At 72.2% G+C, this 56488-nt stretch carries 53 protein-coding genes and 1 pseudogene (1 of these 54 cut by a window edge); 32 read left to right on the top strand and 22 right to left on the bottom strand.

Annotated elements, in window-relative coordinates:
* Positions 1–122, bottom strand: partial view of a DUF1015 family protein gene (locus ACFQRI_RS25490; RefSeq protein WP_380672894.1) — the beginning only. It extends 1120 nt beyond the left edge of the window; the window shows 122 of its 1242 coding nt (coding positions 1–122); the start codon lies at positions 120–122; its stop codon lies off the left edge, out of view.
* Between the two features lie 51 nt (positions 123–173).
* Entirely contained in the window at positions 174–620 is a 447-nt protein-coding gene (locus tag ACFQRI_RS25485) for an Lrp/AsnC family transcriptional regulator (RefSeq protein ID WP_380672892.1), read from the bottom strand.
* A 75-nt stretch (positions 621–695) separates the two neighbouring features.
* Between ACFQRI_RS25485 and ACFQRI_RS25480 the strand changes: the two genes are divergently transcribed.
* Together ACFQRI_RS25480 and ACFQRI_RS25475 are read left to right on the top strand one after the other, a co-directional pair.
* Complete coding sequence (locus ACFQRI_RS25480) at positions 696–1424, top strand: AzlC family ABC transporter permease (RefSeq protein WP_380672890.1); 729 nt, start codon at positions 696–698, stop codon at positions 1422–1424.
* Positions 1417–1731: a branched-chain amino acid transporter permease gene (locus ACFQRI_RS25475; protein ID WP_380672888.1), complete on the top strand. Its 315-nt coding sequence runs from the start codon at positions 1417–1419 to the stop codon at positions 1729–1731. The genes ACFQRI_RS25480 and ACFQRI_RS25475 overlap by 8 nt, the downstream gene beginning before the upstream one ends.
* A gap of 7 nt (positions 1732–1738) precedes the next feature.
* On the opposite strand, the gene ACFQRI_RS25470 is transcribed toward ACFQRI_RS25475, so the two are convergent.
* Genes ACFQRI_RS25470 through ACFQRI_RS25450 form a run of 5 tightly spaced genes read right to left on the bottom strand, consistent with a single transcriptional unit; the run spans position 1739 to position 5957 of the window.
* Complete coding sequence (locus ACFQRI_RS25470) at positions 1739–2506, bottom strand: putative hydro-lyase (protein WP_380672886.1); 768 nt, start codon at positions 2504–2506, stop codon at positions 1739–1741.
* A gap of 10 nt (positions 2507–2516) precedes the next feature.
* Entirely contained in the window at positions 2517–3371 is an 855-nt protein-coding gene (locus tag ACFQRI_RS25465) for a 5-oxoprolinase subunit C family protein (RefSeq protein WP_380672884.1), read from the bottom strand.
* Positions 3368–3970, bottom strand: coding sequence for a 5-oxoprolinase subunit B family protein (locus ACFQRI_RS25460; RefSeq protein WP_380672882.1), 603 nt, complete (start codon positions 3968–3970; stop codon positions 3368–3370). The genes ACFQRI_RS25465 and ACFQRI_RS25460 overlap by 4 nt, the downstream gene beginning before the upstream one ends.
* Positions 3970–4731 (bottom strand): LamB/YcsF family protein, encoded by a 762-nt coding sequence (locus ACFQRI_RS25455; protein ID WP_380672880.1) that lies wholly within the window; start codon positions 4729–4731, stop codon positions 3970–3972. The genes ACFQRI_RS25460 and ACFQRI_RS25455 overlap by 1 nt, the downstream gene beginning before the upstream one ends.
* Before the next feature lie 5 nt (positions 4732–4736).
* Entirely contained in the window at positions 4737–5957 is a 1221-nt protein-coding gene (locus ACFQRI_RS25450) for an NRAMP family divalent metal transporter (RefSeq protein WP_380672878.1), read from the bottom strand.
* 145 nt (positions 5958–6102) lie between these two features.
* Here ACFQRI_RS25450 and ACFQRI_RS25445 point away from each other — a divergent pair, with 145 nt between their 5' ends.
* Positions 6103–6804, top strand: coding sequence for a GntR family transcriptional regulator (locus ACFQRI_RS25445; protein ID WP_380672876.1), 702 nt, complete (start codon positions 6103–6105; stop codon positions 6802–6804).
* Between the two features lie 56 nt (positions 6805–6860).
* Here ACFQRI_RS25445 and ACFQRI_RS25440 read toward each other — a convergent pair whose 3' ends face one another.
* Both ACFQRI_RS25440 and ACFQRI_RS25435 read right to left on the bottom strand, forming a co-directional pair.
* Positions 6861–7691: a class I SAM-dependent methyltransferase gene (locus ACFQRI_RS25440; RefSeq protein WP_380672874.1), complete on the bottom strand. Its 831-nt coding sequence runs from the start codon at positions 7689–7691 to the stop codon at positions 6861–6863.
* Complete coding sequence (locus tag ACFQRI_RS25435; RefSeq protein WP_380672872.1) at positions 7688–9286, bottom strand: radical SAM protein; 1599 nt, start codon at positions 9284–9286, stop codon at positions 7688–7690. The genes ACFQRI_RS25440 and ACFQRI_RS25435 overlap by 4 nt, the downstream gene beginning before the upstream one ends.
* A gap of 193 nt (positions 9287–9479) precedes the next feature.
* On the opposite strand from ACFQRI_RS25435, the gene ACFQRI_RS25430 reads away from it, so the two are divergent.
* From ACFQRI_RS25430 to ACFQRI_RS25420, 3 genes are read left to right on the top strand one after another with little or no spacing between them, the layout of a single operon-like run.
* Positions 9480–9953, top strand: a complete 474-nt coding sequence (locus ACFQRI_RS25430; protein WP_380672870.1) for a hypothetical protein — start codon at positions 9480–9482, stop codon at positions 9951–9953.
* A gap of 33 nt (positions 9954–9986) precedes the next feature.
* Positions 9987–10433, top strand: a complete 447-nt coding sequence (locus ACFQRI_RS25425) for a hypothetical protein (RefSeq protein WP_380672868.1) — start codon at positions 9987–9989, stop codon at positions 10431–10433.
* Positions 10430–10678, top strand: a complete 249-nt coding sequence (locus ACFQRI_RS25420) for an alkylmercury lyase (RefSeq protein WP_380672866.1) — start codon at positions 10430–10432, stop codon at positions 10676–10678. Before ACFQRI_RS25425 ends, ACFQRI_RS25420 begins: the two co-directional genes overlap by 4 nt.
* 44 nt (positions 10679–10722) lie before the next feature.
* Here ACFQRI_RS25420 and ACFQRI_RS25415 read toward each other — a convergent pair whose 3' ends face one another.
* On the bottom strand, positions 10723–11466 hold the full coding sequence (locus tag ACFQRI_RS25415) for a Crp/Fnr family transcriptional regulator (RefSeq protein WP_380672864.1): 744 nt from the start codon (positions 11464–11466) through the stop codon (positions 10723–10725).
* Between the two features lie 191 nt (positions 11467–11657).
* Between ACFQRI_RS25415 and ACFQRI_RS25410 the strand changes: the two genes are divergently transcribed.
* Positions 11658–12866 carry an MFS transporter gene (locus tag ACFQRI_RS25410; RefSeq protein ID WP_380672862.1) on the top strand — a complete coding sequence of 403 codons (1209 nt, stop codon included), beginning with the start codon at positions 11658–11660 and terminating at the stop codon, positions 12864–12866.
* Between the two features lie 172 nt (positions 12867–13038).
* Here the strand turns inward: ACFQRI_RS25410 and ACFQRI_RS25405 are convergent, their stop codons facing one another.
* The 3 genes and pseudogenes from ACFQRI_RS25405 to ACFQRI_RS25395 form a co-directional block, all read right to left on the bottom strand.
* Positions 13039–13935, bottom strand: a complete 897-nt coding sequence (locus tag ACFQRI_RS25405; RefSeq protein WP_380672860.1) for an alpha/beta hydrolase — start codon at positions 13933–13935, stop codon at positions 13039–13041.
* A gap of 155 nt (positions 13936–14090) precedes the next feature.
* Positions 14091–14912, bottom strand: a complete 822-nt coding sequence (locus ACFQRI_RS25400; RefSeq protein WP_380672858.1) for an SAM-dependent methyltransferase — start codon at positions 14910–14912, stop codon at positions 14091–14093.
* 97 nt (positions 14913–15009) lie between these two features.
* A pseudogene (locus ACFQRI_RS25395) lies at positions 15010–15339 on the bottom strand (maleylpyruvate isomerase N-terminal domain-containing protein); the annotation flags it as partial.
* Between ACFQRI_RS25395 and ACFQRI_RS25390 the strand changes: the two are divergent.
* Positions 15278–16384, top strand: coding sequence for an MFS transporter (locus ACFQRI_RS25390; RefSeq protein WP_380672856.1), 1107 nt, complete (start codon positions 15278–15280; stop codon positions 16382–16384). The pseudogene ACFQRI_RS25395 and the gene ACFQRI_RS25390 overlap by 62 nt on opposite strands.
* A gap of 45 nt (positions 16385–16429) precedes the next feature.
* Here the strand turns inward: ACFQRI_RS25390 and ACFQRI_RS25385 are convergent, their stop codons facing one another.
* Positions 16430–17212 (bottom strand): GntR family transcriptional regulator, encoded by a 783-nt coding sequence (locus ACFQRI_RS25385; protein ID WP_380672854.1) that lies wholly within the window; start codon positions 17210–17212, stop codon positions 16430–16432.
* Between the two features lie 143 nt (positions 17213–17355).
* Between ACFQRI_RS25385 and iolC the strand changes: the two genes are divergently transcribed.
* Genes iolC through ACFQRI_RS25360 form a run of 5 tightly spaced genes read left to right on the top strand, consistent with a single transcriptional unit; the run spans position 17356 to position 23513 of the window.
* Positions 17356–18321, top strand: coding sequence for a 5-dehydro-2-deoxygluconokinase (iolC, locus tag ACFQRI_RS25380; protein ID WP_380672852.1), 966 nt, complete (start codon positions 17356–17358; stop codon positions 18319–18321).
* Between the two features lie 29 nt (positions 18322–18350).
* The gene (locus ACFQRI_RS25375; protein ID WP_380672850.1) at positions 18351–19223 is read left to right on the top strand and encodes a Cgl0159 family (beta/alpha)8-fold protein; all 873 of its coding nucleotides are present in this window, start codon (positions 18351–18353) and stop codon (positions 19221–19223) included.
* A 17-nt stretch (positions 19224–19240) separates the two neighbouring features.
* Entirely contained in the window at positions 19241–20137 is an 897-nt protein-coding gene (iolB, locus tag ACFQRI_RS25370; protein ID WP_380672848.1) for a 5-deoxy-glucuronate isomerase, read from the top strand.
* Positions 20134–21999, top strand: a complete 1866-nt coding sequence (iolD, locus tag ACFQRI_RS25365; RefSeq protein ID WP_380672846.1) for a 3D-(3,5/4)-trihydroxycyclohexane-1,2-dione acylhydrolase (decyclizing) — start codon at positions 20134–20136, stop codon at positions 21997–21999. The genes iolB and iolD overlap by 4 nt, the downstream gene beginning before the upstream one ends.
* 20 nt (positions 22000–22019) lie before the next feature.
* Positions 22020–23513 carry a CoA-acylating methylmalonate-semialdehyde dehydrogenase gene (locus ACFQRI_RS25360; protein WP_380672844.1) on the top strand — a complete coding sequence of 498 codons (1494 nt, stop codon included), beginning with the start codon at positions 22020–22022 and terminating at the stop codon, positions 23511–23513.
* 3 nt (positions 23514–23516) lie between these two features.
* Here the strand turns inward: ACFQRI_RS25360 and ACFQRI_RS25355 are convergent, their stop codons facing one another.
* The gene (locus ACFQRI_RS25355) at positions 23517–24545 is read right to left on the bottom strand and encodes a LacI family DNA-binding transcriptional regulator (protein WP_380672842.1); all 1029 of its coding nucleotides are present in this window, start codon (positions 24543–24545) and stop codon (positions 23517–23519) included.
* 195 nt (positions 24546–24740) lie between these two features.
* Between ACFQRI_RS25355 and ACFQRI_RS25350 the strand changes: the two genes are divergently transcribed.
* The 4 genes from ACFQRI_RS25350 (at position 24741) to ACFQRI_RS25335 (ending at position 29113) form a co-directional block, all read left to right on the top strand.
* Positions 24741–25691, top strand: a complete 951-nt coding sequence (locus ACFQRI_RS25350) for a TIM barrel protein (protein ID WP_380672840.1) — start codon at positions 24741–24743, stop codon at positions 25689–25691.
* A gap of 69 nt (positions 25692–25760) precedes the next feature.
* Complete coding sequence (locus ACFQRI_RS25345) at positions 25761–27176, top strand: sugar porter family MFS transporter (protein ID WP_380672838.1); 1416 nt, start codon at positions 25761–25763, stop codon at positions 27174–27176.
* Between the two features lie 27 nt (positions 27177–27203).
* Entirely contained in the window at positions 27204–28070 is an 867-nt protein-coding gene (locus ACFQRI_RS25340; RefSeq protein ID WP_380672836.1) for a sugar phosphate isomerase/epimerase family protein, read from the top strand.
* Positions 28071–28087: 17 nt separating this feature from the next.
* A complete protein-coding gene (locus ACFQRI_RS25335; RefSeq protein WP_380672834.1) occupies positions 28088–29113 on the top strand; it encodes a Gfo/Idh/MocA family protein in 1026 nt (341 codons plus the stop codon).
* Between the two features lie 82 nt (positions 29114–29195).
* Here the strand turns inward: ACFQRI_RS25335 and ACFQRI_RS25330 are convergent, their stop codons facing one another.
* Positions 29196–30158, bottom strand: a complete 963-nt coding sequence (locus ACFQRI_RS25330) for an arabinan endo-1,5-alpha-L-arabinosidase (protein ID WP_380672832.1) — start codon at positions 30156–30158, stop codon at positions 29196–29198.
* A 443-nt stretch (positions 30159–30601) separates the two neighbouring features.
* Here ACFQRI_RS25330 and ACFQRI_RS25325 point away from each other — a divergent pair, with 443 nt between their 5' ends.
* Together ACFQRI_RS25325 and ACFQRI_RS25320 are read left to right on the top strand one after the other, a co-directional pair.
* Positions 30602–31501: a class I SAM-dependent methyltransferase gene (locus tag ACFQRI_RS25325; protein ID WP_380672830.1), complete on the top strand. Its 900-nt coding sequence runs from the start codon at positions 30602–30604 to the stop codon at positions 31499–31501.
* A 168-nt stretch (positions 31502–31669) separates the two neighbouring features.
* A complete protein-coding gene (locus ACFQRI_RS25320; protein ID WP_380672828.1) occupies positions 31670–32719 on the top strand; it encodes a cyclase family protein in 1050 nt (349 codons plus the stop codon).
* A 27-nt stretch (positions 32720–32746) separates the two neighbouring features.
* Here the strand turns inward: ACFQRI_RS25320 and ACFQRI_RS25315 are convergent, their stop codons facing one another.
* Positions 32747–33535, bottom strand: a complete 789-nt coding sequence (locus ACFQRI_RS25315) for a TSUP family transporter (protein WP_380672826.1) — start codon at positions 33533–33535, stop codon at positions 32747–32749.
* Between the two features lie 85 nt (positions 33536–33620).
* Between ACFQRI_RS25315 and ACFQRI_RS25310 the strand changes: the two genes are divergently transcribed.
* Together ACFQRI_RS25310 and ACFQRI_RS25305 are read left to right on the top strand one after the other, a co-directional pair.
* Complete coding sequence (locus ACFQRI_RS25310; protein WP_380672824.1) at positions 33621–34379, top strand: AraC family transcriptional regulator; 759 nt, start codon at positions 33621–33623, stop codon at positions 34377–34379.
* Between the two features lie 94 nt (positions 34380–34473).
* On the top strand, positions 34474–35385 hold the full coding sequence (locus tag ACFQRI_RS25305; RefSeq protein WP_380672822.1) for an endonuclease/exonuclease/phosphatase family protein: 912 nt from the start codon (positions 34474–34476) through the stop codon (positions 35383–35385).
* 48 nt (positions 35386–35433) lie between these two features.
* Here ACFQRI_RS25305 and ACFQRI_RS25300 read toward each other — a convergent pair whose 3' ends face one another.
* Positions 35434–36285, bottom strand: coding sequence for an SAM-dependent methyltransferase (locus ACFQRI_RS25300; protein WP_380672820.1), 852 nt, complete (start codon positions 36283–36285; stop codon positions 35434–35436).
* A gap of 461 nt (positions 36286–36746) precedes the next feature.
* On the opposite strand from ACFQRI_RS25300, the gene ACFQRI_RS25295 reads away from it, so the two are divergent.
* Positions 36747–38261 (top strand): hypothetical protein, encoded by a 1515-nt coding sequence (locus tag ACFQRI_RS25295; RefSeq protein ID WP_380672818.1) that lies wholly within the window; start codon positions 36747–36749, stop codon positions 38259–38261.
* Between the two features lie 46 nt (positions 38262–38307).
* Here the strand turns inward: ACFQRI_RS25295 and ACFQRI_RS25290 are convergent, their stop codons facing one another.
* Positions 38308–38898, bottom strand: coding sequence for a TetR/AcrR family transcriptional regulator (locus tag ACFQRI_RS25290; protein WP_380672816.1), 591 nt, complete (start codon positions 38896–38898; stop codon positions 38308–38310).
* A gap of 105 nt (positions 38899–39003) precedes the next feature.
* Here ACFQRI_RS25290 and ACFQRI_RS25285 point away from each other — a divergent pair, with 105 nt between their 5' ends.
* Positions 39004–39849, top strand: a complete 846-nt coding sequence (locus tag ACFQRI_RS25285; RefSeq protein WP_380672814.1) for an SDR family oxidoreductase — start codon at positions 39004–39006, stop codon at positions 39847–39849.
* A 44-nt stretch (positions 39850–39893) separates the two neighbouring features.
* The gene (locus ACFQRI_RS25280) at positions 39894–41072 is read left to right on the top strand and encodes an NADH:flavin oxidoreductase (protein WP_380672812.1); all 1179 of its coding nucleotides are present in this window, start codon (positions 39894–39896) and stop codon (positions 41070–41072) included.
* Between the two features lie 106 nt (positions 41073–41178).
* Here the strand turns inward: ACFQRI_RS25280 and ACFQRI_RS25275 are convergent, their stop codons facing one another.
* A complete protein-coding gene (locus tag ACFQRI_RS25275; protein WP_380672810.1) occupies positions 41179–42492 on the bottom strand; it encodes an MFS transporter in 1314 nt (437 codons plus the stop codon).
* A 310-nt stretch (positions 42493–42802) separates the two neighbouring features.
* Between ACFQRI_RS25275 and ACFQRI_RS25270 the strand changes: the two genes are divergently transcribed.
* The 6 genes from ACFQRI_RS25270 to ACFQRI_RS25245 all read left to right on the top strand — a co-directional run bounded on the left by ACFQRI_RS25270 (position 42803) and on the right by ACFQRI_RS25245 (position 50959).
* A complete protein-coding gene (locus tag ACFQRI_RS25270; RefSeq protein ID WP_380672808.1) occupies positions 42803–43825 on the top strand; it encodes a CobW family GTP-binding protein in 1023 nt (340 codons plus the stop codon).
* A gap of 117 nt (positions 43826–43942) precedes the next feature.
* Entirely contained in the window at positions 43943–44512 is a 570-nt protein-coding gene (locus tag ACFQRI_RS25265; protein ID WP_380672806.1) for a thymidine kinase, read from the top strand.
* A gap of 293 nt (positions 44513–44805) precedes the next feature.
* The gene (locus ACFQRI_RS25260) at positions 44806–46128 is read left to right on the top strand and encodes an ABC transporter substrate-binding protein (RefSeq protein WP_380672804.1); all 1323 of its coding nucleotides are present in this window, start codon (positions 44806–44808) and stop codon (positions 46126–46128) included.
* A complete protein-coding gene (locus ACFQRI_RS25255; protein WP_380672802.1) occupies positions 46125–47009 on the top strand; it encodes a carbohydrate ABC transporter permease in 885 nt (294 codons plus the stop codon). Before ACFQRI_RS25260 ends, ACFQRI_RS25255 begins: the two co-directional genes overlap by 4 nt.
* A complete protein-coding gene (locus ACFQRI_RS25250; RefSeq protein ID WP_380672800.1) occupies positions 47006–47911 on the top strand; it encodes a carbohydrate ABC transporter permease in 906 nt (301 codons plus the stop codon). The genes ACFQRI_RS25255 and ACFQRI_RS25250 overlap by 4 nt, the downstream gene beginning before the upstream one ends.
* Positions 47912–47923: 12 nt before the next feature.
* Positions 47924–50959: a glycoside hydrolase family 2 TIM barrel-domain containing protein gene (locus ACFQRI_RS25245; RefSeq protein ID WP_380672798.1), complete on the top strand. Its 3036-nt coding sequence runs from the start codon at positions 47924–47926 to the stop codon at positions 50957–50959.
* Positions 50960–50995: 36 nt separating this feature from the next.
* Here the strand turns inward: ACFQRI_RS25245 and ACFQRI_RS25240 are convergent, their stop codons facing one another.
* Positions 50996–52192: a Gfo/Idh/MocA family protein gene (locus ACFQRI_RS25240; protein WP_380672796.1), complete on the bottom strand. Its 1197-nt coding sequence runs from the start codon at positions 52190–52192 to the stop codon at positions 50996–50998.
* Between the two features lie 133 nt (positions 52193–52325).
* On the opposite strand from ACFQRI_RS25240, the gene ACFQRI_RS25235 reads away from it, so the two are divergent.
* Both ACFQRI_RS25235 and ACFQRI_RS25230 read left to right on the top strand, forming a co-directional pair.
* The gene (locus ACFQRI_RS25235) at positions 52326–53162 is read left to right on the top strand and encodes a helix-turn-helix domain-containing protein (RefSeq protein WP_380672794.1); all 837 of its coding nucleotides are present in this window, start codon (positions 52326–52328) and stop codon (positions 53160–53162) included.
* 132 nt (positions 53163–53294) lie between these two features.
* On the top strand, positions 53295–55931 hold the full coding sequence (locus ACFQRI_RS25230) for a cation-translocating P-type ATPase (protein WP_380672792.1): 2637 nt from the start codon (positions 53295–53297) through the stop codon (positions 55929–55931).
* A gap of 16 nt (positions 55932–55947) precedes the next feature.
* On the opposite strand, the gene ACFQRI_RS25225 is transcribed toward ACFQRI_RS25230, so the two are convergent.
* A partial coding sequence (locus ACFQRI_RS25225) for a LytTR family DNA-binding domain-containing protein (RefSeq protein ID WP_380672790.1) occupies positions 55948–56488 on the bottom strand: 541 nt, incomplete at its 5' end.

Raw genomic sequence — 56488 nt, 5'->3', positions numbered from 1 at the left:
AGCTGGCTGTTGTTGATCCGCCACCCGGCGAAGGGAGCGACGTGCACGCCGTTGCGGGTGGCGGTCGTCTGCGGCGGGATCGCGCTCGCCTCCTCGTGATCGTTCGCGGCGGTGGCCGCCATTCTTCCGCGCGACGCAACGTCACTGCGGGCAGGGCACCGCACCGGTTCGGACTAGTCGTCGGTCTTGAGCTTCTTCATGATCAGGTGCGAATCCACCCTGGCAACGGCGTTGAGCGACATGAGCTTGCCGGTCAGGAAGTTCTCGAACGTCGTCTGATCTTGCACCGCCACTCTGACGAGGTAATCCGGACGGCCGAACAGCCGGTGGCACTCCAGCACCTCCTCGTAGGAGGTGAGCGCGGCTTCGAACTCCTCGACGGTGTGCCGGTCGTTGATGCTCACCTCCACCGACACCACCACCTCGAAGTCGCGCCCGGCCGCCGCCGGGTCGATGCGCGCTCGGTAACCGGAGATGATCCCGTCGGCCTCGAGCCGCTTGACCCGGCGCAGGCACGGCGCCGGGGTCAGCCCGACCCGCTGGGCGAGTTCGACGTTGCTCAGCCTGCCGTCCTGGCGAAGCTGAAACATTATTTCCCTATCTACCGCATCTATCGCCATGAGATTGCTCCACAGCCCGGAAATTCGCAGCTCAACGCAACCATATTACCCGATGTGGAAACTATCATTGCGCACATGACTTCTGCACCGGAACTGCTGGTCCCCGACGCGCCGCCGACGACCGACCGGCGCGCGGACCTGCTCGGGGCGCTGAAGGACTCGAGCTCGGTGGGGCTGGCGATGTTCCCCCTGGGCATCGCCTTCGGGCTGCTGGTCGTCCACGCCGGGCTGGACTGGTGGTGGGCCACCGCCTTCAGCGCGCTGATCTACGCGGGCTCGTTGGAGTTCCTGCTCATCGGACTGGCCGTGGCCGCGACGCCGCTGGCCCAGGTAGCGGTGACCACGCTGCTGGTCAACTTCCGGCACGTGTTCTACGCCCTGTCGTTCCCGCTGCACCGGGTCCGCGGGCGGTGGGGCAAGCTCTACAGCACCTTCGCGCTCACCGACGAGGCCTACGCGCTGAGCACCGGAGAGGGCGCCAGGAACTGGACCGGCAGGCGAATCCTCCTCCTCCAGCTGCTCTTCCACGTCTGCTGGGTCTCGGCGGCCACCGCGGGAGCGCTGTTCGGCGCGCTGCTCCCCGTGCGGCTGGAGGGGCTGGACTTCGCGCTGACCGCGCTGTTCGTGGTGCTGGCCATCGACGCCTACCGGGTGCGGCGGGACGTCCCGGTACCGGTGCTGGCGGTGCTGTGCGCGGTGGTGGCGATGGTGTTCTTCCCCGGCCAGCTGCTGCTGGTGGCCTTCGGGTTGTTCTGCGGGTGCTTGCTGGTGCACCACTTCCACGAGAGGAGGTCTCGTGCCTGAGCCGTCCTACCTGATCGCGCTGGTGCTGCTGAGCGCGGGGATCACCTGGGCCCTCCGAGCGCTGCCGTTCGCGGCGCTGGCCCCGCTGCGCAGCAGCGCGGCGGTGCACTACCTCAGCGAGCGGATGCCGGTGGGCGTGATGATCATCCTCGTGATCTACACCCTGCACGACCTCGCCCTCGCCGCCGCGCCGGCCGCCGGGATCGCCCTGGCGGCCACGGTCGGCCTGCACCTGTGGAAGCGCAACGCGCTGCTGAGCATCTTCGGCGGCACCGCCGTCCACGTCGCGCTGACCATGGCGCTGTGAGGTGCGCCTAGGGCACCAGGTAGTCGCTGTCGCGGGCGTCGGTGATGGCCATGTGGCCCGGGGCGTGGCCGATGGCGAACGGGGGACGGGAGCGCATGACCGCGGCCTGCGGGGTGACGCCGCAGGCCCAGAACACCGGGACCTCGCCGGGTTCGACGCGCACCGGCTCGCCGAAGTCGGGGGTACCCAGGTCGGCGATGCCCAGCGCCCCGGGGTCGCCGATGTGCACCGGGGCGCCGTGCACCGCCGGGTACCGGGAGGTCACCCGCACCGCCGTGGCGACCTGCTCGGCCGGGATCGGACGCATGGACACCACCATCGGCCCGGCGAGCCTGCCGGCCGGGCGGCAGTCCCGGTTGGTGCGGAACATCGGGACGTTGCCGCCGGTTTCCACGTGCCGCACTGGCACCCCTGCCTCCAGCAGCGCGGCCTCGAAGGTGAAGCTGCAGCCCACCAGGAAGCTCACCAGGTCCGCGCGCCACAGCTCGGTGACCTCGGTGCGCTCCTCGACGAGTTCGCCGTCGCGGTAGACGGTGTAGGCGGGCAGGTCGGTCCGCAGGTCACCGGCGAAGATCGACGCGCTGGTCTCGCCGGGTTCGGTCACGTCGAGCACCGGGCAGGACTTCGGGTTGCGCTGCGCGAACAGCAGGAAGTCGTAGGCGAACTCGTGCGGCAGCGAGATCAGGTTCGCCTGCGTCCACCCCGGGCAGCACCCCGATGTCGGCGCCCGCAGTCCACCGCGGAAGGCCTCCCGCGCCCGGCTGGGCTCCTGCATGATCAGCTCCTCACTTCCGGCGGAACCGGACGCGCTGGCCGGGCCTGGCCTGCGCGGCCTTCGGGATGTCCGAGCGGGCCACCACCGCGATCACCGGGTAGCCGCCGGTGACCGGGTGGTCGGCCAGGAACAGCGTCGGCTTGGCCGCGGGCGGCACCTGCAGCGCGCCGGTGACCACGCCCTCGCTGGGCAGCTCCGCGGTGCTGGCGCGCTCCAGCGCCGGGCCGTCCAGGCGCATGCCGATGCGGTTGCTCTCCGCGGTGACCTCGTAGGCCGACCCCAGCAGCGTTTCCAGGGCCTCGGCGGTGAACCAGTCGTCCCGGGGGCCGGGTTGCACGCGCAGCACGACCTCGTCCGCCGGGTAGTCGCCCACCGGGGCCTGGTCCAGGCACGGGAACCGCTCCGGAGCCGGCCCGATCGGCAGCTCCTGCCCGGCTTCCAGGGGATCCGGTCCGAGCCCGGAGAGCACGTCGGTGCTGCGCGAACCGAGCACCGGATCCACCGCGATCCCGCCGCGCACCGCCAGGTAGCTGCGCAGCCCGCGCTCGGGAACCCCGAGGCGCAGCTCGGCACCGGCGGGCACGCGCAGCACCGAGTTCGCGGCGACGGCGCGATCGTCCAGGGTGACCGGGCAGGGCGCGCCCGTGACCGCGACGGTGAGCTCCCGGGTCGCGCGCACCGCGAGCCCGCCGAGGGTGGTCTCGACGGCCGCAGTCCCCTCGTCGTTGCCGATCAGCCGGTTGGCCAGCCCGAACGCCGCGGGGTCGGCGGCTCCCGAGGCGCCGACGCCGATGCCGGCCAGCCCCGGGCGCCCGAGGTCCTGCACGGTCGACAGCGGCCCGCCCGCCAGCACTTCCAGACTCATGCGACCTCCTCGAAGCGCACCTGCACGCCCGGTCGCAGCAGCGCGGGCGGGTCTCGGTCGACCCGCCAGATCTCCAGGTCGGTGCGCCCGACCAGCTGCCAGCCGCCGGGGGACTCCCGCGGGTAGATCCCGCTGAACTCCCCGGCCAGCCCGACCGAGCCGGCAGGTACCTTGGTGCGCGACTCGGCTCGGCGCGGCACCTGCAGGCCGCCACCGGTGAGGTAGCCGAAACCGGGTGCGAAGCCGCCGAAGGCGACCGTCCACACGACACCGGTGTGCCACTCGATCACCTCGCGCTCGGTGCGGCCGAGCAGCCGCGCGACCTCGGCGAGGTCCGCGCCGTCGTAGACCACCGGCACCCGCAGCTGCTCGCCCGCGGTGCGCACCTCCGAGTTCGGTCGGGTCCGGCGCACCGCGTCCTCCACCGCGCGCGGGTCGGCGCGGGGGCCGAGCTGCAGCAGCAGCGTGCGGGCGGCCGGGACCAGGTCGACCACGCCCTCCGGCGGTGCTGCCGACAGCGCGGCGTGCAGCGCCTGCACGGCCGCGAGGTCGTCGAGCTCGACGAGCAGGCCGGAGTCGGCGCAGGGCAGGAACCGCATCACCGCGCTCCGGGGGCGAACGGCTCCAGCCGGACGCCACGGGCGGTCAGCCGGTCGCGCACCGCCGCGGCGATGGCCACGGCCCCGGGGCTGTCGCCGTGCACGCAGATCGAGTCCGCCTCGACCCGGATCTCGCTGCCGTCGACGGCGCGGATCGGTTCCCCGGCCGCCAGCCGCAGGCAGCGCTCGGCGATCTCGTCCGGGTCGTGCAGCACCGCCCCCGGATCGCGGCGGGAGACCAGCGTGCCCTGCGGGGTGTAGGCGCGGTCGGCGAAGGCCTCCCGGAAGATCGCCAGCCCGGCTCGGTCGGCCTGCTCCAGCCACTGCGAACCGGGCAGCCCGAGCACCGCCAGCGACGGATCGTAGGCGCGCACCGCCTCGACCACCGCCGCGGCCTGCTCGGCGTGCTGCACGATCGCGTTGTAGAGCGCGCCGTGCGGTTTGACGTAGCTGACCCCGGTGCCCGCGACCCGCGCGAAACCGGCCAGCGCGCCGATCTGGTAGATCACGTCGTCGGTCAGCTCGGCGGGCGGGACGTCGATGAACCGGCGGCCGAAGCCGGCGAGGTCGCGGTAGGACACCTGCGCGCCCACCGCCACGCCGCGCTCGGCGGACCGCTCGACGGCGCGGCGGATCACCGAGGAATCCCCGGCGTGGAAGCCGCAGGCGACGTTCGCGCTGGTCACGATGGACAGCAGCGCCTCGTCGTCACCGAGTTCCCAGCGGCCGAAGCCCTCGGCCAGATCGGAGTTCAGATCCATCCGACTCACCCCCACAGCTCACCGATGCCGCTCAGGGAGTTGTATCCCAGGTACAGCGTCAGCAACCACGCCAGCACGCCCAGCGCCAGCAGCCACTTCGGGTAGCGGTAGCCGCCGAGGAGGTCGCGGCGCCGGGCAGCGACGAACATCAGCACGCCGAACCCGACCGGCAGGATCAGCCCGTTGAGCGCACCGGCCAGCACCAGCAGCGTCGTCGGCGCCTTGTTCAGCAGCGCGAACACCACCGCCGAGATCGCCACGAAGCCGACCACCAGCCAGTTGCGGCCGCGTTCGAGCCTGGCGGAGAAGGTCACCAGGAACGACACCGAGGTGTAGGCCGCGCCCACGACCGAGGTGATGCCCGCGGCCCACAGGATCATGCCGAAGAGCCGCATGCCGATCTCGCCGGTGGCGTGCTGGAAGGCCTCCGCGGTCGGGTTCGACGAGGTCAGCGTCACGCCACCGGCCACGACGCCGAGGATGGCCAGGAACAGCACGACGCGCATGACGCCGGTGACCAGCAGCGAGATGATCGAGCTGCGGCTGACCGCCGAGACCTGGTCCGGCCCGGTGACCCCGGCGTCGACCAGCCGGTGCGCGCCCGCGTAGGTGATGTAGCCGCCGACGGTGCCGCCGATGAGCGTGGTGATCGACAGGAAGTCGACCTCGCTCGGCAGCACGGTCTCGGTCAGGGCTCGCCCGACCGGGGGAGCTGAGGCGATGGCGACGAAGGTGGTCAGCAGGATCATCGCCGCGCCCAGCACCACCACGATGCGGTCCATGGCGACCCCGGCGCGGCGGCTGAGGAAGATGCCGATGGCGATGACCGCCGAGAGCAGTCCGCCGACCGTGGTGTTCAGGCCGAACAGCGCGTCCAGGCCCAGCGAGGTGCCCGCGATGTTGCCGATGTTGAACACCAGACCGCCGAAGACCACCAGCGCGGCCATCAGGTAGCCGAGCCCGGGCAGCACCGCGTTGCCGAGGTCCTGCGCGCGTCGGCCCGACACGCCGATGACGCGCCAGACGTTGAGCTGCACCGCGATGTCGACCAGCACCGACACCACGATCGCGAAGGCGAAGGCGGCGCCGAGCTGGATGGTGAACTCGGTGGTCTGGGTGATGAAGCCGGGGCCGACGGCGCTGGTGGCCATCAGGAACACGGCCCCGAGCAGGGTCCCCCGTCTCGGGGTGGGCGCCTTCGGCCCGGTGGCGATCTCGTCAGCCATCGCTACTCCGATCAAGAACGGCGGTCGCGCCCGCTGGCAGCGGTTCGGGACAACATAGAGAATTGTTCAACAATCCGGCAATACCCGCCGCGGAGCTTTCTCGTTAAACTGCCGTTCGACCGGTACGACGTCGTTGGGGGATCGCTTGACCGCCGCGGATCCGTTGGAGCTGCTCTCGGAGGACCGCTCGCTGCTGGACCGCACCAGCACCGCCGAACGCGTCGCCGACGTGCTCAGGCAGCGGATCATCGACGGCGCGCTCGCCCCGGGGACCCGCCTGTCCGAGGAGACGGCGGGGCGCGCGCTGGCGGTCTCGCGCAACACGCTGCGCGAGGCCTTCCGGCTGCTGGTGCACGAGCGGCTGCTGGTCCACGAGTTCCACCGCGGCGTGTTCGTGCGGGTGCTCAGCGCCGAGGACGTCATCGACCTCTACCGGATGCGCCGGCTGCTGGAGACCGGGGCGGTGCGCCGCGCCGCCGAGGTCGATCCGGAGCTGGTGGCCGCGGTCGGTGCGGCGGTGACCGAAGGCGAGCGCGCCGCCGGCGACGAGCGCTGGTGGGACGTGGGCACCGCCAACATGCACTTCCACCAGGCCCTGGCGGCGCTGGCGGGCAGCCCGCGAGTCGACGACGCGATGCGCCAGCTGCTGGCCGAGCTGCGCCTGGCGTTCCACGTGATGTCCCGCCCCCGCGAGTTCCACGAGGCCTACTTGGGCCTCAACCGCCAGATCGCCGACCTGCTCGACGCGGGCCACCACGAAGCGGCCGCAGTCCGCCTCGGCGACTACTTCGACCAGGCCGAGACCCAGCTCGTCGCCGCCTACCGCGAAGCGACCGACCAGGCCTGACCGAACGCTCGATCGCGCCGTTCCCTCTCGATGAAAAAGGGAACGGCGCCCTCCGGTCAGCTCGCGTCGAGATCGGCCGCGTGGAGCGGCTTCTCGGCGGTGATGAGGGCGTAGCCCAGGGCTCCGTCGGCGGTGGCCTCCGCGGCCAGCCGGGTGTGGTGCAGCACCGCCTCGACGTCGACGCCCGCCCGGGTCAAGCGGGCCGGGTCGGTCATGCGCAGGAACTTCAGCCGCGCTTCGATCGTGGAGATCATGTTCCGCAGGGCCTCGTCGTGATCCTGAGCGTGCCGGACGCGCAGGCCGGCTTCCTCAAGGATCGCGCGGTAGTCGGCCATCGGGCGGGCATCGGCGATGCAGGCGACCCAGGCGGTCAGCCCGCTCAGCTCGTCCGGGAGCCCGCCCGGCCGCGCGGTCACGTCGGTGATGCCCACCCGGCCGCCCGGTTCGAGCACGCGGGCGAACTCGGCAGCGGCGGTGGCCTTGTCCGGGAAGGTGCAGAACGCGCATTCGCAGAGCACCGCGTCGGCGGCGTCGTCGGGGAGGGGCAGGCGCTCGGCATCGCCCACCAGGAACCGCACCCGTTCGGCGAGCCCGTCCTGGGCCGCGGCCCGCTGCGCCGCGTCCACCGAGGACGGGTTGAGCTCGACGCCGGTGACCTCGGCGCCGTGGCCGGAGGCCAGCAACCGCGCGGTCGTGCCGGGACCCGAAGCGATGTCGACCACGTGCTGGCCCGAGCGCAGCTCCAGGGCTCCGGCCAGCCGGTTGGTCAGCGCCTGCCCGCCGGGGTGGTAGGCCTCGCCGAGCAGCAGCGCCACCGCGTCCTGCCCGTAGGCGGCCGCGCAGCAGCTCTTGAGCTCCTCGGCGGCGGGCAGTTCCGGGCCGCTCACCGCTGCACCGCCCGGTGACCCACGTTGGTCGCATCGGGGGCGATCCCGGAACGACCACCACCGCCCCGGGCGATCTTCGACCCGTACGGCGAGTCGGTGAGCCGCGACCGCAGCTCGCCGGAGTTGGGCACGACGTCGGCCACCGGCACGCCCGACATCTGCTCGCGCACCTGCTCGCGGTAGCCCACCGAGTTGTAGGCGCAGAAGGGGATCATCCTGCCGTCCGGGGTGATCTCCTCGACGCAGCACTTCATCAGCTGCTTGACGTTGAGCGTGTAGGGGTCCTGGAAGTCCTGCACGACGATCATGAACGCCTTGTCGCCGAGATCCCGCGCGGCTTCGGGGAGATCGATCCCGCAGGCCTCGCACTCCAGCTGCGCGGCGGTGGTGGCCAAGCCGGCGCTGGTGGTGTCGGTGCCCATGAACGCCGAGGCGCTCCACAGCTTCTCCAGCGCCTCGCGGATCGCCGGGTCGGGCACCACCCGGTTGGACAGGTAGTCCAGGTGGTCCTCGACGTCGAGCAGCCGCGGGATCGGGACCACGTCGGTGCGGTCCTCCTCCTGGTCGACCAGCAGGTAGGTGATCGAGCGGCAGGTCGGGAAGCAGCAGGGCACCGGGAAGAAGTCGGACTGGCGCAGCCATTCGGGGCACTGCTCGGCGGCCAGCTCGATGACGTCGGAGTTGGTCAGCCGGTTGGCCGGGTCGAACTCGACGTGCCTGCCGGAGTGGGTGACCGGCTGGAAGGCCACCGAGCGCACCGCCGGGTGCTGCACGCCGAAGCGCACGATCTCGCCGACCTCGTGCTCGTTGAGGTCGCGCTCCAGCGCGGCGACCAGGGTGACCGTCAGCCCGGCCGCGGCGCAGTTGTCCAGCGCGCGCTGCTTGCGCTCGCGCAGGTCCTTGCCCCGGATCGCCAGGTGCGTGTCCCGGTCGAAGCCGTCGAACTGCAGGTAGACGTTCACCCGCTTGCGCCGGTTGCGCTCGCCGAGCGCGCGCACGAACGCCTGGTCGGTGGCCAGCCGGATGCCGTTGGTGTTGAGGTTGACCGCCTTGATCGGCCGGTCCTGCGCGAGGTCGACGAACTCCAGGATGTTCCTGTGGATCGTCGGCTCACCACCGGAGAACATCACGACCTCGGGCTCGCCCTCGGATTCGACGAAGACGTCGAGCATCCGCTCGCACTGCTCGCGGTCGATCGAGTACCCGTCGGGCTGGTGCCCCGAATCGGCGAAGCAGATCGGGCAATCGAGGTTGCAGCTGGTGTTGACCTCGATGATGCCCAGGCAGGCGTGCTGCTTGTGCTCGGGGCACAACCCGCAGTCCGAGGGGCAGCCGTCGACGACCTCGGTCTGGAACGACAGCGGGATGGTGCCCGGCTTGTTGAACCGGGCCGAGTCGGCGTAGGCCTGCGCGTCGCCGTAGACCAGCGCCTCGAACTCGCCGTGCTCGCGGCAGCGCTTGCGCAGGTAGACCTCGTTGTCGCGGATGTTGACCTGGGCGTCGAGAACGACCTTGCACACGGGGCAGATGCTCTTGGTGAACTCGACGAACACCTCGTCGCGGTCGCGCTTGGCGGGGCTGCTGCTCTCAGTCACGCACCTCAGCCCAACACCGGACGCCCGGGTTCGCAGCGGCACTGTCCGCCAGCCGACAGTTCCCGATCACCCGGCCGGTTCGCGGTGGACCCCGCTCCTCGGCCGAGCTTGTCATCCCGCTGACACTCGACGCGCGCCGCGCGCCCACGAGGAGTCGACTGGGGGAGTCGAACGAACTGCGAGGAGGTCGCCGATGTCGCGCGCGGTCCACAACGCGCGGGTGCTCGCCGCGATCCGACGCGCCCCGCTGCTGCCCGGGCCTCGGCTGCGGTCACGTCGCTCGCGTTCCGGCGGCCAGTGGTCGCCCCGGATGTCCGGCGGAGCGGACGCCACCCGGCTGCCGGTGTGGCGGATCGGGTTGACCGGAGGCCTGGTCGGCATCCTGTGCTGCGTGGGACCGACGGTGCTGGCCCTGCTGGGCGTGATCAGCGCCGGTACCGCGTTCGCCTGGGCGACCGACCTCTACGACGGATACGCCTGGTGGTTCCGCCTCGGCGGGCTGGCCGTCCTCGCGCTGCTGGTCTGGTGGGCGCTGCGGCGCCGCGACCAGTGCAGCATCGCCGGCGTGCGCCGCTGGAAGTGGCGGCTCGCCGGGGTGCTCGGCATCGCGGTGGCGACCTACCTCGCGCTCTTCGCGCTGACCACCTGGCTGGGCACCCTCGCCTGAATCCGCGGGCGAGGGGACGGGAAGGAGAGACTCATGTCCACCGCTGCTCACCACCCCTCACACCCGTTGCAGGCCGGTGTCGCCCGGGTCCTGCAGGGCGCGGCCTCCGGCCTGGCCGGCGGGATCATCTTCGGCATCATGATGGCCACGACCGGCATGCTGCCGATGGTGGCCATGCTGGTCGGCAGCTCCAGCGCCGGCGTCGGCATCGTGGTGCACCTGGCCATCTCGGCGATCCTCGGCGCGGGCTTCGGCCTGGTCGCCCCGATGAACCAGTTCTGGCCGCTGGCCGGGGCCGGACTGGTCTACGGGGCGGTGTGGTGGGTCCTCGGGGGCCTGCTGCTGATGCCCGCCGGGCTCGGCATGCCGGTGCTGCAGCTCGGGGCGACCGCGATGCAGAGCCTGATGGGGCACCTGCTCTACGGCATCGTCACCGCCGCCGCGTTCTACCTGTTCCGCCGCAGGGCCGGTCAGGCATGACGTCGAGGGTGCGGCTGCTGCGCGTGCCCGACTGCCCGCTGGCGGGTCGGGCGCGCGCCACCGTCGTCCAGGTGCTGCGCGAGCTCGGGGAACCGGTGGACTTCGACGAGGTGGTCGGCGATCACCCGTCGCCGTCGGTCCTGGTCGACGGGGTGGACGTGGTCACCGGCCGGGCGCCCGCCGAAGGTCCGAGCTGCCGGCTGGAACTGCCGACCGCCGAGCAGATCCGCGCGGCGCTGAAGTAGCGCTGCCCGGGCGCGCGGCGGGTGCAGCGGAGCCGGTACAGCTCTCAGCGCGGGTCGACGACCTTCTGCAGCTCGTCGGCGGCGAGGACGTCGATCGCGGCGTAGCCCACCGCGATCAGGCCCTTGCGCTCGAAGTCCTTGAGCACCTTGTTCAGCGACGGCCGCTGCACGCCCACCATCGCGGCCAGGGTGCGCTGCGGCAGCAGCACGCGGCCGTCCACCGACTCGTCGAGCAGCAGCTGCGCGACCTGCTCGGGCAGGCTGCGTCCCAGCAGCCCGAGCACCCGGTGCTGGCTGGCGGCCAGCCGCTCGGCGACGCTGGACAGCCAGCGGCGGGTGATCGCCTGGCGCTGGGCCAGCAGCTTCTCGAAGTCCTCCGCCGACAGGAACAGCGCGGTCGCGTCGTCGAGGGCGTGCGCGGTGTAGGGGAGCGGGAGTTCCAGCAGGTGCTGGATGTCGCCGTCGACGTCGCCGGGCTGCAGCACGTGCACGACCGAGCGCTTGCGCCCGCGGCCCACCGACAGCTCCACGCGTCCGCGCTGCACGATCCACACCCCGTCGGGCGCCTCGCCGCCGTCGAAGAGCAGCTCGCCGCGGGCGAGCTCGCGGGTGCGCAGGAAGTGGGCGAGCGCGGTGAGGTCCTCGGTGCCCAGCGGCGCCGAGTTCCCGCGCCCCACGCAACGCGCCACCCAGGCCGCCTGCCGGATGGCCATCTCGGCGGCCTCACCGGGTCCGAGCAGCTCCATCGCCCGGTCGAGAGCGGCGGCGGAGATGCGGGAGAAGGCCATGCACCCAGGATGCCTCGCCGCGGCGCCGCGAGAACCCGATCGACAGCGCACATCCGGGCTCCTACGGTTCGTTCGACGAGTTAACGAACTAGTGGCGAACGGGAGATCGCTTGCCTAGCGCCTCCGATCGAGCGGACCTGTCCACGAGCGCACCTGCGGGGCCACCGCCGCGCACGCTCCTCGCGAGAGCGGTGATCACGGCATCCGTCGCGCTGGCGCTGACCGCTCCGGGGCAGACCGCCGCGATGTCGGTGTTCATCGATCCGCTCATCCGCGAGCTGGGCATCTCCCGGACGGTGGTGTCCACCGCCTACATGTTCGGGTCGCTGTCGGGTGCCCTGGTGATGCCGTTCCTCGGCAGGTTGATCGACCGCCACGGCCCGCGCCGGGTGATGATCGCGATCGGTGCTTGCTTCGGCGCGATCCTGATCGTCGCCTCCGGGGTGACCGAGGTGTTCGGCCTGACCGCGGCGTTCATCGGTCTTCGGGTGGGCGGCCAGGGCGCGCTGAACCTGGTCGCGACCACCACGGTGGCCATCTACGTGCACCGGCGGCGCGGATTCGCCATCGGGCTGAGCTCGGCGATCGGCACCGCGGGGATCTCGCTGGCCCCGGTGCTGCTGGAGCGGCTGATCGTCGAGCTCGGCTGGCGCGAGGTCTGGGTCCTCGAAGGCGTCGTCGTGCTGGCGCTGGTGGTGCCGCTGGCGCTGTTCCTGCTGCCGAAGGTGCCGCCGGACCCGCCGCGCGAGCCCGCTCCCGAGCTCGGCGGCAAGCGCGCAGCGCAACTGCCCGAAGTGGACTGGACGCTGCGGGAGGCGTTGCGCACCGGGATGTTCTGGACCGTCGCGGGCGGGGTCGGTGCGTGCAGCCTGGTCGGCACCGCGCTGACCTTCCACCTGGTCTCGCTGCTCGGCGAGCGCGGGCTGAGCCCCGCCGAAGCGGCGGCCACCTTCATCCCGCAGACCCTGGCCGGGCTGATCGCCAGCTTCGCGCTCGGCTGGGCAGCCGACCACATCGGTGACCGGTTGCTGATCATCAGCACCATGGTCGTGCTCGCCGGTGCCACCCTCGGTGCGGGCTGGCTGCACCCCGGCTGGACCACGGTCGCCTACGGCCTCGCGCTGGGCACCTGCATGAACGGCGTGCGGACCCTGGAAGCGGTGGCGTTCCCGCGCTGCTTCGGGCTCCGGCACCTCGGTTCGATCCGCGGAGCGGTGCACTCGATGACGGTCGGGGCTTCCTCCCTGGGCCCGCTGGCCCTGGCGCTCGGCCGCTCGATGGCCGACAGCTACCGCCCGGCCCTGCTGGTCCTGTGCCTGCTGCCCGCCGCGGTGATGCTCGCCGGCGCGATCGTCGAGCACCCACCGCCGGTGCCACCGGGCCGCCCCCCGGTCGCCTGATCCGCCGTCCGCGCGCATCGGGCTCCGCGTGTAGTCGAGGCGATCTGCGCGACCGATCCGGCGGGTGCCGATCGGGCGATGCGCGAGCACCTGGGCAGCGTGATCGACGCCCGTGCCCTGAGTCGACAAGACGCGGGTCGCACGCGCTCTGACGACCGCGGTCGGCCGTCGGTCAGGCGTGCTCGGGCAACACGTCGGCGAAGTGGTGGACCATCTCCGCGCCGACCGCGTCGAAGACCGTGACCTCGTGACCGCCGGGCAGCACCGAGAACACCCGGGTGTTGCCGTAGTTCGCGGCCAGCTGCTCGGCGCCGGGGTAGAACGGGTCGGCGTCGCCGATCCACACGCCGAGCGGGACCTCGCCGAGCTCTCCGAGGTGGTCCAGCGGGTTGACCTCGTGCCACTGCTGCTCGTCGGCGAACGCGCCGCGTTCGGCCGCGTGCGGCCAGTTCGTGGTCAACGCGGGGGAGAGCACCCCGATGCCGTCGAGCGGGTCGCCGCGGCGCGAGCGCTCGACGGCGTAGTGCAGGGCGCCGAAGCCGCCCGAGGAGATCCCGCCGACCGCGAACGGCTGCCCGCCTCGATCGGTGAAACCCCGCTCGCGCAGCCACGTCGGGAGCTCGTCGAGCAGCATGCTCGCCAGGTCGCCGTTGGCCGAACCGTCGAACCAGTAGGCGTTGTAGCCGCCGTCGACCGAGACGAAGCCGAAGGCCGGGATGCTGCCCGCGCGGTGCTCGGCCTCCAGCGCGGCGAGCGTGTCGCCGGGCATCGCGCTGGGTCGCGGGCCGTCGCGGCCGTGCAGGTAGAGCACCAGGGGCAGGCTCTCCGGGGCCGGCGCGCCGGCCGGGTAGGTGATGGCCAGCTCGACGTCGGTGCCGCGGTGCTCGGAGCGCACCCGTTCGCGCCGGGTGGTCGGCTGAGGTCGGTCCGCCGCCGCGGGCGCGGGGGACGGCGCCGGGGGCGGTGCCGGGCGCGCGGTCGGCGCGCCGGTGCACCCGGGCAGCGCGGGCGCGACGGCGGCGGCCGCGAAGGCGAGCAGTGTCCGCCGGGAGACGGGGTGCTGGCTCATCTGGCAGTCAGTTCCTCGTGCGTGTGCGCTCGGCGGTTCCCGGCCCGCGAACCCCCGCGGAGCCCGGGGCGGTTCGCCGAGCTCCGGAAGTACCGGGCGAATCGCCAGCGCTCGAGGTTACGCCACGGCATCGGAGGTGATGCCTCCGGCCGGGCTCAGGGCTTGCGGGCCAGCCCGGCGAGGATGAGCTGCTGCGCGTCGAGCGGCTGGTGCTGCCGCGGCCCGTCGGGCCACCAGTCGCGGGGCAGGACCAGCCCCGGGCTGACCAGCTCCAGGCCGCAGAACAGGGCTTCGATCTCCGCGCGGGTGCGGAACCGGCCGCTGCCCATGGGGCCGGACAGCATGACCCGTTCGAGCTCGCGGGCCTTGGCGGAGAGCTCGGAGCCGTCCGCGGGATCGTGGAAGTGGCTGATGGCCAGGTAGCTGCCGGGCGGAAGCGCGTCGACCACCCGCTGCACGACCGCCCGCGGGTCCTGCTGGTCGGAGACGTGGTGCAGGGTGTTGACCTGGAACAGCGCGATCGGTTCGGTGAAGTCCAAGCGCTGCGCGGCCCGCTCGGCGAGCAGCCGGTCGGGCTCGGTGAAGTCGGCGTCGGCGAAGAACGTCCGGTCGTTCTCGGCCAGCAGCACCCGGCCGTGGGCGACCGCCGAAGGATCGTTGTCCACGTAGACCACGCGGGCCTCGGGGTTGAGCCGCTGGACCACCTGGTGGGTGTTCTCGGAGGTCGGCAGCCCGGAACCGCAGTCGAGGTACTGCTCCACCCCGGACTCGCCCGCCAGGAACCGGCACACCCGGATCAGCCATTCGCGGTTGTCCCGGGCGAGGACCTGCATGGACGGCTCGACGGCGGTGAGCGCGTCGAGGACCGCGCGGTCGACGGCCCAGTTGTCCTTGCCGCCGAGCATGGCGTCGTAGACCCGCGCGATGCTGGCGACCGCGGTGTCCATCACCGGGGACGCGGAACGCTCGTTGCCCATCGCGCCTCCAAGATCGAAGGGGATCTACCGGAGAGTAGACCGCCCGCGATGCGGGGTGAACACCTCGCACCGCGTCGATACCGGGTTGTTTCGCGGGCTAGGTGATCACCAGGGGCGGTCGCACGTCGAGCACGGCGGTCTCGGCCGGTGTCGCGGGGCGCCGTCCGGTGCCGACCAGCAGCGCGTCGGTGTCGGAGAACGAGGCGGGGAAGCGCGCGCCCGCCAGCTGTTCCAGCATCTCGCGCGCCCGCGCCAGGCATTCCACCGGCGGCGCGGGCGAGTCGGGCAGCTGAGCGATCAGGTCGAGGTGGTGCAGCGTCTACTCGAGGACGTAGGCGCCGAGGTAGTCGCCGGTCGCGAGCACCTTGTCCTGCGTTCGCACCCGCGTGCTCGGGTCGGCGAGCGCAGCGGCACGACCGGCGGCCGATACCATCGGCCTGGCCGCTCCGGTCCTGCTGCTGCTCGCCCGCTTCGTGCAGGGCTTCTCCGCCGGCGGGGAGTACGGCGGCGCGATGACCTTCATCGCCGAGTACGCGCCCGACCGCAAGCGCGGTTTCCTGGGCAGCTGGCTGGAGTTCGGCACCCTGACCGGCTACATCTTCGGCGCGGTGATCGTGGCGGTGCTCTCGGCGGCGATGACCGAGCAGGACCTGCTGGCCTGGGGTTGGCGCATCCCGTTCCTGGTCGCGGGGCCGCTCGGCGTCGTGGGCATGTACCTGCGGCTGAAGCTGGAGGAGACACCGGCCTTCGCCGAGCTGGTGGAGCGGCACGAGGCCGAGGAGAAGGAGGCCGAGCGCTCCGCGGGCCGGGGGCTGCGCGACATCTTCGTGGAGCACTGGCCCGCGATGCTGATCTGCGGCGCGCTGGTGCTGGTGTTCGACGTGGCCAACTACATGCTCACCGCCTACATGCCGACCTACCTGTCCGACGAGCTGCCGCCGGGCATCGGCGAGACCGAGTCGTCCGCGCTGCAGATCGTGGTGATGGCGGTGATGCTCGTGGTGATCACCTTCGTCGGCAGGCTCAGCGACCGGATCGGGCGCAGGCCGGTGGTCGCGGTCGGCTGCGGCGCGCTGGTGGTGCTCTCGGTGCCCTCGGTGATGCTGATCCAGCACCACACGCTGCCGACCGTCTTCGCCGGGCTGATGATCATGGGGCTGATGCTGGTGGTCTTCAGCGCCACCATGCCCTCGACGCTGCCCGCGCTGTTCCCGACCAGCATCCGTCAGGGCGGGCTGTCGATCTCGTTCAACATCTCGGTCTCGCTGTTCGGCGGGACCGTCGCCGCGGTGATGACCGCGCTGATCGCGGCCACCGGCGACCTGATGTGGCCGGGCTACTACCTGATCGCCGCGGGAGTGATCGGCGGGATCGGGATCTGGTTCACCGAGGAGTCCGCGCGCAGGCCCCTGCCGGGATCGGCGGCGACCGCGGCCGACGACGGTCGGGCGCGGGAGGGATCCGCGGCGTAGGCGCACCGGTCCTGCTGGGCGGTTCCGCCCGGCAGGGCCGATGTCTCAGGTGTCCCCGCGCAGGGTGAGGTCGAAGGTGTAGCGCGAGGCGCGGTAGACGTGCGTGCCGAACTCGACGACCTGACCGGTGTGGTCGTGGGTGGTCCGCTGCATGGTCAGCAGGGCCGCACCGGCGGGTTCGTCGAGCAGCTCGGCCTCCTCCTCGGTGGCCACGCGGGCGCCGATGGTCTGCTGGGCGGCGTGCAGGTGCACGCCCGCGGCGCGCATCAGCTGGTAGAGCCCGCGCTCGGCGAGCTGCTCGTCGGTCGGCCTGATCAGCCCGGCGGGCAGGTAGTTGCGCAGCCTGGCGATCGGTTCGCCGCGGGCGTAGCGGACCCGCTCCAGGTGCAGCACCTCGTCCTGCCCGGAGATGCCGAGCGCGCCTGCCGCCTCCTCGCCGGGCTGGCAGAGCTCGTTGACCAGCACCCGGGTGGTGGGCTGCTGGTCGATGCGGCTGAGGTCGTCGTAGAGGCTGCTGAGCTCCAGCGAGCGCTTGACGTGGTTGAACACCACCTGCGTGCCCGCGCCGCGCTTGCGCACCACGAGCCCCTTGTCGACCAGCGAGCCGATGGCCTGCCGGATGGTCGGCCGCGAGAGCCCGAGGCTGCTCGCCAGGTCGATCTCGTTGTCCAGGCGGGCGCCCACCGGCAGCGCGCCCGAGCCGATGGCCTCCTCGATCTGGCTGGCGACCTGGAAGTACAGCGGCACCGGGCTGTTGTGGTCGACCGAGATCTGGGTGGTCGGGTCCCAGGACGGTTCTTGGGGGCGGCGTTGCTGAGCGGTGGTCACCCCGCCACGATAACAAGACCACACGACGTAAATAAGTCCGCATGTCCTGACAAACTATTGACATGTCTCGGGTGCGCGCGTAGACAAGAGTTGTTCGTGCTCCGGCCGCCGCGGCGGCCGCGTCCCACCGGAGGGCTTCCCAGATGAGCGATCGGTTCGATGTGATCACGATGGGCCGGATCGGGGTGGACATCTACCCGCTGCAAACCGGGGTGCCGCTGCCGCAGGTCGAGTCCTTCGGCAAGTACCTCGGCGGAACCGCGACCAACGTCGCGGTGGCCGCCGCCCGGCTCGGTCACCGCAGCGCCGTGATCAGCCGGACCGGGGCCGACCCCTTCGGCGAGTACATCCACCAGGCCTTGCGCGGCTTCGACGTCGACGACCGGTGGGTGAGCTCCGTCGAGCAGTACCCGACCCCGGTCACCTTCTGCGAGCTGTTCCCGCCCGACGACTTCCCGCTGTACTTCTACCGCCGCCCGAAGGCGCCGGACCTGGAGATCCACGCCGACGAGCTGGACCTGGAGGCGATCGAGGCGGCCGGCATCTTCTGGATGACCGGCACCGGCCTGTCCGAGGAGCCCAGCCGGTCGGCGACCCTGGCCGCGCTGCGGCACCGCGCCAAGCGCGGCACCACGGTCTTCGACCTGGACTGGCGGCCGATGTTCTGGTCGGACCAGGAGCACGCCCGCGGCTTCTACCGGGAGGCCCTCCAGCACGTGACGGTGGCGGTCGGCAACCTCGACGAGGTGGAAACCGCGGTGGGCACCCGCGATCCGGACGAGGCCGCCGAGCGGTTGCTCGAGCTCGGCGTGCAGCTGGCGATCGTCAAGCAGGGCCCGGAGGGCGTGCTCGCCCGCACCCGCGACGAGGAGACCGTCGCGCCGCCGGTGCCGGTCGAGGTGATCAACGGCCTCGGCGCCGGGGACGCGTTCGGCGGGGCGCTGTGCCACGGGCTGCTGCACGGCTGGGGGCTGGAGCGCACCGCGCGGTTCGCCAACGCCGCCGGTGCGCTGGTGGCCGGTCGCCTGGCCTGCTCCTCGGCGATGCCCCACGAGCACGAGGTCGAAGCGGCGCTGACGACGGGTTCCGGCTCGGCGCGAAGCGCCTGAGCGCTCAGAAAGCGAGAACAGTGACCACCATGAGCATCACCGAACTGCTGGACGCGCGCGCGAGGCGTCCCGAGGCCATCGCCGAGGCCGCCGAGCGGCGAACCCGCAGGCCGCTGCTCGGCGAGTCCGGCCGCATGATGATCGTCGCGGCCGACCACCCGGCCCGCGGCGCCCTGGCCGCGGGCGGCGATCCGCTGGCGATGGGCAACCGCGCGGACCTGCTGGAGCGGCTGTGCACCGCGCTGCAGCGCCCCGGCGTGGACGGCGTGCTCGGCACCGCCGACGTGCTCGAGGACCTGCTGCTGCTCGGGGCGCTGGAGGGCAAGGTCGTCATCGGTTCGATGAACCGCGGCGGCCTGGCCGGCTCGGCCTTCGAGCTCGACGACCGGTTCACCGGTCACCGCGCCGAGGACATCGAGCGGATGCGCTTCGACGCGGGGAAGCTGCTGATGCGCCTGGACCTCTCGGACCCGGGCTCGTTGAACACCATGCAGGGCGCGGCCGAGGCCATCAACGAGCTCGCCGCGCGCGGGTTGACCGCCATGGTCGAGCCGTTCCTGTCGCACCGCGCGGACGGCAAGGTCCGCAACGACCTCTCGGCCGAGGCGGTGGCCCGCTCGATCACCATCGCCTCCGGGCTCGGCGGCACCTCGGCCTACACGTGGTTGAAGGTCCCGGTCGTCGACGAGCTCGACGAGATCGGCCCGGCGCTGGAGTCCACGACCCTGCCGACCGTGCTGCTCGGCGGCGAGGTCCCCGACGACCCGGAAGCGACCCAGGAGCGCTGGCACAAGGCGCTGCAGCTGCCCAACGTGCGCGGTCTGGTGGTCGGTCGCAGCCTGCTGTACCCGCACGACGGCGATGTGGCCGGCGCGGTGGACGCCGCGGTCGGACTGCTCTGAGGAGTGGAGGAGAGGCTTTGAGCGACAAGGGTTTCCACCTGGCCGCCGGGGACGCGGCGCGCGACGGGTACGCCACCTGCGTCGATCCGGACACGGCCGGCTGGGGGTACTCCTCGCTGCGGGTGCTGGAGCTGGGCGCGGGTGAGGTGCGCGAGCTGTCCACGGGCGACAGCGAGTGGATCGTGCTGCCGCTGTCCGGCGGGTGCTCGGTGTTCTGCGACGGCGAGCTCTTCGAACTCGCCGGCCGGGAGAGCGTCTTCGCGGGCGTGACCGACTTCGCCTACGTTCCGCGCGACGCGCAGGTGCGCATCTCCAGCAGCTCCGGAGGGCGCTTCGCGCTGACCGGCGCGCGCTGCGAGAACCGGCTGCCCGCCCGCTACGGACCGGCCTCCGGGGTACCGGTCGAGCTGCGCGGCGCCGGTCAGATGAGCAGGCAGGTCAACAACTTCGGCGCGGCGCACGTCTTCGAGGCCGACCGGCTGATCGCCGTCGAGGTGCTCACCCCGTCGGGCAACTGGTCGTCCTTCCCGCCGCACAAGCACGACGAGGACCGCGAGGGCGAGGCCGAGCTGGAGGAGATCTACTACTTCGAGATCGGCGACGGCGGCGGCAACCCCGGCGTGGGCTACCAGCGCGTCTACCCGTCCGGCCCGGACAGCGAGACCGACGTGCTCGCGGAGGTGCGCAGCGGCGACGTGGTGCTCATCCCGGACGGCTGGCACGGCCCGTCGATGGCCGTTCCCGGCTACGACATGTACTACCTCAACGTCATGGCCGGTCCCTCGCCGGACCGCGCCTGGCTGATCTGCGACGACCCGGCGCACGCATGGGTGCGCGGCACGTGGGAGCAGCAGCCGGTGGACCCGCGGCTGCCGCTGTACCGCGCGCCGCAGGAGAGCACGGAGGGACGATGACCACCCACAGGCTGACCGTGGCGCAGGCGCTGCTGCGCTTCCTGGCCAACCAGCACACCGAGCGCGACGGGGAGCGCCAGCGGCTGATCGCCGGTTGCTGGGGCATCTTCGGGCACGGCAACGTGGCCGGCGTCGGGCAGGCGCTGCTGGAGTCCGGCGAGCAGATGCCCTACCTGCAGGGCCGCAACGAGCAGTCGATGGTGCACGCGGCCGTCGGCTACGCCCGCCAGCGCAACCGGATGTCGACCTACGCGGTCACCACCTCGATCGGGCCGGGCGCGACCAACCTGGTCACCGGCGCCGCCCTGGCCACCATCAACCACCTGCCGGTCCTGCTGCTGCCGGGCGACGTGTTCGCCACCCGCCCGGCCGACCCGGTGCTGCAGCAGCTGGAGGTGCCGCACGCCAAGGACGTCACGGTCAACGACTGCCTGCGCCCGGTGTCGCGCTACTTCGACCGGATCTGGCGTCCCGAGGCGCTGATGTCCTCGGCGCTGGAGGCGATGCGGGTGCTCACCGACCCGGTGGAGACCGGCGCGGTGACCTTGGCGCTGCCGCAGGACGTGCAGGCCGAGGCCTTCGACTGGCCGGAGGAGTTCTTCGCCGAGCGCGTCTGGCGGGTGCACCGCCCGGTCGCCGACCCGCGGTCGGTGTCCGATGCCGCCGAGGCGATCCGCGGCGCGCAGCGCCCGCTGATCATCGCGGGCGGGGGAGTGCACCACAGCGGCGCCGAGCAGGAGCTGGCCGAGCTCGCCGAGCGCACCGGCATCCCGGTGGCCGAGACGCAGGCCGGGCGGGGCTCGCTGCGCTACGACCACCCGTGCGCGCTGGGCTCCATCGGCCACACCGGCACCGAGGTCTCCGACGAGCTGGCCCGGCGGGCCGACCTGGTGATCGGGGTGGGCACCCGCTACTCGGACTTCACCACCGCTTCGCGCACCTTGTTCGCCAACCCGCGGGTGCGCTTCGTCAACGTCAACATCGCCTCGATCGACGCGCACAAGCAGGCCGCGGCCCCGGTGGTCGGCGACGCCCGCAGCACCCTGCGCCAGCTGACCGAAGCGCTGGCGGACCACCGGATCGCGGAGTCCTACGTGGACGAGCACCGCGAGGGCGCGCGCCGCTGGGCCGAGGTCGTCGATCGCACCACGCGGGCGGCGAGCGGGGACGAGCGTCCCGGGCAGGCCGAGGTGCTGGGAGCGCTCGACGAGGTGCTCGACGACCGCGACGTGGTGATCAACGCCGCCGGTTCGATGCCCGAAGACCTCAACAAGCTCTGGCGCGCCAAGGATCCGGGGCAGTACCACGTCGAGTACGGCTACTCCTGCATGGGCTACGAGATCCCGGCGGCCATCGGCGCCCGGCTCGCCGATCCGTCCCGCGAGGTGTTCGCGCTGGTCGGCGACGGGACGTACCTGATGATGCCCACCGAGCTGGTCACCGCGGTGCAGGAGGGCATCAAGATCAACCTGGTGCTGGTGCAGAACCACGGCTACGCCTCGATCGGCGGGCTGTCGGACAAGGTCGGCGGCGAGCGCTTCGGCACCGCCTACCGCTTCCGCGACGACGACGGGACCTTCACCGGCCAACCGCTGCCGGTGGACCTGGCCGCCAACGCCGCGAGCCTGGGCGTGCGGGTGCTGCGCGCCGACACCGGTGACGAGCTTCGCGCCGCGCTGCGCGAGGCCCGCGACGACCCGTGGCCCGCGGCCGTCTACGTCGAGACCGATCCGACCAAGGTTCAGCTGCCGCCCGAAGCGTGGTGGGATGTGCCCGTCGCCGAGGTCTCCACCCGGGAGAGCACCCGGATGGCGCGCAAGGGCTACGAGGAGCAGGCCGCCGCTCGGAGGAACCACCTGTGACGAAACACGAGGGAACTCACGTGAACGACATCCAGCACTTCATCAACGGAGCGCCCGCCGCGGGCACCTCCGGCCGCTTCGGCTCGGTCACCGACCCGGCCACCGGCGCGGAGACCGCACGCGTTCCGCTCGCCTCGGTGCCCGAGGTGGACACCGCGGTCTCGGCCGCGGCCAAGGCCTTCCAGGCCTGGGGCGCCGCGTCGCTGGCCAAGCGCACCCAGGTGCTGTTCAACTACCGCGAGCTGGTCAACGCTCACCGCGACGAGATCGCCGAGCTGATCACCGCCAAGCACGGCAAGGTGCACTCCGACGCGCTCGGCGAGGTCGCCCGCGGGCTGGAGATCGTCGAGCTGGCCTGCGGCATCCCGCAGCTGCTCAAGGGCGAGTCCTCCACCCAGGTCTCCACCGGCGTCGACGTGGAGTCCATCCGCCAGCCGGTCGGCGTGGTCGCCGGGATCACCCCGTTCAACTTCCCGGCGATGGTGCCGATGTGGATGTTCCCGGTCGCCCTGGCCTGCGGGAACACCTTCGTGCTCAAGCCCAGCGAGAAGGACCCCTCGGCGACGCTGCGGCTGGTCGAGCTGGCCCACGAGGCGGGCCTGCCCGATGGCGCGCTCAACCTCGTGCACGGCGACAAGACCGCGGTGGACCGGCTGCTGGAGCACCCCGAGGTCGACGCGGTGAGCTTCGTCGGGTCCACCCCGATCGCCAAGCACGTGCACGACACCGCGAGCGCCACCGGCAAGCGGGTGCAGGCGCTGGGCGGGGCGAAGAACCACATGCTGGTGCTGCCCGACGCCGACCTGGACCAGGCAGCCGACGCCGCCGTCTCGGCCGCCTACGGCTCGGCGGGGGAGCGCTGCATGGCGGTCTCGGTGGTCGTCGCGGTGGACCCGATCGGCGAGGAGCTGGTCGGCAAGATCGCCGAGCGCGCCCGCGCCCTGACCATCGGCCCGGGCGACGACCCGTCCTCCGAGATGGGCCCGCTGATCACCGCCGAGCACCGGGACAAGGTCGCCTCCTACGTGCCCAGGGCCCGCGAGCAGGGCGCCGAGGTCGTCGTGGACGGCACCGGGCTGGTCGTGGAAGGCCGCGAGGGCGGGTTCTTCACCGGTGTGAGCCTGGTCGACAAGGTCACCCCGGAGATGGACGTGTACGCCGACGAGATCTTCGGCCCGGTGCTGGCCGTGGTGCGCGCGGAGAGCTACGAGGAGGCCATCGGGCTGATCAACAGCTCCCGCTGGGGCAACGGGACCGCGATCTTCACCCGCGACGGCGGTGCGGCGCGCCGGTTCCAGCTGGAGGTCCAGGCCGGGATGGTCGGGGTGAACGTGCCGATCCCGGTGCCGGTGGGCTACCACTCCTTCGGCGGTTGGAAGGACTCGCTGTTCGGCGACCACCACATCTACGGGAACGACGGCGTGCACTTCTACACCCGGGGCAAGGTCATCACCACCCGCTGGCCCGACCCCAGCGACGGCGGTGTGGACCTGGGCTTCCCCAGCAACGCCTGACGGTCACCGAGGTGGGGCGGTGCTGCCCCGGACCACGAGCCGGGGCTCCAGCACCACCTCACCGGGACGCCTCGCGGCGTCCTCCAGGCGGCCGACGGCCAGCCGCACCGCGTGCTCGGCCATCCGGTCGGCGTCCTGCCGGATGGTGGTGAGATCCACCGGGGCCAGGTGGGAGACGTGGCTGTCGTCGTACCCGACGACGGAGATCTCGTCGGGTACGACGACGCCCCCGCGCGCGAGCGCGCGGGTCAGGCCGACGGCGCACCGGTCGTTGCCCGCCAGCACGGCGGTGGGCCGGGCCGGTTCGTCGAGCAGCTGCTCGCCGGCCGCCACGCCAGCGTCCTCGGTGTGCGCGCCGGGCAGCACCCGCGCGCGCTCGCCGAGCCCGTGCGCTGCCATCGTGGTCAGGTAGGCCTCGCGCCGCTCGGCCGACCCGGGCCCGTCGCCGCCGTCGACGTGCAGGATCTCGCGGTGCCCCAGCTCGACGAGGTGCTCCACGGCCTGCCGCACGCCCGCTTCGTCGGCGGTGCTGACGCTGTCCACCCGCGCGTCCGGCGCGCGCCTGCTGACCAGCGTCACGACCGCCCGCCGGCTGAGCGCGTCCAGGTCGGCGGCCGCCGAGCGCGGGCCGAGCAGCAGCAACGCCTCGCAGCGGTGGCTCAGCAGCGCCTCCACCGCGCGCCGCTCGTCGCGCGAGGGCGCGGTGGCCGAGAGCAGCACCTCGTAGCCCAGCCGCTCGGCTTCCGGGTAGATCGCCTCCACCAGGTCGGCCTGGAAGGGCTGGTGCACGGTGAGCATCACGCCGAGGGTGCGGCTGCGCCTGCTGGCCAGCATCCGGGCGGCGGTGTCCGGGCGGTAGCCGAGCCGGTCGGCGGCCAGCAGCACCCGCTGCCGGGTGTCCTCGCCCGCGCCGGGCTGGTTGCGGAACACCAGCGACACCAGCGCGCGGGAGACCCCGGCCGCCCGCGCCACGTCGGCCATCGTCGGTCGGCGTCCCGCAGCGCCGTTCTGGCTCGCGGTTTCGTCGATCATCCTGCTGATCCTGCCTCATCGGCCCTGCCGAGAAGTTTGGCAGAACGTCTTGACATACTCATGTGACGGCCAACATAGTATTCGGGACTAGAGCGCGCTAGTCGGCGCGCACCAGCAAAACCTCTCGCCGCCACCGGCGATCGAGACGCACCCGTGGGCCGCCGCTCCGGCAGGCCCGTACCGCAGGAGGGTTCGATGACGACGACGAACGATGCCACCGTCCGGACCGTGGTGGGCAACCTCTGCCTGGGCTCCGCGCCGGATTCCTGGGGCGTGTGGTTCCCCGAGGACGAGCACCAGGTGCCCTACACGCGCTTCCTCGACGAGCTGGTCGAGGCCGGGTACCGCTGGCTGGAGCTGGGGCCGCCCGGATACCTGCCGCTGGACCCGCAGCGGTTGGCCGACGAGGTCGGCTCGCGGGGTCTGCAGGTCTCCGGCGGCACCACGTTCGGAGCGCTGCACCGCCCGGAGGCCTGGGACGCGATGGTCGCCGAGGTCCGCAAGGTCGCCGAGCTGACCGCGGCGGTCGGCGCCCACCACCTGGTGTTCATCCCGCCGATGTACCGCGACGAGAAGACCGGTGAGTTCACCGAGTCCCCGGAGCTCACCGCCGAGCAGTGGCGCCGCCTGGGCGGCGCGGCCGACGAGCTGGGCAAGATCCTGCTGGAGGACTACGACGTGCGGCTGTGCCTGCACCCGCACGCCGACAGCCACATCCAGACCCAGCCGGAGATCGAGCGCTTCCTCAACGAGTCCGACTCGCGCTACGCCAACCTGTGCCTGGACACCGGGCACGTGGCCTACGGCGGCGGGGACAACCTCGACCTCATCCGCCGCTACGCCGAGCGCATGGGCTACGTGCACATCAAGCAGATGGACCCCGAGGTGCTCGACCAGGTCTCGGCCGAGCAGCTGTCCTTCGGCGAAGCCGTCAAGCGCGGCGTGTGCGTCGAGCCCCCGGCCGGCGTGCCCAACCCCGCCGACATCGTGCAGGAGCTGTCCACGTTGGACGCCGAGCTCTTCGTGATCGTCGAGCAGGACCTCTACCCGTGCTCGCCGGAGGTGCCGCTGCCCATCGCCGTGCGGACCCGCGAGTACCTGGCCGAGTGCGGTCTGAGCGGAGTGCGTCGTCCGCGGGGACGGTGACCCGACACCCCTGGGGATCAGCGCCACGCCCGCCCGCGCGGGCGCTCCAACGAAGGAGACCCACACCCGATGTCCGAAGTGCACAGCGAAGTGCCGACTCCCGCGGCCGAACCCAGATCCGGGGCGCACAACCGCCGTCTGCGGGTCATCACCATCATCTCGACCTTCGGCGGTCTGCTGTTCGGCTACGACACCGGCGTCATCAACGGCGCCCTGCCGTACATGCAGACCGACCTGGGGCTCACGCCGCTGACCGAAGGTCTGGTGACCAGCTCACTGCTGTTCGGCGCCGCGATCGGCGCGTTCGTCGGCGGCAGGCTCTCCGACGCGCGCGGCCGGCGGCGCACCATCCTCTGGCTCGCCGCGATCTTCCTCGTCGGCGCGCTGGGCTGCACCTTCGCGCCCAGCGCGACGTTCATGGTCGGTGCCCGCTTCGTGCTGGGCCTGGCCGTCGGCGGCGCCTCGGTGACGGTGCCGACCTACCTCGCCGAGGTCTCCCCGGCCGAGCGGCGGGGCAGGCTGGTGACCCAGAACGAGCTGATGATCGTCACCGGTCAGCTGGCCGCCTTCACCTTCAACGCCGCGATCGCCGGCGCGCTCGGCGACTCCGCCCACGTCTGGCGGTACATGCTGGTCATCGCCTCGCTGCCCGCGGTGGTGCTGTGGTTGGGCATGCTGCTGGTGCCGGAGAGCCCGCGCTGGCTCGCCTCGCGGGGCCGCCTGGGCGAAGCGCTGGAGGTGCTGCGGCAGGTGCGCACCGCGCAGCGGGCCGAGACCGAGCTCGACGAGGTGCAGCACCTGGCCGAGGAGGACGAGCGCCAGCAGGCGGGCGGCTGGGCGGACCTGAAGGTGCCCTGGATCCGCCGGCTGCTGCTGGTGGGCTTCGGCATCGCGGTCGTGCAGCAGATCAGCGGCGTCAACACGATCATGTACTACGGCACGCAGATCCTGAAGACCTCCGGCTTCTCGGCCAACGGCGCCATCGTCGCCAACATCGCCAACGGCGTGATCTCGGTGCTGGCCACCTTCGTCGGCATCTACCTGCTGGGCCGGGTGAACCGCAGGCCGATGCTGCTGGCCGGGCAGATCGGGACGGCCTCGGCGCTGCTGCTGGTCGCGCTGGTGTCGATGACCGTGCCCGAAGGTCTCGCCCGCGGTGTGCTGGTGCTCGCGCTGACGGTGACCTTCCTGGCCTTCCAGCAGGGCGCGACCTCGCCGGTGACCTGGTTGATGCTCTCGGAGATCTTCCCGCTGAAGATGCGCGGGTTCGCCTTCGGCCTGGCCAGCCTGGTGCTGTGGGCGACGAACTTCGCGGTGGGCCTGAGCTTCCCGATCCTGGAGGCATCGCTGGGGCTGGCCAACACCTTCCTGGTCTTCGTCGCGGTCGGCGTGCTGGCCATCGCGTTCGTGGCCAAGTTCGTGCCGGAGACCAGGGGCAAATCGCTGGAGAACCTGGAGACCGAGCTGCGCGTCCGGTACGCGTAATTCGACCACCGTTGAGGACCGAATCCCATGAAGATCGCAATCGACCCGCACATGTTCCGCGCGCTCCCGATCCGGGAGATGGTGCGCACCGTCGCCGACATCGGCTACGAGCACATCGAGCTGTCCCCGCGCGATGACTTCATGCCGTTCTTCGTCCACCCCCGCGCGGACGACGACCGGGTCGCCGAGCTCAAGTCCGCGCTGGACGAGACCGGGGTGCGGCTGGCCAGCGTGCTGCCGCTGTACCGCTGGTCGGGTCCGGACGAGGACGAGCGCCAGGCCGCGGTGCGGTACTGGAAGCGGATGATCGAGGTCACCGCCGAGCTCGGGTGCACCCAGATGAACTCCGAGTTCAACGGCCGCCCGGAGCGCCCCGCCGAGAGCGAGGCGGCGTTCTGGCGGTCGATGGAGGAGCTGCTGCCGGTGTTCGAGCGCGAGGGCATCGCGCTGAACCTGGAAGCCCACCCGGACGACTTCTGCGAGGTCAACGCCCCGGCGGTGGACCTGGTCCGGGCGATCAACAAGCCGTGGGTGAACTACCTGTACTGCGCGCCGCACACGTTCCACCTCTCCGGGGAGGACACCGGGGCCGACATCCCCGCGATGCTGCAGTACGCCGGGGACAAGCTCGCCCACGTGCACATCGCCGACACGTTCAACCACAAGGCCTCGTCCGGGCTGCGCTACATCCTCAACCCGCCCGGCACGCCGGCCCGCATCCACCAGCACCTGGACATCGGCCAGGGCGAGGTGGACTGGGACGCGCTGTTCGGCTCGCTGCGCGAGACGAACTTCGACGGCATCGTCACGGCCTGCGTGTTCGCCTGGGAGGACCGGGCGGTGGAGTCCTCGAAGTTCATGCTCGAACGGATCACCAAGGAGCTCAGGCGCTGAGCTGGAAAGGAATTCCCGTGGGAGACAAGGACCTCCGGGTCGGCCTGATCGGGGCCGGCCGGATGGGCGCGGACCACGCGCTGCGCCTCGAGAAGCGGATCAGCGGGGTGCGCCTGGCCGCGGTCGCCGACCCCGACCTGGGTCGCGCCGAGGGGGTCGCCGAGGCGAGCGGAGCGCGCGCGGTGGCCGACCCGCTGGAGATCATCGGCGACTCCGCGGTGGACGCGCTGGTGATCGCCTCGCCGGGAGCGGTGCACGAGCCGCTGCTGCTGGCTGCGATCGACAACGACGTGCCGGTGCTGTGCGAGAAGCCGCTGACGCCGGACGCGAAGTCCTCGCTGCGCGTGGTCGAGGCCGAGGAGGCGCGCGGCAAGCGGTTGGTGCAGGTCGGTTTCATGCGCCGCTTCGACGCCGAGTACGCCGAGCTCAAGCGGCTGCTCGACTCCGGCGACCTGGGCTCGCCGCTGATGCTGCACTGCGCGCACCGCAACGCGGCGACGCCACCGGGCTTCACCAGCGAGATGATGATCTACGACTCGGTGGTGCACGAGTTCGACACCGCGCGCTGGCTGCTCGACAGCGAGATCTCGGCGGTCTCGGTGCGCGCTCCCCGGTCGAGCTCGGCGGCGCCGGAGGGGCTGCTGGACCCGCAGATGGTCACCATCGAGACCGCGCGCGGCGCGCTGGTCGACGTGGAGATCTTCGTCAACTGCGGGTTCGGCTACCAGGTCCGCTGCGAGGCGGTGGGCGAGCGCGGGACCGCGCTCATCGGAGCCGACGGCGGACCGCTGGTGCACCGCGAGGGCCGGTGGGGCGGAACGATCACCGAGGACTTCCGCGACCGCTTCGGCGCGGCCTTCGACCGCGAGTTCCAGCGCTGGGCCGACGCCGCGCGCCGCGGGGAGGTGGACCGCACCGCCGCGAGCACCTGGGACGGCTACGCCGCGGCGGCCGCCTGCGAGGCGGGCGTCCGAGCCCAGGCCGGCGACGGCCGCTCCGAAGTCGACCTGGTCGAGCGCCCGGCGTTCTACGGCAGGACCTGACCGGCCGAGCGCCGTTCTCTCGCGCGAGGAGCCCAGCGCGCAACTCCTGCTGGGCCCCTCGCGCGCTGCGGAGCACGGGCGGTCAGCGGACGTGAGGCCAGCCCCGATCCCAGCCGAGCAGGTTGATGCCCAGCTCGTGGGCGCCGCCCTCGTCGGCGTCGTAGTAGTGGTAGACGAGCAGATCGCCGTCGGAATCGCCCAGCACGCTCTGCCCGCCCGGGCCGACGACGTTGTCGTGGCTCGCGAGGACCTCGGTGCCGCCGCCCTCGGTCATCGGCGTGCCGCTCCGGTCCAGGTACGGCCCGGTGGGTTCGGTGGAACGACCGACCACGATCCGGTACGTGCTGTCCACGCCCTGGCAGCACCGGCCGAACGAGACGAACAGGTAGAACATCCCGTCGCGCTCGACGATCGCGGGCGCTTCGACGGCGTGCGGGTCCTGCGGTCGGGTGGCCAGGCGGTGCACGGTCTGATCGCCGGGCGCCCGCATGCCCGTGGCCGGATCGAGCCGGATCATCCGGATCCCGGTCCAGAACGAGCCGAACGACAACCACCAGCGCCCCTGCGAGTCCACCAGCAGGTTGGGGTCGATCGCGTTGTGGTCGTCGGCGGTCGTGGTGGCGTGCACGACGCCGCGGTCCTGCCAGCTCCCCGGCTGCCCGGTGGGGCTGGTGGCCAGGCCGATCGCGGAGTGGTTGGAGCCGAAGCTCGATGCCGAGTAGTACATCCAGTACTGCCCGTCGTGGAACGAGATGTCCGGCGCCCAGACGTCGCCGTCGGCGTTGTAGTCGAACACCCACGCCGGCACCGAGGCGAGGGCCGACCCGGCCCGGTCGAAGCGGGTGCGGTCGGGCGAGCTGCGCATCTCGATGCGGTCGTGCGTGGAGTAGAGCAGGTACCCGGAATCGGTGCGCACCATCGACGGGTCGTGCGCGGCGACGTCACCGGTCACGACACCGGGCATCGGGTAGTCGGCGGCGGAGGAGGGAACTGCGGAGGCGAGCGCGCTCACCGCGGTGACCAGCACGAGCAGACGACTTCGCACGTCGTTGTCTCCTCTCCGGCGGTTCGCGGCGGCGACCACGTCCCGGCACGAGTGGTTCCGGGGCGTACCGCCTCGGAAGCGGGGTGGAAGTGCGTGACGCGTGGGGAGATTCGGAACCGCGGGAAGTGAGCGCTAACATGTCGCGGCGGTTCTGAAGCGGACATTACGACTCCGGTGCCGGGTGGTCAAATCACGCCTCCCGGACTGGTGCTTCCGGTGAAACCTGCGCTGTCCTGCGTCGATTCAGCCTTGCGCAGGCCTGCCGGAGATGTGGTACCGCCAACGCCGGATTCCGGAGTCGGCGTGCGGAGGCCGAGCGGGGGAGTCCCGCGTCGGCGCGGAAGTTCGGCCGGGGCCGCGCGCCGGAGCGGCACCGCGACGGCCAGCGGGCGGGCGACGAAATCGGCTGGCACGTGCGGGTGCGCCGCTCTAGTCTCGCCGCCGTGATCTACGAGCACCCGTTGGCCTACCTGCTCGGCCTGGAAGGCATCGCCCTGTTGCGCGGGTTCGTCGGGGAATTCGACCGCGAGTTCACCGAGTCGCGGATCGCCGAGGTCCGCGGGCTGCTCCAGGACGAGTCCCTGGCCGGCGCCGCCGCGGACGTGCGGCGCGTGGACGCGGTCGAGGGCTACCGGGCGTGGGCGGACACCTACGACGAGCCGGGCAACGCGGCGTTCGAGATCGACGAGCCCGAGGTGAAGCGGATCGTCGACGCCTTGCCGCCGGGGGACGCGTTGGACGCGGCGTGCGGTACCGGCCGGTACGCGCAGTGGCTCGCCGAGCGCGGCCATCGAGTCATCGGCGTGGACAGCTCGCCCGACATGCTCGAGCGCGCCCGCGCGCGAGTGCCTAGCGGCGAGTTCCTGCTCGGCGATCTGCACCGCCTGCCGGTGGCCGACTCCGCAGTGGACCTGGTCGCGTGCGGCCTCGCGCTGACGCACCTGCCCGCGGTGCGACCGGCGATCGCCGAGTTCGCCAGGGCGCTGCGTCCGGGCGGGCACCTGATCATCGCCGACGTGCACCCGGAGGCGGTGGCGCGGGGCTCGATCCCACCGGTGCGCGACTCGGACGGGCGCCCGGGACGACTGGTCAGCCATCGTCACCTGGTCGGGGACTACCTGCGCGCCGCGCTGCCGGTGGGCTTGCAACTCCGGAGCTGCGAGGAGCCCCGCATGCCGACCGCGAACCGCTCCGAACCGGCGGAGCCCTCGACCCCCGCGACCACGGCGGGTTCCTGGCACACCTGGCCGTGGAGCTTGACCGGACTGATCCCCGAAGCAGCACGTGCCGCCACGGACACCCCGGCGATGATCATCTGGCACTTCCAGCTGGCCGAGTCGTGACGGCACCCGGTCGGCCCGGCGCAGCACATCGCTGACCAGGCGGCGCGGGTCGACCGGATGGGCGCGGTTTCCCGTGCTGGCGGGATCACCGCTTCACCAACGCTGAACGGGGTCGCATGATGGCCGCGGTGGACCGGGATCTTCCGAATCGGCGAGGAGGAGGCGGACGTGCGTGGTGCGCGCTGGGTGAATCGGCCGGAGGGGTCCAACTGGGGCGATTTCGGCCCGGACGACCGGCTGGGGCGGATCAACCTGCTGACCCCGGAGCGGGTGCGCGCCGCAGCGGCCGAGGTGATCGACGGGGTGCGGCACTGCCTGAGCCTGCCGCTGACCCTGCCGGGCGGCAGCGAGCTCAACCCCAACCGGCGGCCACCGGTGCTGCGGCCCACCCGCCGCCCCGGCGAGGTGAACTTCAACTTCGAGATGCGCCGGATCCAGGACGGGCGCACCGACGTGCTCAGCGACGACCTGGCCGTGCTGCACCTGCAGTACTCGACGCAGTGGGACTCGCTGGCGCACGCCGGGGCGCTGTTCGACGCCGACGGCGACGGCATCCCCGAACCGGTGTACTACAACGGCTACCGCGCGGGCGTCGACGTCCTCGGGCCCGAGGAGCTGACCGACTCGGGATTCGCCGACCTGGACGAGCGGACCACCTCGTCGGGCGGTCCGCTGGGCATCGAGCACCTCGCCCGAGCGGGGGCGCAGGGCCGCGGCGTGCTGATCGACCTGCGCCACCACCTCGGCGACGAGCGCACCCCGGTCGGCTACGACCTGCTCGCCGAGATCATGGCGGCCGACGGCGTCGAGGTCGGGGAGGGAGATCTGGTGTGCCTGCACACCGGATTCGGGCAGCGGCTGGTCGACATGGGCGGCGACCCGGATCCCGAGGTGCTGCACGGCGCCTGCGCCGCGCTCGACGGTCGCGACGAGCGGCTCAAGCGGTGGATCACCGAGACCGGGCTGGCCGCGCTCATCGCCGACAACTACGCCGTCGAGCAGCTCCCGGCGCGCCCGGCCGATCCGCCCGCGCCCGCCCTGCCGCTGCACGAGCACTGCCTGTTCAAGCTCGGCGTGCACCTCGGCGAGCTGTGGTACCTCACCCCGCTGGCCGCCGATCTGCGCGCGCGTGGTCGCTCCCGGTTCCTGCTGACCGCCCCGCCCCTGCACCTGCCCGGAGCGGTCGGCTCGCCCGCCAACCCGATCGCGACCCTGTGACTCGTTCGGCGAGGCCGGGATCCGGGCTCAGGCGAGCGCGACGGTGCACGCCGCGGCGACGAGCAGCAGCAGGTAGCCCCACGCGTGCACCGCTTCCGGGACCCGGGGCGGCCGCCTGCGCAGCAGCACGATGACCGGCATCGCCCCGGTGAGCAGGGCGAGCGCGGCGCGGACGTCCACCGCCCCCACGACGCCGGGAGCGCTCGCGTCCGCCGGCCCGAGCAGCACGACCGCGACCGCCGGCGCGACGATCGCCAGGGTGAGCGGGTTCGCCAAGGTCGTCGCCACCGCCATCGGGGCCCCGGACCGGCGCATCACCGGCACCGTCAGCACGCTGCCCCCGACGCCGAGGAACGCCGCGATCGCGCCGATCGGCAGCCCCAGCGCCGTGGGGACGCCGGTCGCGCCGGTGCGGTCGGGATCGGTGCGCCGGGATCCGCCGAAGAAGCCGGGGCGCACCAGCAGGTCGACCACGGTGGCGCCGACGTAGGCGACGAACCCCCAGCGGAGCGCGGCTTCCGGCGCACCGCCCGCGGCTGCGGCGCCCACCGCCCCGCCCGCCGCCAGCAACAGCAACAACCCGGTGCGGCCGCGGAGCGCGCGGAGCACCTCGGGTCGGGTCGACGCGGTGGCGACCGCCGCGTTCACCAGCATCACCAGCGCCGAGGTCGCGGCGGCCACCTGCGCTGCCCGATCGCCGAGGCCGGCGTCGGCCACGGTGATGATCGGCACGGTGACGAATCCACCGCCGAAGCCGAACAGCGCGGTGGTCAGACCGACGAGGACACCGACGAGGACGAGCAGCAGCGATTCCACGCCGCCGAGCACATCGCACGGGCGCCGGGGCCGGCAATCGATGCTCCGCCGAGGGTTTTCGAGACCTCGCCATATCCTGGAGGGCGTGCGCAACGCCCGCCTCGCCGACCACGACCACCTGCCGGTCGACGTCCTGCCGATCGGCACCCGCTACCCGCCCGACTTCCTGCTGGCCCGCCACCGGCACCGCCGGGCGCAGCTGCTCTACGGCGCGACCGGGGTCATGCTCGTGGAGACCGACGAGGGCTCGTGGACCGTTCCCGCCGACCGCGCGGTGCTCATCCCGGCGGGGGTCGAGCACGAGGTGCGCATGCTCGACGTCACGACGTGGAGCCTCTACGTCGAACCCGACGCGGTGCCGTGGTGGCCGACCAGGTGCACCGTGGTCGAGGTCGAGCCGCTGCTGCGCGAGCTGGTCCGGGCGGCGAACGAGCTCGAAGCCGACTACGACGTAGACGGCCGCGACGGCGCGCTGGTCCGGCTCGTACTGCACGAGCTGCAGCGGGTCTCGCCGCTCCCGCTGCGGATCTCGCTGCCGCCCGGCGCCCCGCTCCGCCCGCTGTGCCGCGCCTACCTCGCGGCGCCCGACGTCGCCGTGTCGAACGCGGACTGGGCGCGGGCGGCCGGGATGAGCGAGCGAACCCTCGATCGCAGCTTCCGGGCCGCGACGGGGATGAGCCCGGCGGCGTGGCGCGCCCGGGCGCGCGTGCTGGCGAGCCTCCCGCTGCTGCGCACGTGCACGGTCACCGAGACCGCCGGGCGCCTGGGCTACGCGTCGCCCGCCGCGTTCACCCGGGCCATCGGCCGGAACCCGTCGTCGTTCCGGGGAGCACCGGGCGACTGACGAGCGGGTGTGATGCGGGCCCGCCTAGCCTGGACCGGCGCGCGGCTCGCCGGAAGACTGCGGGCGCGGCTTTCCGGATCAGGTGGAGGTTGGTGTGCTCGTCGACATCGCGGAGTTCAACTTCGAGGTCGGAGGTCTGGTCGAGGGGATCTGGAGCTCCCGCCGGGACCACGACTTCTCCCGGCTGGTGGAGGCGATGGACGACGACTGGCCCGCGGTCCTGGTGCTCTGCGAGGGCGCGTTCTACGAGCACAACGGCAGCGCGGGAGCCTTCGGCGCGGCGGCGGCGATGCGGGAGGCCGGTGGCAGGCCCTACGTTCCGCTGCTGGGCACGCTGACCGGTGATCGCGGTCCGATGGCGCCGGTGGTGTTCGTCGACCCGCAGGTGATCACCGTGCACCACTGGTTCTCCGGGCGCGAGCCCGATCACCTCGCGCACCGGACGAACCTGCTGGTCGCGTCGCTGGCGGGAAGCAGCGAGAAGTGGCGGCTGGTGGCCGCGCACTGGGACGTCAACGACGAGCTCGCCCGGCTGCGCGACGCGCGCAACCTCCGCCCGTACGCCCGGCCGGACGTGCCGTGCGCGGTGGTGGGCGATTTCAACTCGCACCCCTCGGGGCCGCACTGGCGCGTGGACAACTTCGACCAGGCGCCCGCCTGGCGGCGCTACACGAAGACGCACTGGCCACCGGAGATCGGCCCGGACGGCACCCCGGTCGACGAACGCGCGACCGAGGCGCTGGACTTCCTGCTCGGTCGCTGGCACGAGCCGACCGGGCGGCGGCAGGGCGGTGCGGGATTCCACTGCGCCGCCGAGCTGTTCGACGACCGCACGCCCACGGTCAACGGGGGAGCGCCGGGGACCTTCGGGCCGATGACCCTGGACCGGGTGCTGGTCAACGACGGGTTCAAGGACCGCCTGACCGACTACCGGGTCCACCTCCCGAAGGATCCCGCCGACCCGCCGTCGGACCACCGCAGGATCACGGCGACGCTCGACATCTGATCCGCGCGAGCTGCGGTGCCTCCGCGCGAGGGGGCACCGCGCTCCGCGTCAGGGCTTGCGGGCCACCAGGGCCGCGATGCAGTGCTCGGCCTGGTTGAGCGGCCGCAGCCGGGGGCCGGTGGGCCACCAGCGGTCGCAGAGCTCGACATCGGCCGGGGCGTCCGGGCCGGGCGGCATGATCTCCATGCCGGGTACCAGCGCGCGGATCTCCGAGCGGGTGCGGAAGCGGCCCGAGCCCATCGGGCTGTGCAGGAACAGCTCCTCCATCCTGCGGGCCAGCTCGCTGTGCTCGGGCGTCTCCGGGTCGAAGAAGTGCGCGATGGCCACGAAGCTGCCCGGGGCGAGCGCGTCGATGAAGGCGCGCATCATCTCCGGGCCGTCCTCGCCCAGGTAGTGGTGCAGGGTGCCGACGTGCAGCAACCCCACCGGCTGGTCGAAGTCCAGCTGGCCGCGGACGGTCTCGTGGGCCAGCACCTCCTCCGGTTTGAAGATGTCGGCCGCCGCGAAGTGGGTGAACCCGTTCTCCTCCAGCAGCGCGCGCCCGTGCGCGAGCACCACCGGATCGTTGTCCACGTAGACCACCCGGGACTCGGTGTCCAGGCGCTGCACGATCTGGTGGGTGTTCTCCGCAGTGGGCAGGCCCGAGCCGCAGTCCAGGAACTGCTTGATCCCGCCCTGGTCGGCCAGGAACTGGCACGCGCGCTGCAGGAACTTGCGGTTGGACCACGCGAGGTCGTTGACCTCCGGAGCCGCCTGGGCGACCTGCTGCAGGACCAGCCGGTCGACCTCGAAGTTGTCCTTGCCGTTGAGCGCGGCGTCGTAGACCCTGGCGATGCTCGCGGTGGTGGTGTCGACCCCCACCGGTGCGGAACTGGGTGCTTTGGACGGTGTTTCGGACATGCCAGCTCCCCGCAGCTAGATCACGAATGCACGGACACGGTACCCGACGATTACCTCCGGGGAACCAACGAGGACCGTCGATCCGAGGATCGCGCAGGTCTCGGGGGAGTGAGGACGCTCACCGCCGCGCGTCGGGCCTGTCAGCCCCGCAGGTGACACCGAGACCCCGGCACGGGGGCTGACCAGACCTGCGGGCGGCGCGATGCGGCGTAGTTCGACGCCGGCCGCGTACGCCGATGTCGAGCGCGCGATCGCCGGCTTGCGGGCGATCAGCTCTCTGCCCCTGCTCGTCCAGGTGGCCGATGCTCTGCAGCTGCGGTTGCCGTAACTCCGGTGAGGTGCCCGATCGGGCATTGTCAATCGTTTACCGATGGCTGATCCTGCTCTCCGAAGCTTTGATCGTTCGAACCGGCACCGCCGCGCGGCCGGAGCGCAGCGCGGCGGCGACCAGAGGAGGATTCGTGCCGCACCGCAGACTCGGGCCCACCGCACTGGACCGCAGGCAGCTGTTCCGCATCGCCGGAGCCGCGGGAGCCGCTGCGGCGACGGGCATCGGCGTGCCCGTCGCCGCCGGCGCGGCCGGCGCGCCCCCGGGGCCGTTCGACCTCCACTTCGACACCGCGCACCAGCACCGCCCGTTCGACCTGCTCTCCCCGGGCTTCGTGCTGCACGAGAGCGGGCCCGCGCGGCTGCGCGAAGTGCTGCGCACCGAGCGCGAGCCGATCGCCCCCTACGCCACGCTCGTGCTGGAGGTGGCCGACGCCGGTTCCGGCGTGCGCGCCGGTCTGGCCACCGGTACCGACTCGGTGATGGCCGTGCACGACCCGGCCACCGGCGAGGTCTCGGTGCAGGTCACCCGGAACGGCAGCACCACCGTGGTGGGCACCGCGACCGCCGAGCTCGGCACGTCCCACACCTTCGCCTTCGTGCTCAACGAGAACTTCGTGACCGCGCTGGCCGACACCGGCGACGGTTGGCGGCCCCTGCTGCGCGAGCGGGTCAACGAGGTCGTCGACCTGCGCGACCCGGCGGTCCTGGTCGAGCACACCTTCGGCTACGGCCCGCGCGAGGACGGCGCCGCGCTGGAGATCGCCTCGGCGCGCGCCGGTTACTACGGCGCGGTGGGCGTGCGCGACCCCCACCTGGTCACCCACGCCGACGGGACGCCCTACATCCGCGCGGGCAAGGCCTACCTGACCATGACCAACGCGGGCCTGGGCTTCTTCCAGACCGCGCACTGGGGCGTGTGGGAGCTGGACCTGGCCGATCCCACCGTCCTCCGGCAGGTCGCGCACCTGTTCTTCCAGCGCGACGGCGCGGTGCTCGGCGACCACGCCGGGCACCTGGTCTTCGACGACCTCGCCGGCGAGTTCATCGTCACCGCCAGCGGCTGGGGCGACTTCGCCGGCGACGGCCTGCGCTGCCACATCGCGCGCACCCGCGAGGACGTGCTCTCCGGGGTGCACGTGCTGGAATCCCGGCCGATGGCCCTGCCCACCGAGGCCAGCGGCGCCTGGGACCCGGCCCTGGCCCGCATCGACGGCACCTGGCACGTCGCGTTCGTGGAAAGCCCGTCGCAGGACCCGTTCCAGTTCCACCCGGCCCTGGCCACCGGCGCGAGCCTGGACGAGCTCGCCCCGGTCGCCGCGGACACCTCGCTGGACCAGACCGAGGGCACCATCCTGCAGAAGATCGGCGGCACCTGGTACCTGCTGGCCAGCGACGGCGACGCCCGCAACTACCGGGTCTACGACCTGGGCATGGAGTTCCTGGGCACGCTCGACGCGCCGTACGGCACCAACATCCCGCACCCGATGATCATCCCGGTGCCGGAGCAGGGGGAGACCCGCTACCTCATGGTCACCTTCGACGGCGCGCAGTACGCCGAACCCGTCCTCGGCTACGGCACGCACGGCGACTTCTACGTCATGACCGCCCCGGAAACCCGCCCGGGATACGAGTTCCCGCCTCGCTGACGGTGCGGGTGCGCCCGCCGCGCCGGCGGGCGCACCCGCGCGAGCCTCAGCCGGTGGCGATCGAGAGCCGCCGCAGCGCCCGGTCGGCGGAAGCCGCCGCGTCGCCACCGGTGCGCCCTTCGCCCCAGGAGACCAGCGCGGCGAAGGCGGTCGCCTGGTAGCCGCTGGCGATCGCCTCGGCCTCGGCGGGGGAGAGCTCCGGTGCGCGCTGCCGGAGGAACCGGGCGAGCTCGTCGATCCACGGCCGGTAGGCCCCGGGCGCGGAGCCGGCGAGCTCCGGTTCCGAGGCGACCACGCGGATCCAGTCGGTCCCGGCGGGCGTCATCGGATCGTCCGAAATGGACTCGACGATCGCGCGCCGGGCCGCCACGTCCACCGGCACGTCGGCGGGGGTTTCGGCGAGCGCCGCGCGCAGTCGGCGAGTCGCACCGGGCACGCCGACCCAGGCGATGTCGGACTTGCGCGCGAAGTGGCGGACCAGGGTGCGCACGCTGACCCCGGTGGCCTCGGCGATGTCCCGCCATCCCACGGCCTGGTAGCCGTGCTCGCTCCACAGCCGGAAGGTCGCGGTGGCGATGGCGCCGCGGTCGAGCACGGTCGGCCTGCCGCGCTGCGCGCGGGCGTCGCTGGAGCTCACGTGCCCGACGATAGCGAACCCGACCTCCTCCCGCGCCGCTTTTTGGCTCGATTGGCCAAAAAGGTGCTAGGCTCGGGAACGGCAGTGCGGCGGGAGGAGGCGCTCGTGGGCACCTACGCGGTCACCGGATCGGCGTCCGGCATGGGCCGGGCCGCAGCCGACAAGCTCCGCGCCGCCGGGCACACCGTCATCGGAGTGGACCTCGCCGACGCGGAGGTGAACGCCGATCTCTCCGCGGGCGGGGGTCGCCGCGAGGCGGCCGAAGCGGTGCTCGCGGCCGCGGGCGACCACCTCGACGGTGCCGTCCTCGCGGCCGGGATCGGCCCCGTGTCGGGGCGCGAACGGGCGATCGCGCAGGTCAACTACCTCGGCGCGGTCGACCTGCTCCGAACTTGGCGACCCGCGCTGCGGGAGGGCAAGGTCGTGGTCTTCGCCAGCAACTCGACCACCGCCACCCCGCTGGTGCCGCGCCGGGCCGTGCGCGCCCTGCTGGCCGACGATCCCGACCGGGCCGTGCGCAGCGCGCGGATGTTCGGCCGAGCCGCCCCGCTGATGGTCTACGCCGCGACCAAGCTCGCCCTCACCCGCTGGGTGCGGCGCAACGCGGTGCGGCCGGAATGGGCGGGGGAGGGCATCCGGCTGAACGCGCTGGCCCCGGGAGCGGTGCGCACGCCGCTGCTGGAGCGCCAGCTGGCCGAACCCGTCGGGGCGAAGGCCTTCCGCTCCTTCCCGGTGCCCATCGGCGGGTTCGGAGATCCGGACCAGCTGGGCGACTGGGTGGTGTTCCTGCTCTCCGACGCGGCCGACTTCCTGGTCGGCAGCGTGCTCTTCGTCGACGGCGGATCGGACGCCTACCTGCGCCCGGACGCCTGGCCGCAACCGGTCCGGCTGCCGGGCCTGGTGGGCTACGTCCGCCGGATGCGGGAGTTCGCGCGGCGTCGAGCGGGGTGACCGGCGGAAGAGCACGACGGATCTCGACAGCGGAGGAGGTCTCGATGCCGGACGTGTTGGCCCCCGCGACCTTGGGCCCGGTGCGGTTGCGAAATCGGGTCATCAAGGCCGCCACCTACGAGAAGGCCGCCCGACGCGGGCAGGTCAGCGACGACCTGATCGACTTCCACCTGCGGCACGCCGAGGGCGGAGCGGGCATGACCACCCTCGCCCACTGCGCCGTCTCGCCGGAGGGCCGCACCGACGGTCACCAGCTCGTCTGGCGGCCCGAAGCGGCCCCCGGGCTGCGGCGGCTCACCGAGGCGGTGCACGCGCGGGGAGCGGCGATCTCCGCGCAGCTCGGCCACGCCGGACCGGTCGCCGACCCGACCAGGACAGGCCTGCCCGCGCTCGGGCCCAGCAGATCGCTGAACCCGCACTCCCTGCGCCAGGTCAGAACCGCGACCACCGCCGACCTCGACCGCGTGGTGCGCGCGCACGCCGACGCGGCGCGCATGGCGGTCGACACCGGCTTCGACGCCGTCGAGGTCCACCTGGGGCACAACTACCTGGCCAGCTCGTTCCTGAGCCCGAAGCTCAACAGGCGCACCGACGCCTACGGCGGTGGCCTGCGCAACCGCGCTCGCCTCGCGCTGCGCATCATGCGGGCCGTCCGCGACGCGGCGGGTGACCGGCTGGCGGTCCTGGCCAAGCTGAACATGGACGACGGTGTGCCCGGCGGCTTCCGGCTGGACGAGGCGATCGCGGTCGCGCGGTGGCTGGAGGCCGAGGGCACCGCGGACGCGCTGGAGATGACCGCGGGCAGCTCCCTGCGCAACCCGATGTACCTGTTCAGGGGCGACGCGCCGGTGCGCGAGTTCGCCGAGGTGATGCCCCGGCCCCTGCGCGCCGGGGTGAAGCTCGTCGGCGGCTGGTTCCTGCGCGAGTACCCCTACCGGGACGCCTACCTGCTCGACGACGCCCGCCGGGTCCGGGCGGCGGTCGACCTGCCGATGGTGCTGCTCGGCGGGGTGACCACCCGCGAGGTCATGGACACCGCGATGCGCGAGGGCTTCCAGTTCGTCGCGATGGCCCGGGCCCTGCTGCGGGAGCCCGACCTGATCAACCGCATCGCCGCCGACCCCGCGACGCGCTCCCTGTGCGACCACAACAACCGCTGCGTGCCCACCGTGTTCACCGGCACCCGCTGCGTCCTGCGCGAAGGCGGTCACGGCCCGCCGTGACCGGCGCAGGCCGAGCGTCGCGCGTCGTGCGTCGCAGTTTGGCCGATAGCTGCACCCCCAGAGGGGGTGCAGCTATCGGCCAAACTGCTGGAACCCTCGCTCTCCGTCAGGTTTGCGCCGGGGCGGGGGTGGTTTCGGTGAGGTTGCGCTTGTAGGTCTCGCTGAGCAGGTAGGTGCACACGAACGACGTCAGGCAGAGGACCACGACGTAGCCGGCGATGGACATCGAGGTGCCGGTGGCGCCGTAGAGGGCGGTGCAGATCATCGGGGCGATGCCGCCGCCGAGGATCGAGGCCAGCTGGTAGGACAGCGTGGCGCCGCTGTAGCGCAGCCGGGTGCTGAACAGCTCGGAGAAGAACGCCGACTGCGGTCCGTAGACCGCCGTGCGGCAGGCCTGCACGACGATGCCCGCCAGCAGGAACAGCCCGATCACACCGGTGTCGACCAGCATGATCCACGGGACGGCGAACAGCGCGAGAACCGCCATGCCGCCCAGGGACATGACGCGTCGTCCCACGCGGTCGGAGAGCAGCCCGAAGGCCATCATCAGCGGGATGTCGATCGCGGCCAGCAGCGCGTTGGCGCTGAGGATCGTGGTGCGGTCGTAGTCCAGCGACGTGGTCGTGTAGGAGACGATCCAGGTGGTGCCCACGTAGAAGGTGGCGTTGGTGGCGATGAACGAGCCCGCTGCGAGCAGGATCGTCCTCGGGTGGCGGCGCAGCACCTCGACCACCGGCATCCGCTCTGCGCGCTCCTGCTCCTTGCGGTCCATGGCCTCCTGGAAGACCGGGCTCTCGCTGATCTTGAGCCGGATGGCGAAGCCGACCACGATCAGCAGCGCGCTGCACAGGAACGGAATCCGCCAGCCCCACGTGAGGAAGGCCTGCTCGGACATGGTCGCCGACATCGCCGTGAAGGTCAGGTTGCCCAGCAGCAGACCGGCGGGCACGCCCACCTGCGGCCAGCTCCCGTAGAAGCCGCGGCGGTTCTTCGGCGCGTGCTCGACCGCCATCAGCGCGGCACCGCCCCACTCGCCGCCCACGCCGATGCCCTGGGCGAAGCGCAGCAAGGTCAGCAGGATCGGCGCCCAGACGCCGATGCTGGCGTAGGTCGGCAGAACACCCATCAGCAGGGTGGCCAGGCCCATCAGCATCAGCGAGGTGATCAGCATGGGCTTCCGGCCGTGCTTGTCGCCGAAGTGGGCGAACAGCACGCCGCCGATCGGCCGGGCGAGGAAGCCGACGGCGAAGGTCGCGAACGCCGCGACGGTGCCGACGACCGGGTCGAACTCGGGGAAGAACAGCTGGTTGAACACCAGCGCGGCGGCGGTGCCGTAGATGAAGAAGTCGTACCACTCGATGGTGGTGCCGATGAGGCTGGCGAGCGCTACTCGGCGTGCGCTGTTCGGGGTGGCGGCCATCTCGGTCGTCCTCCGGTCGCGGTCTGGAGCACTGTGGCGCAGATAACTAACGGTGTAAGTTTTAGGCACCGTAGCCATTGGGGCGAAACGCCACAAGGGGAGCCGGCGGGCGGATCGACGAGGGTCGTCGCGATTCCCGCGCGTCGGGAGCGCGGCGCGACCGAGCTTCCGGAGCGGCGGTAGTTCGTGCGTCGCGGTGAGCAGCGGAGGGTCGCCGGTCGTCGCCGCCGGGAGGCCTGCTCGGCCCGTCGGCGGGGCGTGCGAGGATGACCGGGCTGGGTGTGGTTCTTCGATCTGCGGGGGCGCGGGAGTGACGGCTCGGATTCCGGTGCTCGTGCTGGCGGGCTACCTGGGCTCGGGCAAGACGACGCTGCTCAACCACCTGCTGCGCAACAACGACGGGCGTCGGATCGGCGTGCTGGTCAACGACTTCGGCAGCATCAACATCGACGCGATGACCGTCGCCGGTCAGGTCGACGCGGCGATGTCGCTGGAGAACGGCTGCCTGTGCTGCGCGGTCGACGCCGACGGCGTCGACCCGATGCTGGAGCGGCTGGCCTACCCGGGCGCGCCGGTGGACGTCATCGTGATCGAGGCCAGCGGGATCGCGGAGCCGCGGCAGCTGGTCCGGATGGTGCTGTCCACGGAGAACCCGCACATCGAGTTCGGCGGCATGGTGGAGGTCGTCGACGCCGCCGAGTTCGACGACACCCGCGCGCGGCACCCCGAGCTCGACGACCACGTGCGCTTCGCCGACCTGGTGGTGGTCAACAAGACCGACCGCCTCGACGCGGCCGAGCGCGAGCGCGTGATCGGCTCGGTCCGCGAGATCGCCGATGGCGCCGTGCTGCCCGCCGAGCACGGCAGGATCTCCCCGGGGATCCTGTTCGACGATCCCGCTGTTCGCGAGTCCGCCGAAGTCGCGCGGCAGCTGTCCTTCGCCGACCTCGACCACGACGAGCACGGCTGCCGCGACGAGCACATGCACGCGGCCTACCAGTCCGTGGAGTTCGTCTCCGACCGCCCGCTGAACCCCTCGGCGTTCCTGCGCTTCCTCACCGAGCGCAGCCGCGGGGTGTACCGGATCAAGGGGCCGATCGACTTCGGCGCGTCCGGGGAGCAGCGGCGGTACGTGCTGCACACCGTCGGCGTGTACGCCAGGTTCGAGCGCTCCCGCTGGCCCGCGGGCCAGCGCCGGACCAGCCTGGTGCTCATCGGCACAGACCTGGACGCCGACGACCTCACCGGCAAGCTGGAGTCCTGCGTGGATCCCGATCCCGACACCGTCGACGAGTACGGCGCGCTCGGTCTCGCCCGCTTCGTGCAGGCCTGACGCCGGTGCGGCCGGCCAACGAGCCGGGGCGGCGACGCCGGGCGGGCCGAGGCCGGCGTCACGCCTCGTGCGGCCGGTGCGCGGCGGCGTCGGCGGCTGCGGCTAGGTTGTCCGGTCGTGGCGAAGCTGTATTTCCGGTACGGGGCGATGAACTCCGGCAAGTCGACTGCTCTGGTGCAGGTCGCGCACAACTACCGCGAGCGCGGTCAGCGCGTCCTGGTGGTCAAGCCGGCGCTGGACACCAAGAGCCCCGAGGTGCTCTCCAGGATCGGGGTGGCCCGCGAGGTGGACCTGGTGCTGGAGGACGACCTGCCGGTGCGCGACGTGGTGCTCGACTCCGGCGGCGCCGACTGCGTGCTGGTCGACGAAGCGCAGTTCCTCACCGCAGCTCAGGTCGAGGACCTGTTCCGGATCGCCGTGCTCGACGGCATCCCGGTGATCGCCTACGGCTTGCGCAGCGACTTCCGCACCCGCGGGTTCCCCGGGAGCCTGCGGCTGATGGAGCTCGCCCACTCCATCGAGGAGCTCAAGACGATCTGCCGCTGCGGCCGCAAGGCCACGTTCAACGCGCGCACGGTCGACGGCGACTTCACCCAGGACGGCAGTCAGGTCGCCATCGAGGGAGAGGTCGGCTACGAATCCATGTGCGGCACCTGCTACCTCACCAAGGTCGGCACGCTGGGGTGAGGCAGCGCGGCCGCGGGCCGACCGGTCGGGTCGCGGACGCCATGACCCTTTCGGCCGTTGACCCCCCGGTGTCGGCCGCTTACGTTGCCAGCAACGTTCGCTCGGATCGCGGGAGCTGGCATGCCGCACCTCGCTTCAGGATTCGTCGCCCGAGGGGTGTTCCAGCGGTGACCTGCCCGATCGGGGTCACCGGCGCCAGCGCATAGCTGCCGAGCAGGCAATTCTCGTCGGCACATCGTCCAGCTGCGACGCGGTCGCCATCTGGAACGAGACAGCGCGGGAGGAGGTACTGCGTGGTCGGGCTCTCTCGACGGCAGGTGCTCGGAGCCGGTCTCGGACTGGCCGGGCTCACCGCCTGCGGCGACATCAGCGCCCGGGAGCCGCAGCGGTTCATCCCGCCGGCTCGGCCGGGGCAGAAGGTGCACCTCACCTACTGGTCGTGGTTGAAGGACCTGCAGAAGGTCTGCGACATCTGGAACGAGCGCCATCCCGACGTCGAGGTCGAAGCGGTGTGGATCCCGGTCGGCAACGCGGGCGGGTACCAGCGGTTGTTCTCCAGCCTGGCCGCGGGCGGCGGCCCCGACCTGGCGCAGGTGGAGCTGCGGCAGATCCCGGCGTTCCTGCTCGTCGACGGGATGGTCGACCTGTCCCGGTACGGGGCCCGGCAGCACGCCCGCGAGTACGACGAGGCGGTGTGGAACCAGGTGGTCTTCGACCGCGGGATCTACGGCCTGCCGCAGGACTCCGGACCGTGCGGGTTCTTCTACCGCGCCGACGTCATGCGCGAGGTCGGCGGCGCGCCCCCGGCCACGTGGGCGGAGTGGGCCGAGCTGGCCCGCCGCTACCGCGAGGCCGACAAGTACCTTGAGGTGTTCTCGCTCGGCGACACCTCGCTGTTCGCCTCGCTGGCCGCGCAGGCCGGCGCGCGGTGGTTCCGGGTCGAGGACGACGGGTGGGTGGTAGACATGACCGACGAGGCCACCACGCGCGTGGCCGAGTTCTTCGACGCCGCCATCGACGACGACCTCGTCGACGTGTCCGTGGACGCGCTGTCGACCGGCTGGGTCGCCGCCGCGGCCAGCGGCAGGATCGGTGCGGTGACCAACGGCTCGTGGGCCGACGCGCTGCTGGCCGAGGTCGGCGGCACCGAGGGGTTGTGGCGCGTCGCCCCGATGCCGACCTGGGGTCCGGCCGGGTTCGGCTCCGCCCAGAACGGTGGGTCCTCGGTGTCGGTGCTGCGCAACTGCGAGCACCCGAAGGAAGCCGTGGACTTCGCGCTGTGGATGACCACGACCCGCGAGGGCATCGACGCGATGATCGAGCACTGCGGGATCGGGTGGTCGCCCGCGGCGGGCTACATCGGGCAGTCGCGGCGCGAACCCTCCGAGTTCTTCGGCGGGCAGCGCTACAACCAGGAGGTCTTCGCGCCCGCCGCGCAGCAGCAGAACGAGCGCTGGATCTGGTCGCCGACCACCCAGCAGACCTTCAACGTGCTCGGCGACGGCTTCCGCGAGAAGATCACCGGCGAGTCGTCCATCGTGGAGGCCTGCCGGGTGGCCCAGGACGAGACGGTTGCGATGCTGCGCAACGAGGGGTTGAAGGTGAGGGCGGCGTGAAGGCGCAGAAGTGGGCGCCGTGGATCCTGCTCGCCCCGTTCCTGGTGCTCTTCCTGGTCTCCTTCGCCATCCCCATCGGCTACGCCGGAGTGCAGTCGCTGACCCAGGTGCAGCGCGCCGGGCTCTTCGGGGAGGACGGCGTGACGACCTCCTTCGCCGGGCTGCGCAACTACGCGCTGGCCTGGGAGAACTCCGAGTTCGTCGGCTCGCTCGGCCGGGTGGTGCTGTTCGGCGCGGTGCAGGTGCCGGTGATGATCGCCTGCGCCACCGCGCTGGCGCTGCTGCTGGAATCCGCGTCGGCCCGCTGGCCGCGGATGTTCCGGGCGATCTACTTCATGCCCTACGGCGTGCCCGGCGCGATCGCCACCATCATGTGGTCCTTCCTCTACGTACCGGGGCTGAGCCCGATCATCGACGTGGCCGCGGTGATGGGCATCGAGCTGGACCTGCTGGGCCCGGGGTCGGTGCTGTGGTCGATCGCCAACATCGTGACCTGGACGTTCACCGGGTACAACATGCTGATCCTGGCCGCGCAGCTGAAGTCGATCCCCGGTGAGCTCTACGAGGCGGCCCGGATGGACGGTGCCGGGCCGCTGCGCATCGCGCTGCACGTCCAGCTGCCGCTGATCCGGCCCGCGCTCGTGCTGTGCACGGTCTTCTCCATCATCGGAACGCTGCAGCTGTTCGCCGAACCGCAAGTGCTGCAGTCGGTCTCGCCCGCCATCAGCAGCGACTACACACCGAACCTCTCGGCGTACAACTCCGCGTTCAACTACAACGACTACAACGTGGCCGCGGCCCAGTCGATCATCATCGCGATGACGGCCTTCGCGCTGTCGTTCGCGTTCCTGCGCCTGGTGAACCGGAAGGACCGCCGATGACCGCCGAACTCGACGAGCGGCCCCAGCAGGCGACCTCCCCGGCCGCCGGGGGCGAGGCCGAGCGGCGCGAGCTGGGCAGAGCAGCGCTGATCAACGGGATCCTGCTGGTCGCCGCGCTGTACTTCCTGGTGCCGATCTACTGGGTGATCGTCGCCGCCTCGAAGAGCACCGAGGACCTGTTCGGCACGCACGGCTTCTGGTTCGCGGGCGAGTTCGAGCTGTTCGACAACATCGCGCAGGTCTTCGCCTACGACGGCGGGGTCTTCCTGCGCTGGTTCGCCAACAGCGCGCTGTACTCGGTCGTGGGCGGCGCGGTGGCCACCTACCTGGCCGCGGCCGGGGGCTACGCGCTGGCCAAGTACGCCTTCCGCGGGCGGGAGGTGATCTTCGGCGTGCTGCTCGGCGGAGTGCTGGTGCCCATGACCGCGACCGCGCTGCCGCTGTTCCTGCTGTTCAGCCAGCTGGGGCTGACCGACACCTACTGGGGCGTGCTGATCCCCTCGATGGTCTCGCCGTTCGGCATCTTCCTGTGCCGCATCTACGCGGCCGCCTCGGTCTCCGACGCGGTGATCGAGGCCGCCCGCATCGACGGGGCCGGGGAACTGCGGATCTTCCACGCCGTCGGGCTGCGCGCGATGACCCCGGCGCTGGTGACGGTCTTCCTGTTCCAGCTGGTGAGCATCTGGAACAACTACTTCCTGCCGCTGGTCATGCTCTCGGACCCGAGCCTGTACCCCATCACGCTGGGGCTGAACAACTGGCGCGGCCAGGTGGACCGGCTCCCGGAGTTCTACGAGCTGACCACCGGTGGTGTGCTCGTGTCGATCGTTCCGCTGGCCGTCGCCGTGGTGGTGCTGCAGCGCTTCTGGCGGTCCGGCCTGACCGACGGCGCGGTGAAGTGAAGGGGAGTTCGGATGACGGAGTACTACCAGGACCACACCCCGGGTTCGGGGGCGCGCACCGCTCCGCGGTCGCGGTTGCGCACCGACGCCGCGGAGCTGGACCTGTGCGGGCAGTGGGCGTTCCGGTTGTGGCCGCACGCCCGCCCGACCGAGGCGGTCCGGGAACCGGAGCACGACGACTCCGACTGGGACCGGATGCCGGTTCCCGGGCACTGGGTGCTGCACGGGGACGGCGACCACGGCTCCCCGATCTACACCAACGTGGTCTACCCGTTCCCGGTCGACCCGCCGCACGTGCCCGACGACAACCCGACCGGCGACTACCGGCGCCGCTTCGCGGTGCCCGCGGACGCGGCGTGGTCGCAGGCCGAGCGAGTGCTGCTGCGCTTCGACGGGGTCGAGTCGACCTACCGGGTGTGGCTCAACGGCGCGGAGATCGGCGTCGGCAAGGGCAGCAGGCTGGTCCAGGAGTTCGACGTCACCGAGCAGCTGCACCCCGGCGACAACCTGCTGGTCGTGCGGGTGCACCAGTGGTCGTCGGCCAGCTACCTCGAGGACCAGGACCAGTGGTGGCTGCCCGGGATCTTCCGGGAGGTCGTGCTGCTCGCGCGCCCGCGAGGCGGGGTCGACGACGTCTGGCTCGACGCCGGCTACGACCACCGCACCGGCCGGGGCCGGCTGCGGGTGGAGCTGACCGCCGCGCCGGAGGCCTTCCCGGTCACCGTCGAGCTCCCGGAGCTGGGCGTGCGGCGCACCCTCGACGAGGCGGTGGCCGAGCTCGACGTCGGCGAGGTCGAACCGTGGAGCGCCGACGTACCGAACCTCTACGCCGCGAGCGTTCGCTCGACCGGCGAGCACGTCCGGGCGCGGGTGGGATTCCGCAGCGTGCGCATCGAGGGCGACCGGTTGCTGGTCAACGGGCGGGAGCTGACCTTCCGCGGCGTCAACCGGCACGAGACGCACCCCGACCGCGGCCGGGTCTTCGACCCCGAGCACGCGCGCGCCGACCTGCAGCTGATGAAGCGGCACAACGTCAACGCCATCCGCACGAGCCACTACCCGCCGCACCCCGGCGTGCTCGACCTGGCCGACGAGCTGGGCTTCTGGGTCGTCGACGAGTGCGACCTGGAGACCCACGGCTTCGAGCCGGTGGGCTGGCGGGACAACCCCAGCGACGACCCGCGGTGGCACGAGGCCTACCTGGACCGCATCCGGCGAACCGTGGAGCGCGACAAGAACCACCCGTGCGTGGTGATGTGGTCGCTGGGCAACGAGGCGGGAACCGGGTCGAACCTCGCTGCGATGTCGGCCTGGGTGCGCCAGCGGGACCCGGGCCGCCCGGTGCACTACGAGGGCGATCGCACCGGCGAGTACACCGACGTCTACTCCCGGATGTACCCGGATCTCGCCGAAGTGGCCGCCATCGGCGGGGATTCGGGAGAGATCGCCGGCTGCGACGAGGCGCGGGCCGAGCACCTGCGCACCAAGCCGTTCGTGATGTGCGAGTACGTGCACGCGATGGGCAACGGGCCCGGGCTGGTCGCCGAGTACCAGGAGCTGATCGACGCGCTGCCGCGGTTGGCCGGCGGGTTCGTCTGGGAGTGGCGCGACCACGGCCTGCGCTCCCGCACCCCGGATGGGGTCGAGTTCTTCGGCTACGGCGGTGATTTCGGCGAGCAGGTGCACGACGGGAACTTCGTCATGGACGGGCTGATCCGCTCCGACGACGTCCCCTCCCCGGGAGCCGCCGAGGTGGCGGCCGCGTTCGCCCCGGTGCGCGTCGCGCTGCGCGAGGACCGGGAGCTGGTCGTCGAGAACGACCAGCACGCGGCCGGTACGACGGGATTCCGGTTGGCGTGGCAGGTGGCGGTCGACGGCCGGACCAGCGCGGAGGGGACCGCCGCGCTGCCGCACGTCGCTCCGGGCCAGCGGGTGACCGCGCCGCTCCCGGAGGAGCTGGTGCTGTCGGCCGCGAAGGCCGGCGGAGCGGACGAGACCAGCGAGATCTGGCTGACGTTGCGCGTCGAGCTCGCCGCGGACACCGCGTGGGCGGCCGCGGGGCACTGCATCTCGGCGTCGCAGCACGACCTCGGCGAGTCGGCGCTGACCGGGGTCAACGGCAGCCCGCGTCGTCACCGCCCGGTCGCACCGCCTGCCGGTCGCGGCGCGGAACCGGTCGAGCGCGACGGCGGCTACCAGATCGGCCCGGCGTTCGTCGACGCCCGCACCGGCGACCTGCTGCGCGCGGGCGAGCTGGAGCTGTCGGGGCCTCAGCTCGAGCTGTGGCGGGCGAGCACGGACAACGACCGCGGCGACAGCCCGAGGCTGGCCGGCCGCCCCAGCGGGGGTCGCCTCGCGTGGGAACGCCCGCCGTCCTCGGCCGAGCAGTGGCGGGCGCGCGGGCTCGACCGGCTGCAGCACCGCCTGGTCGAGATCGGCCGCGACGGCGACGCCGTGCGCGTGCGCACGCGTTCGGTCGCGGCGGGCCAGCGCTGCGGAGCGGAGACCTGGATCCGCTACCGGGCGGTCGGCGACGAGCTGCTCGTGCGCGTCGACGTCATCCCGGATCGGGGATGGGACCGCACCTGGCCGAGGGTCGGTGTCCGCCTGGACCTCCCGAGCGCCTACGGCCGGGCGAGCTGGTTCGGCAGGGGTCCGAATCCGTCCTACCCGGACTCCCGGGCCGCCGCGCTGGTCGGCGTCCACGAGGCGAACGTCGACGACCTGGAGTTCCACTACTCGGTCCCGCAGGAGAACGGGCACCGCTCCGACCTCCGCTGGCTCCGCCTCACCGGTGCGGCCGGCGAGTTGGAGATCCGGACCTTCGCCGAGGCGGGCGGGCCCGGCTTCACCCTCTCCCGGTACACCGCCCAGCAGCTCGAAGCGGCCGACCACCCGCACCAGCTCCCACCCGGCGACGGGCTCCACCTCTACCTGGACGCCGCGCAGCACGCCCTGGGCACCAGGTCCTGCGGTCCCGACGTCCTGCCGCGGCACGCCCTCGAACCGCGCAGCACCAGCATCACCTTCGCTCTCCGGGCCAGGTAGCAGGCCGGGTTCGGCCGCCGGGCGCGGCCGAACCCGTCACGCGGTCGGCGGGTCGCCGAGATCGGGGACCTCCAGGCGCACCCCACCGCGCAGCGCGGACTCGTGCGCGGTGATCCCCGGCATGGTGAAGCGCGCGGCGACCCAGGCGTTGACCGGTGGCTGCGAGCCGGTGTTGACCGCGGTCGCGAAGTCGTCGGCCAGGAACTGGTGGCTGCCCTCGTGCCCGTTCGGGGCGCCGGTGAACTCCTCCGGCAGGTGGGAGCGGTCGTGCACCGGCGCCGAGCCGCTGGCGAAGCCCTCCCGGAGCGCGGGATCGACGTGCTGCGGGGACGGATCGTCCCCGACCGGCGCGTGCGCGGGCCGGAGGTGGTCCGTGACGTCCTCGACCCCGCTCTTGTCCTGCCAGTGGCTCACCGTGGCCAGCTGCTCGAAGCTGCCGCGCGTGCCGAAGAACCGGAAGCGCGACTCGCGGATGTGCGACGGGTAGCCGACCCGCCGGAACTCGTTGGTGCGGAACGAACCGCCCCCGGCGACCTCGAAGAGGGCGGTGGCGTTGGAGAAGTCGTTGCTGAACTGGCTGATCTCCTTGTCGAACACGCCGTCGTCCCGGTCGTCGACGACCCCGACGGCCGACACGCTCACCGCGCGCGTTCGCCAGGCGCCGAGCACGCCGCCGATGGAGTGGGTGGGGTACAGCAGCGGGGGATAGCTGGCGGTCGCCTTCCAGTTCGCTCCACCGCTGTACCGGTAGGCCTCGTAGAAGCCGAGGTCCATGTCGTGGACGTAATCGCCCTCGGCGTAGAACACCCGACCGAAATCGCCCTCCTCCAACCTGTTCCGCGCGTACACCACGGCCGGGTTGTAGTAGCTGGTCTCGCCCATCATGTAGGTCAGGCCGGTGTCGCGCACCGCTTCGACGATGTCGGTGATCTCCCGCTGGGTCACCGCCATCGGCACGGCCGAGTAGACGTGCTTGCCCGCGCGCAGCGCCCGCACGACCAGCGGTCCGTGCGTCCAGCGCTGGGTGAAGATGGCGACCGCGTCGACGTCGGAGTCGAGCACGGCCTCGAACGACGGCAGGGTTCCGGCGAGATCGTGGTCGCCGGCGAGCTTCTCGGCCCGCTCGGGCCGCAGGTCGGTCGCGAGGACGTCGCCGACGCCGGGATGGCGCCGCCAGAGCTCTGTGAACTGGCCGGCGAACTGCCCTGCGCCGACGATGCCGAGGGAGAACAAGGGACCACTCCTCACCGTGGACCGCGGAAGCGCCCGGTGCTCCGGCAGGTGCTGCCCCGGGCGTCGTCGTGGACTCCTGCGACGATAGGTGCCTACGATCTGCGAAGTCTTCGCCGAAGAGAGCGTGAGCTTCGTGGATTCTCAGGTGCTGCCGCAGGTCGAACCCCCGAACCTCGCCGCGTGGTCGGGCGAGCCAGTGCTCATGGGGACCGCGCACCAGCACGACGACCTGGAGCTCAACCTCGTCTCCGAGGGCGGTGCGATGCTCTACTTGTTCGGCGGGCAGTCCCTGGAGGTCGGTCCCGGGAGCGTCACCGCGTTCTGGGCGGGGGTGCCGCACCAGCTGGTGGCCAACGAGGCGACCCGAGCCCACTGGGTGCACGTTCCCTTCTCGGCGCTGCGGAGCTGGGGTCTGCCGGATGCCCTGGTCGGCCGGCTGCTCTCCGGGGCGCCGCTGGTCTCCCCGCCGTCCGGGTCGGTCGAGGCCGACGTCGCCCGCTTCGAGCAGTGGGCCCTCGACCTGGCCAGCGGTGCGCGGGAGCGGCGCGAGATCGCGACGCTCGAACTGGAGGCGAGGATCCGCAGGCTGGCGCTGAGCGCCCCGGGCGAACCCGGCGGCGGTCGCGCCCCGGTCGATCGCTCGTTGCAGCAGGTGATCGCCATGGTGCAGTACCTCGCGAGGAACTTCCGCGAACCCGTCGCGGTCGCCGACGTCGCCGAGGCCGCGCAGCTGCACCCGAACTACGCGATGACCCAGTTCCGCAAGGTCGTGCGGACCACGGTGGTCGACTACCTGACCAAGTGCAGGCTCGCCGAAGCCCGCCGCCTGCTGATCACCACCGACCTGCCGGTCAACGACGTGGGGCTGGCGGCCGGTTTCGGCTCCGTGAGCCGCTTCTACCGGGCCTTCACGTCGGCTTGCGGCACGCCGCCCGCCCGGTTCCGGCGCGAGTTCCGCGGGCGGGCGTGATGGCGCCGGCCGGTGCGCTCGGCGGGGACCGGGATCCGGACCTCCGGCACCGGAGCCGGGCCTCTGCGGGGCTGGACTCGCGGTCGGTCGGTGCGATACTTCGCGGATGTCCTCGCAGATCGGGGCGCGCCGGTGAGCCCGCGACCGCCGGCCGTCGAGCACGGTCACACCGCCACGACCGGGGACGTCGTCGAGCAGCTCGAAGTGGACCCGCACCGCGGGCTCCCCGATGCCGAGGTCGCGGCCCGGCTGGCCAGGTTCGGGCCGAACCGGCGGGAACGGCCGCGGCGGGTCACCTTCCGGGGCGTGCTCCGGGAGGAGAGCACCGAGCCGATGATCCTGCTGCTGCTGGCCGTGGCGGTGCTCTACGGCGTGTGGGGCGAGCTGGCGGACGCGGTGGCGATCGTGGTGGTCATCGCCGCGGTCGTACTGGTGGAGGTGTTCACCGAGTACCGCGCCAAGTCCGCCATCGCCTCGCTGAGCAGGTTGTCGGCGCCGACGGCGCCCGCGCTGCGCGGTGGCAAGGTGCGCGACGTGCCGACCGAGGGGCTGGTGCCCGGTGACGTGCTCGTGCTGCGCGCGGGGGAGCGGTTGGCCGCCGACGCGCGGCTGGTCGAGTCCGCCGGCCTGCGGGTCGACGAATCGGTGCTGACCGGCGAGTCCGCCCCGGTCGACAAGGACGCCGGGCGGGTGCTGGCCGCCGACGCACCGCTCGGCCAGCGCTCGAACCTGGTGTTCGCCGGGACCACGGTGGTCGCCGGGCGCGCCAGGGCGGTCGTGCTGGTCACCGGCACGAGCACCGAGCTCGGGCGGATCACCGGCCTGGTGGTCGAGGCCAGGCCGCCGCGCACCGCGCTGCAGCAGGCGATGCGCGACCTCGCCCGCTGGCTGGCCTGGTTGGCGCTGGCCTTCAGCGTGCTCGTCCCGCTGCTCGGCGTGCTCGGCGGGCAACCCTGGCGCGAGATGATCCTGACCGGGCTGACGCTGGCCTTCGCGACCATCCCGGAAGAGCTCCCGATCATCATCAGCATGGTGCTGGGCCTGGGCGCCTACCGGCTCTCCCACCGCCGCGTGCTGATCAAGCGGCTGCGGGCCGCGGAAGCTCTGGGCACCATCACGGTCATCGCCACCGACAAGACCGGCACCGTCACCGAGAACCGGATGAGCGTGTCGCACCTGGCCACCGACCGCGCCGAGCCGTTCACCGGCGATCCCGCTCCGGCGCAGCGCAGGTTGCTGGCGCTCGCGGCGGCCTGCACCGACGCGACCGTGGTGCACCAGGACGACACCGCGCGCGTGCTGGGCGAGCCCACCGACGTCGCGCTGCTGGAGACCGCCCACCGCCACGGCCTGCTGCCCGGGCAGCCCGGCGGCTCGGCGGGTGACCTCGTCGCCGAGCACCCCTTCGACAGCGATCGCAAGATGATGTCTGCGGTGCGCCTCGGCCGGGACGGCGAACTGCTGCTGATCGCCAAGGGCGCGCCCGAATCCGTGCTCGGCCGCTGCACCCACCGGCTCGTCGGCGGGAGCGAAGCGGCGCTGGACGGGAGCGGTCGCGGCGCGCTGCGCGAGCAGGTCGACGGCATGGCCGCGCAGGGCGTGCGGGTGATCGCCCTGGCGACCCGCGTGCTGCCGGATCGCGATCTCGGGCGCGAGGAGGCCGAGTCCGGGCTCACGCTGGTCGGATTCGCCGGCCTGGCCGATCCGGCGCGCCCCGGGGCGGCCGAGGCGGTGCGCGACCTGCGACGGGCGGGAATCCGGGTCGTCATGGTCACCGGCGATCACCCCGACACCGCAGGGGCGATCGCCGCGGACATCGGGCTCGACGGCACCGGTTCGCCGTTGAGCGGGCCGCAGCTCGACGAGCTCGACGACGACGCGCTGGCCGAAGCGGTGGCGGGATCCTCGGTGTTCGCCCGCACGACGCCGGAGCACAAGCTGCGGCTGGTGCGCGCGCTGCACGCGCGCGGCGAGATCGTCGCGGTCACCGGTGACGGGGTCAACGACACGCCGGCTCTGGCCCAGGCCGACGTGGGGATCGCGATGGGCGCGAGCGGCACCGACGTGGCCCGGGAGGTCGCCGACATGGTGCTCGCCGACGACGACTTCGCCACCACCACCCGTGCCGTGCGCGAGGGCAGGCAGCTGTTCGACAACCTGCGCAAGGGCGTCCGCTACTACCTGGCCTGCAAGGTGGCGCTCATCGCCACGGCCGCCAGCGGGGTCGCGCTGGGCCTGCCGGTCCCGTTCACCCCGATCCAGATCGTGGTGCTGGAGATGTTCATGGACATCGCGGGCAGCGCGACCTTCGCCGCGGAGCCCGCCGAATCCGACGCGATGCGCCGCCCGCCGCGCGATCCCCGACGCCCATTCCTGGACCGCTCGCTGGTCACGGCGATCTTCACCTGCGGGGCGACGCTGTTCGCGGCCGTCACCGCGATCTACCTCGGCGCGATCTGGACCGGTCTGCCGATCGCGACCGCGCAGACCCTGGCGTTCACCGGGTGGATGGTCGGTTACCTGGCGCTTGCCTGGGTGATGCGCTCCGAGCGGACCCCGCTGGTGCGGCTGGGCCTGCGCTCCAACGGGTTCTTGCCGCCGTGGACGGCGGTCACCGCGGCAGCGCTGGGGCTGATCACGGTGCTGCCCGCCGCGCGCGATGCGCTCGACCTGACCGCGCTGACCGCCGGGCAGTGGCTGGTCGCGGTGCTCGTCCCGGTGCTGGCCGTGACCTGGAACGACCTGGCGAAGTTCCGCACCGGCCGCTGATCTCGCGCGGCGCGCCTCAGATGTCCAGGGCCCGGCGCACGGCCGCGGCGTTGCGCCGCGAGACCGGGACCATCGTGCTCGCCTCGTCGTCCATGACCAGGAGCAGCTCGCCCTTGAAGCGGCGTTCGACCTCCCGGATCCGGCCGAGGTTGACCACGTACCGGCGGTGCACGCGCAGGAATCCGGCGCCGCCCTGCTCGTTCTCGAGCTTGTCGAGGCTTCCCGAGGCGGCGCGGAGGCGGCCCTGGTCGGTGGACAGCCACACGTCGTTGCCCTCGGACTCGGCGAAGGAGACCTCGGGCCGGCGCAGCAGGACCATGCGGTTCTCCCGGGTCGCCACGATCCGGGGAGTTCTGCCCTGCTGGTGGCCGGTGCCGCCGCCGCTGTCGGCGTGCGGGAGCTGTTCGCCTTCGGTGGCGCCGAAGGAGACGAGGGTGCCGACGAGGTTTCCGGACAGGAACACCGGTCGCATGCTGACCGGGGTGGGTTCGTCGGCGAGGTGGGTGAAGATCTGGGTGGTGCCGACCCAGGAGGGGTTGTGCGAGGCCTGCTTGGCG

It is taken from the genome of Saccharopolyspora griseoalba (genome assembly GCF_042665275.1).
Taxonomy (GTDB): domain Bacteria; phylum Actinomycetota; class Actinomycetes; order Mycobacteriales; family Pseudonocardiaceae; genus Saccharopolyspora; species Saccharopolyspora griseoalba.
The sequence above is the reverse complement of the archived record's forward strand: the minus strand, read 5'-3'. Positions and strand labels throughout refer to the sequence as shown.

Excerpts from the sequence above, each read along its gene's own strand:
- iolC (WP_380672852.1), top strand. The coding sequence starts at position 17,356 with ATGAGCGATCGGTTCGATGTGATCACGATGGGCCGGATCGGGGTGGAC.
- ACFQRI_RS25280 (WP_380672812.1), top strand. The coding sequence starts at position 39,894 with ATGCCGGACGTGTTGGCCCCCGCGACCTTGGGCCCGGTGCGGTTGCGA.
- ACFQRI_RS25355 (WP_380672842.1), bottom strand. The coding sequence starts at position 24,545 with ATGATCGACGAAACCGCGAGCCAGAACGGCGCTGCGGGACGCCGACCG.
- ACFQRI_RS25450 (WP_380672878.1), bottom strand. The coding sequence starts at position 5,957 with ATGGCTGACGAGATCGCCACCGGGCCGAAGGCGCCCACCCCGAGACGG.
- ACFQRI_RS25340 (WP_380672836.1), top strand. The coding sequence starts at position 27,204 with ATGAAGATCGCAATCGACCCGCACATGTTCCGCGCGCTCCCGATCCGG.
- ACFQRI_RS25345 (WP_380672838.1), top strand. The coding sequence starts at position 25,761 with ATGTCCGAAGTGCACAGCGAAGTGCCGACTCCCGCGGCCGAACCCAGA.
- ACFQRI_RS25250 (WP_380672800.1), top strand. The coding sequence starts at position 47,006 with ATGACCGCCGAACTCGACGAGCGGCCCCAGCAGGCGACCTCCCCGGCC.
- ACFQRI_RS25420 (WP_380672866.1), top strand. The coding sequence starts at position 10,430 with ATGACGTCGAGGGTGCGGCTGCTGCGCGTGCCCGACTGCCCGCTGGCG.
- ACFQRI_RS25455 (WP_380672880.1), bottom strand. The coding sequence starts at position 4,731 with ATGGATCTGAACTCCGATCTGGCCGAGGGCTTCGGCCGCTGGGAACTC.
- ACFQRI_RS25350 (WP_380672840.1), top strand. The coding sequence starts at position 24,741 with ATGACGACGACGAACGATGCCACCGTCCGGACCGTGGTGGGCAACCTC.
- ACFQRI_RS25485 (WP_380672892.1), bottom strand. The coding sequence starts at position 620 with ATGGCGATAGATGCGGTAGATAGGGAAATAATGTTTCAGCTTCGCCAG.
- ACFQRI_RS25425 (WP_380672868.1), top strand. The coding sequence starts at position 9,987 with ATGTCCACCGCTGCTCACCACCCCTCACACCCGTTGCAGGCCGGTGTC.
- ACFQRI_RS25400 (WP_380672858.1), bottom strand. The coding sequence starts at position 14,912 with ATGGGCAACGAGCGTTCCGCGTCCCCGGTGATGGACACCGCGGTCGCC.
- ACFQRI_RS25275 (WP_380672810.1), bottom strand. The coding sequence starts at position 42,492 with ATGGCCGCCACCCCGAACAGCGCACGCCGAGTAGCGCTCGCCAGCCTC.
- ACFQRI_RS25480 (WP_380672890.1), top strand. The coding sequence starts at position 696 with ATGACTTCTGCACCGGAACTGCTGGTCCCCGACGCGCCGCCGACGACC.
- ACFQRI_RS25465 (WP_380672884.1), bottom strand. The coding sequence starts at position 3,371 with ATGAGTCTGGAAGTGCTGGCGGGCGGGCCGCTGTCGACCGTGCAGGAC.
- ACFQRI_RS25405 (WP_380672860.1), bottom strand. The coding sequence starts at position 13,935 with ATGAGCCAGCACCCCGTCTCCCGGCGGACACTGCTCGCCTTCGCGGCC.
- ACFQRI_RS25245 (WP_380672798.1), top strand. The coding sequence starts at position 47,924 with ATGACGGAGTACTACCAGGACCACACCCCGGGTTCGGGGGCGCGCACC.
- ACFQRI_RS25300 (WP_380672820.1), bottom strand. The coding sequence starts at position 36,285 with ATGTCCGAAACACCGTCCAAAGCACCCAGTTCCGCACCGGTGGGGGTC.
- ACFQRI_RS25415 (WP_380672864.1), bottom strand. The coding sequence starts at position 11,466 with ATGGCCTTCTCCCGCATCTCCGCCGCCGCTCTCGACCGGGCGATGGAG.
- ACFQRI_RS25470 (WP_380672886.1), bottom strand. The coding sequence starts at position 2,506 with ATGCAGGAGCCCAGCCGGGCGCGGGAGGCCTTCCGCGGTGGACTGCGG.
- iolD (WP_380672846.1), top strand. The coding sequence starts at position 20,134 with ATGACCACCCACAGGCTGACCGTGGCGCAGGCGCTGCTGCGCTTCCTG.
- ACFQRI_RS25460 (WP_380672882.1), bottom strand. The coding sequence starts at position 3,970 with ATGCGGTTCCTGCCCTGCGCCGACTCCGGCCTGCTCGTCGAGCTCGAC.
- ACFQRI_RS25375 (WP_380672850.1), top strand. The coding sequence starts at position 18,351 with ATGAGCATCACCGAACTGCTGGACGCGCGCGCGAGGCGTCCCGAGGCC.
- ACFQRI_RS25430 (WP_380672870.1), top strand. The coding sequence starts at position 9,480 with ATGTCGCGCGCGGTCCACAACGCGCGGGTGCTCGCCGCGATCCGACGC.